The 55619-nt window shown below is 68.9% G+C and carries 52 protein-coding genes (1 of these 52 running past the window's edge); 21 read left to right on the forward strand and 31 right to left on the reverse strand.

The annotated features are described in order from the left end of the window. Positions 1 to 689, forward strand: a 689-nt coding sequence (locus tag C0481_RS19435) for a flagellin (protein ID WP_293406925.1), incomplete at its 5' end; no start/stop codon positions are given. 70 nt (positions 690 to 759) lie between these two features. Here the strand turns inward: C0481_RS19435 and C0481_RS19440 are convergent. Further along, positions 760 to 1767 (reverse strand): nitronate monooxygenase family protein, encoded by a 1008-nt coding sequence (locus tag C0481_RS19440; protein WP_293406927.1) that lies wholly within the window; start codon positions 1765 to 1767, stop codon positions 760 to 762. Between the two features lie 133 nt (positions 1768 to 1900). Here C0481_RS19440 and C0481_RS19445 point away from each other — a divergent pair, with 133 nt between their 5' ends. From C0481_RS19445 to C0481_RS19455, 3 genes are all read left to right on the forward strand, one after another. Further along, positions 1901 to 3331, forward strand: coding sequence for a methylmalonyl-CoA mutase family protein (locus tag C0481_RS19445; RefSeq protein WP_293406929.1), 1431 nt, complete (start codon positions 1901 to 1903; stop codon positions 3329 to 3331). Next, positions 3328 to 5478 (forward strand): methylmalonyl-CoA mutase, encoded by a 2151-nt coding sequence (scpA, locus tag C0481_RS19450; protein WP_293406931.1) that lies wholly within the window; start codon positions 3328 to 3330, stop codon positions 5476 to 5478. Before C0481_RS19445 ends, scpA begins: the two co-directional genes overlap by 4 nt. Positions 5479 to 5542: 64 nt before the next feature. Continuing rightward, positions 5543 to 5866: an antibiotic biosynthesis monooxygenase gene (locus C0481_RS19455; RefSeq protein WP_293406933.1), complete on the forward strand. Its 324-nt coding sequence runs from the start codon at positions 5543 to 5545 to the stop codon at positions 5864 to 5866. Here the strand turns inward: C0481_RS19455 and C0481_RS19460 are convergent. From C0481_RS19460 to C0481_RS19490, 7 genes are all read right to left on the reverse strand, one after another. Continuing rightward, complete coding sequence (locus C0481_RS19460) at positions 5863 to 6231, reverse strand: VOC family protein (protein WP_293406935.1); 369 nt, start codon at positions 6229 to 6231, stop codon at positions 5863 to 5865. The two genes, C0481_RS19455 and C0481_RS19460, sit on opposite strands and share 4 nt — an antisense overlap. Positions 6232 to 6249: 18 nt before the next feature. Further along, on the reverse strand, positions 6250 to 6681 hold the full coding sequence (locus C0481_RS19465; protein WP_293406938.1) for a DUF4112 domain-containing protein: 432 nt from the start codon (positions 6679 to 6681) through the stop codon (positions 6250 to 6252). A 39-nt stretch (positions 6682 to 6720) separates the two neighbouring features. Next, positions 6721 to 7704: an N-acetyl-D-Glu racemase DgcA gene (gene dgcA / locus C0481_RS19470; protein ID WP_293406941.1), complete on the reverse strand. Its 984-nt coding sequence runs from the start codon at positions 7702 to 7704 to the stop codon at positions 6721 to 6723. Then, positions 7701 to 10247, reverse strand: coding sequence for a polar localization protein TipN (locus C0481_RS19475; protein ID WP_293406944.1), 2547 nt, complete (start codon positions 10245 to 10247; stop codon positions 7701 to 7703). The genes dgcA and C0481_RS19475 overlap by 4 nt, the downstream gene beginning before the upstream one ends. A 138-nt stretch (positions 10248 to 10385) precedes the next feature. Next, on the reverse strand, positions 10386 to 10637 hold the full coding sequence (locus C0481_RS19480) for a hypothetical protein (protein ID WP_293406946.1): 252 nt from the start codon (positions 10635 to 10637) through the stop codon (positions 10386 to 10388). A 107-nt stretch (positions 10638 to 10744) separates the two neighbouring features. Next, positions 10745 to 11272: a methylated-DNA--[protein]-cysteine S-methyltransferase gene (locus C0481_RS19485; protein WP_293406948.1), complete on the reverse strand. Its 528-nt coding sequence runs from the start codon at positions 11270 to 11272 to the stop codon at positions 10745 to 10747. After that, positions 11256 to 12752, reverse strand: coding sequence for an AlkA N-terminal domain-containing protein (locus C0481_RS19490; protein WP_293406950.1), 1497 nt, complete (start codon positions 12750 to 12752; stop codon positions 11256 to 11258). The genes C0481_RS19485 and C0481_RS19490 overlap by 17 nt, the downstream gene beginning before the upstream one ends. 251 nt (positions 12753 to 13003) lie before the next feature. Here C0481_RS19490 and cysD point away from each other — a divergent pair, with 251 nt between their 5' ends. From cysD to C0481_RS19505, 3 genes are read left to right on the forward strand one after another with little or no spacing between them, the layout of a single operon-like run. Next, entirely contained in the window at positions 13004 to 13933 is a 930-nt protein-coding gene (gene cysD / locus C0481_RS19495) for a sulfate adenylyltransferase subunit CysD (protein WP_293407062.1), read from the forward strand. After that, positions 13933 to 15837: a sulfate adenylyltransferase subunit CysN gene (gene cysN, locus C0481_RS19500; RefSeq protein WP_293406952.1), complete on the forward strand. Its 1905-nt coding sequence runs from the start codon at positions 13933 to 13935 to the stop codon at positions 15835 to 15837. Before cysD ends, cysN begins: the two co-directional genes overlap by 1 nt. 60 nt (positions 15838 to 15897) lie before the next feature. After that, positions 15898 to 17451, forward strand: a complete 1554-nt coding sequence (locus C0481_RS19505) for a DUF389 domain-containing protein (RefSeq protein WP_293406954.1) — start codon at positions 15898 to 15900, stop codon at positions 17449 to 17451. On the opposite strand, the gene gdhA is transcribed toward C0481_RS19505, so the two are convergent. Beyond that, positions 17448 to 18791, reverse strand: coding sequence for an NADP-specific glutamate dehydrogenase (gdhA, locus tag C0481_RS19510; protein ID WP_293406956.1), 1344 nt, complete (start codon positions 18789 to 18791; stop codon positions 17448 to 17450). The genes C0481_RS19505 and gdhA overlap by 4 nt on opposite strands. 179 nt (positions 18792 to 18970) lie before the next feature. Between gdhA and C0481_RS19515 the strand changes: the two genes are divergently transcribed. Both C0481_RS19515 and C0481_RS19520 read left to right on the forward strand, forming a co-directional pair. After that, positions 18971 to 19393 carry a CBS domain-containing protein gene (locus tag C0481_RS19515; RefSeq protein ID WP_293406958.1) on the forward strand — a complete coding sequence of 141 codons (423 nt, stop codon included), beginning with the start codon at positions 18971 to 18973 and terminating at the stop codon, positions 19391 to 19393. A gap of 299 nt (positions 19394 to 19692) precedes the next feature. Further along, positions 19693 to 20238 carry a helix-turn-helix domain-containing protein gene (locus C0481_RS19520; RefSeq protein WP_293406960.1) on the forward strand — a complete coding sequence of 182 codons (546 nt, stop codon included), beginning with the start codon at positions 19693 to 19695 and terminating at the stop codon, positions 20236 to 20238. 116 nt (positions 20239 to 20354) lie between these two features. Here the strand turns inward: C0481_RS19520 and C0481_RS19525 are convergent, their stop codons facing one another. From C0481_RS19525 to C0481_RS19540, 4 genes are all read right to left on the reverse strand, one after another. After that, complete coding sequence (locus C0481_RS19525) at positions 20355 to 20990, reverse strand: carboxymuconolactone decarboxylase family protein (RefSeq protein WP_293406962.1); 636 nt, start codon at positions 20988 to 20990, stop codon at positions 20355 to 20357. A gap of 5 nt (positions 20991 to 20995) precedes the next feature. Continuing rightward, entirely contained in the window at positions 20996 to 21526 is a 531-nt protein-coding gene (locus C0481_RS19530; RefSeq protein WP_293406964.1) for a VOC family protein, read from the reverse strand. Positions 21527 to 21556: 30 nt separating this feature from the next. Then, positions 21557 to 22576, reverse strand: coding sequence for an NAD(P)-dependent alcohol dehydrogenase (locus tag C0481_RS19535; RefSeq protein ID WP_293406966.1), 1020 nt, complete (start codon positions 22574 to 22576; stop codon positions 21557 to 21559). Between the two features lie 89 nt (positions 22577 to 22665). Then, a complete protein-coding gene (locus C0481_RS19540; RefSeq protein ID WP_293406968.1) occupies positions 22666 to 23826 on the reverse strand; it encodes an MFS transporter in 1161 nt (386 codons plus the stop codon). 111 nt (positions 23827 to 23937) lie between these two features. On the opposite strand from C0481_RS19540, the gene C0481_RS19545 reads away from it, so the two are divergent. Continuing rightward, a complete protein-coding gene (locus C0481_RS19545; protein WP_293406970.1) occupies positions 23938 to 24561 on the forward strand; it encodes an exopolysaccharide biosynthesis protein in 624 nt (207 codons plus the stop codon). Here the strand turns inward: C0481_RS19545 and C0481_RS19550 are convergent, their stop codons facing one another. After that, positions 24562 to 25572 (reverse strand): DUF1176 domain-containing protein, encoded by a 1011-nt coding sequence (locus C0481_RS19550; protein ID WP_293406972.1) that lies wholly within the window; start codon positions 25570 to 25572, stop codon positions 24562 to 24564. Positions 25573 to 25647: 75 nt separating this feature from the next. On the opposite strand from C0481_RS19550, the gene C0481_RS19555 reads away from it, so the two are divergent. From C0481_RS19555 to C0481_RS19565, 3 genes are read left to right on the forward strand one after another with little or no spacing between them, the layout of a single operon-like run. After that, on the forward strand, positions 25648 to 26919 hold the full coding sequence (locus C0481_RS19555; protein ID WP_293406974.1) for an aminotransferase class III-fold pyridoxal phosphate-dependent enzyme: 1272 nt from the start codon (positions 25648 to 25650) through the stop codon (positions 26917 to 26919). Positions 26920 to 26941: 22 nt separating this feature from the next. Beyond that, on the forward strand, positions 26942 to 28366 hold the full coding sequence (locus tag C0481_RS19560) for an amidase (RefSeq protein ID WP_293406977.1): 1425 nt from the start codon (positions 26942 to 26944) through the stop codon (positions 28364 to 28366). Positions 28367 to 28418: 52 nt separating this feature from the next. After that, on the forward strand, positions 28419 to 28751 hold the full coding sequence (locus C0481_RS19565; protein WP_183777139.1) for a hypothetical protein: 333 nt from the start codon (positions 28419 to 28421) through the stop codon (positions 28749 to 28751). Positions 28752 to 28893: 142 nt separating this feature from the next. On the opposite strand, the gene C0481_RS19570 is transcribed toward C0481_RS19565, so the two are convergent. From C0481_RS19570 to rlmJ, 6 genes are all read right to left on the reverse strand, one after another. Beyond that, positions 28894 to 29565, reverse strand: a complete 672-nt coding sequence (locus C0481_RS19570) for a cytochrome b/b6 domain-containing protein (protein WP_293406979.1) — start codon at positions 29563 to 29565, stop codon at positions 28894 to 28896. 2 nt (positions 29566 to 29567) lie between these two features. After that, entirely contained in the window at positions 29568 to 30032 is a 465-nt protein-coding gene (locus C0481_RS19575; RefSeq protein ID WP_293406981.1) for a cytochrome c, read from the reverse strand. Between the two features lie 98 nt (positions 30033 to 30130). Next, positions 30131 to 32062: an AsmA family protein gene (locus C0481_RS19580; protein ID WP_293406984.1), complete on the reverse strand. Its 1932-nt coding sequence runs from the start codon at positions 32060 to 32062 to the stop codon at positions 30131 to 30133. Between the two features lie 141 nt (positions 32063 to 32203). Continuing rightward, a complete protein-coding gene (locus tag C0481_RS19585; RefSeq protein ID WP_293406986.1) occupies positions 32204 to 32767 on the reverse strand; it encodes a sugar transferase in 564 nt (187 codons plus the stop codon). Between the two features lie 66 nt (positions 32768 to 32833). Continuing rightward, the gene (locus C0481_RS19590) at positions 32834 to 33307 is read right to left on the reverse strand and encodes a hypothetical protein (protein ID WP_293406988.1); all 474 of its coding nucleotides are present in this window, start codon (positions 33305 to 33307) and stop codon (positions 32834 to 32836) included. Between the two features lie 79 nt (positions 33308 to 33386). After that, positions 33387 to 34208 (reverse strand): 23S rRNA (adenine(2030)-N(6))-methyltransferase RlmJ, encoded by an 822-nt coding sequence (gene rlmJ, locus C0481_RS19595; RefSeq protein WP_293406990.1) that lies wholly within the window; start codon positions 34206 to 34208, stop codon positions 33387 to 33389. A gap of 96 nt (positions 34209 to 34304) precedes the next feature. Between rlmJ and C0481_RS19600 the strand changes: the two genes are divergently transcribed. The 4 genes from C0481_RS19600 to C0481_RS19615 all read left to right on the forward strand — a co-directional run bounded on the left by C0481_RS19600 (position 34305) and on the right by C0481_RS19615 (position 37731). Then, a complete protein-coding gene (locus C0481_RS19600) occupies positions 34305 to 35324 on the forward strand; it encodes a DNA topoisomerase IB (RefSeq protein WP_293406992.1) in 1020 nt (339 codons plus the stop codon). A gap of 71 nt (positions 35325 to 35395) precedes the next feature. Further along, positions 35396 to 36613, forward strand: coding sequence for an LLM class flavin-dependent oxidoreductase (locus C0481_RS19605; protein ID WP_293406994.1), 1218 nt, complete (start codon positions 35396 to 35398; stop codon positions 36611 to 36613). A 2-nt stretch (positions 36614 to 36615) separates the two neighbouring features. Further along, on the forward strand, positions 36616 to 37428 hold the full coding sequence (locus tag C0481_RS19610; RefSeq protein ID WP_293406996.1) for an arylamine N-acetyltransferase: 813 nt from the start codon (positions 36616 to 36618) through the stop codon (positions 37426 to 37428). Between the two features lie 93 nt (positions 37429 to 37521). Next, positions 37522 to 37731, forward strand: a complete 210-nt coding sequence (locus tag C0481_RS19615; protein ID WP_293406998.1) for a hypothetical protein — start codon at positions 37522 to 37524, stop codon at positions 37729 to 37731. Here C0481_RS19615 and C0481_RS19620 read toward each other — a convergent pair. Next, positions 37728 to 38708, reverse strand: coding sequence for an aldo/keto reductase (locus C0481_RS19620; protein ID WP_293407000.1), 981 nt, complete (start codon positions 38706 to 38708; stop codon positions 37728 to 37730). The two genes, C0481_RS19615 and C0481_RS19620, sit on opposite strands and share 4 nt — an antisense overlap. Before the next feature lie 66 nt (positions 38709 to 38774). Continuing rightward, on the reverse strand, positions 38775 to 39047 hold the full coding sequence (locus C0481_RS19625) for a hypothetical protein (protein WP_293407002.1): 273 nt from the start codon (positions 39045 to 39047) through the stop codon (positions 38775 to 38777). A 332-nt stretch (positions 39048 to 39379) separates the two neighbouring features. Between C0481_RS19625 and C0481_RS19630 the strand changes: the two genes are divergently transcribed. Further along, positions 39380 to 39655, forward strand: coding sequence for a hypothetical protein (locus tag C0481_RS19630; RefSeq protein WP_293407004.1), 276 nt, complete (start codon positions 39380 to 39382; stop codon positions 39653 to 39655). Positions 39656 to 39712: 57 nt separating this feature from the next. Here C0481_RS19630 and C0481_RS19635 read toward each other — a convergent pair whose 3' ends face one another. Both C0481_RS19635 and C0481_RS19640 read right to left on the reverse strand, forming a co-directional pair. Further along, the gene (locus tag C0481_RS19635; protein WP_293407006.1) at positions 39713 to 39922 is read right to left on the reverse strand and encodes a YbdD/YjiX family protein; all 210 of its coding nucleotides are present in this window, start codon (positions 39920 to 39922) and stop codon (positions 39713 to 39715) included. A gap of 5 nt (positions 39923 to 39927) precedes the next feature. Beyond that, on the reverse strand, positions 39928 to 41985 hold the full coding sequence (locus C0481_RS19640) for a carbon starvation CstA family protein (RefSeq protein WP_293407009.1): 2058 nt from the start codon (positions 41983 to 41985) through the stop codon (positions 39928 to 39930). Between the two features lie 92 nt (positions 41986 to 42077). Here C0481_RS19640 and C0481_RS19645 point away from each other — a divergent pair, with 92 nt between their 5' ends. Continuing rightward, positions 42078 to 42548, forward strand: coding sequence for a hypothetical protein (locus C0481_RS19645; protein ID WP_293407011.1), 471 nt, complete (start codon positions 42078 to 42080; stop codon positions 42546 to 42548). On the opposite strand, the gene C0481_RS19650 is transcribed toward C0481_RS19645, so the two are convergent. Then, positions 42545 to 43351 (reverse strand): acyl-CoA thioesterase domain-containing protein, encoded by an 807-nt coding sequence (locus tag C0481_RS19650; protein ID WP_293407014.1) that lies wholly within the window; start codon positions 43349 to 43351, stop codon positions 42545 to 42547. The genes C0481_RS19645 and C0481_RS19650 overlap by 4 nt on opposite strands. Before the next feature lie 47 nt (positions 43352 to 43398). After that, positions 43399 to 43869, reverse strand: coding sequence for a hypothetical protein (locus C0481_RS19655; RefSeq protein WP_293407016.1), 471 nt, complete (start codon positions 43867 to 43869; stop codon positions 43399 to 43401). A gap of 284 nt (positions 43870 to 44153) precedes the next feature. Between C0481_RS19655 and C0481_RS19660 the strand changes: the two genes are divergently transcribed. Then, positions 44154 to 47777, forward strand: a complete 3624-nt coding sequence (locus C0481_RS19660; protein WP_293407019.1) for a hypothetical protein — start codon at positions 44154 to 44156, stop codon at positions 47775 to 47777. Positions 47778 to 47841: 64 nt separating this feature from the next. On the opposite strand, the gene C0481_RS19665 is transcribed toward C0481_RS19660, so the two are convergent. From C0481_RS19665 to C0481_RS19680, 4 genes are all read right to left on the reverse strand, one after another. Then, entirely contained in the window at positions 47842 to 49392 is a 1551-nt protein-coding gene (locus tag C0481_RS19665) for an alkaline phosphatase D family protein (RefSeq protein WP_293407047.1), read from the reverse strand. 19 nt (positions 49393 to 49411) lie between these two features. After that, positions 49412 to 50647, reverse strand: coding sequence for a serine/threonine protein phosphatase (locus tag C0481_RS19670; protein ID WP_293407048.1), 1236 nt, complete (start codon positions 50645 to 50647; stop codon positions 49412 to 49414). A gap of 56 nt (positions 50648 to 50703) precedes the next feature. After that, the gene (locus C0481_RS19675) at positions 50704 to 53337 is read right to left on the reverse strand and encodes a TonB-dependent receptor (RefSeq protein ID WP_293407049.1); all 2634 of its coding nucleotides are present in this window, start codon (positions 53335 to 53337) and stop codon (positions 50704 to 50706) included. A gap of 269 nt (positions 53338 to 53606) precedes the next feature. Then, positions 53607 to 54128 (reverse strand): PEPxxWA-CTERM sorting domain-containing protein, encoded by a 522-nt coding sequence (locus tag C0481_RS19680; RefSeq protein WP_293407050.1) that lies wholly within the window; start codon positions 54126 to 54128, stop codon positions 53607 to 53609. Between the two features lie 331 nt (positions 54129 to 54459). Between C0481_RS19680 and C0481_RS19685 the strand changes: the two genes are divergently transcribed. Beyond that, complete coding sequence (locus C0481_RS19685; RefSeq protein ID WP_293407051.1) at positions 54460 to 55047, forward strand: hypothetical protein; 588 nt, start codon at positions 54460 to 54462, stop codon at positions 55045 to 55047. Positions 55048 to 55125: 78 nt separating this feature from the next. On the opposite strand, the gene C0481_RS19690 is transcribed toward C0481_RS19685, so the two are convergent. Beyond that, on the reverse strand, positions 55126 to 55619 hold the 3' portion of the coding sequence (locus tag C0481_RS19690) for a hypothetical protein (protein WP_293407052.1). The gene runs 193 nt beyond the window's last position; the window shows 494 of its 687 coding nt (coding positions 194–687); its start codon lies off the right edge, out of view; its stop codon occupies positions 55126 to 55128.

A 55619-nucleotide genomic window follows, 5' to 3' on the forward strand; every position in this document is an offset into this window, starting at 1 on the left:
GGGCCATCGCCCAGAACCAGCGCGCTGAATCGGCCTCCCTCAACTCCGTCGTCTCGTCGCTGCAACGCGGCCAGTCGGTGGCTGACGTCGCCATGTCGGCCGGCACCGCCATCTCGGACATTCTCGTCCAGATGAAGGAAAAGGTTCTGGCGGCTACCGAAGCGGGCCTGTCGACCGCCTCGAAGGAAGCGCTTAGCGACGAGTACGTCGCGCTGCGCGACCAGATCAACACGATCGCCAACAACGCCACCTTCGACGGCGTCAACCTGATCTCGACGCTCTCGGTCAACAGCTCGAGCATCAAGGCGATCGCCAACGCCGACGCCACTGCGACCATCGACATCGACCACGTCGTGCTGTCGCAGTCGAACGCCAAGATCGCCGCGACGCTGACCTCGCTGACCGGCACCGTGAACTCGGCGGACGTGAAGGAAGTCGAAGACGCCATCCAGAACGTCTCCTCGGCCCTCTCGAAGCTCGGCACCGGCGCCAAGGCGCTCGACACCCACATGACCAACGTCATGAAGCTCCAGGACACCCTGGACGCCGGGGTCGGCAACCTGGTCGACGCCGACCTGGCGAAGGAAAGCGCGAAACTGCAGGCGCTGCAGACCAAGCAACAGCTTGGCGTGCAAGCTCTCAGCATCGCCAACCAGTCGTCGAGCAGCCTGCTCGGACTGTTCCGATAAGTCTGACGAACGCTTCGCGTTCAACGACGGCGGCGGGAAGGGAAACCTTCCCGCCGCTTTCGTTTGGGCGTTACTCGGCGGCCATCGCCAAGGCGCTGCCGCGGGTCAGCGACGTCTTCGCCGCAAGCGCGGCCTTGGCCGCTTCATACTCGGCCGCCAGGCGGTCGATCATCTCGCCGGCGCTGGGGATTTCCTTCACCGCGCCGATGCCCTGACCGCAGCCCCAGATGTCCTTCCAGGCCTTGGCCTTCTGATTGCCGCCCGAGCCGAAGCTCATCTTCGACGGATCCGATTCCGGCAGGTTGTCCGGGTCCAGGCCCGCCGCCTCGATGGACGGACGCAGATAGTTTCCGTGCACGCCGGTGAACAGGTTCGAGTAGACGATGTCGTCGCCGCTGCTGGCCACGATCATGTCCTTGTAACCCTGCTGGGCGTTGGCTTCCTTGGTCGCGATGAAGGCCGAGCCGATATAGGCCAGGTCCGCGCCCATGGCCTGGGCGCCCAGGATCGCCGCGCCGTTGGCGATCGACCCGGACAGGGCGATCGGGCCGTCGAACCACTCACGCAGCTCCTGGACCAGGGCGAAGGGCGATAGGTGCCCCGCGTGGCCGCCGGCGCCGGCCGCCACCGGGATCAAACCGTCGGCCCCCTTTTCGACCGCCTTGCGGGCGAAGCGGTCGTTGATGACGTCATGCAGCACGACGCCGCCGTACGAGTGGATCGCCTGGTTCACGTCTTCGCGCGCACCGAGCGAGGTGATGGTCACCGGGACCTTGTACTTAACCGCCATCTCGACATCGTGCTCGAGGCGGTCATTGGTCTTGTGGACGATCTGGTTCATGGCGAACGGCGCGGACGGAGTGTCCGGGTTCTTACGGTCCCAGTCGGCCAGTTCCTCGGTGATCTGGGCTAGCCATTCGTCGAGCTGGCTCGCCGGACGCGCATTGAGCGCCGGGAACGAGCCGACAATCCCCGCCTTGCACTGCGCGATCACGAGTTCCGGGCCGGAGATGATGAACAGCGGCGAACCGATCACCGGGATACGCAGGCGCTCTGAGAGAATGGGGGGCAAGGCCATGGGTCGTCCTTATGAGATGCGTCGATCTAATTTTTACAGCGTACACACAAACTTTCGGACCGCGCAAGCGCCGCCGCCGCATGACCCCGCGTGAACTTGACGCGTCGCTTCGACAGGTCGCAATGACAGGCTGATGACCGACACTTCGATCGCTTCCGGCGCCTTCCCGCCCGCCACCGCCGCCGACTGGCGCGCCCTGGTGGAAAAGACCCTGAAGGACGCCCCCTTCGAGAGCCTTCAGCGCACCACGCTCGAGGGCCTTCCTATCGCCCCGCTGTACGAGGCCGCACCGGAAGGGGCGAAGTTTGCGCCGCGCCCGCACGACGCCGAGCGGCCCTGGGACTTGCGATCGGCCATCGCTCAGCCCGATCCGGCGCGGGCCCGCGCCGACCTGCTGACCGACCTCGAAGGCGGCGCGGCCTCCGGACTGATCTGCATCGACCCGACTGGCGAGAACGGCGTGGCCGTCGGCTCGGCCGCCGACCTCGCCCGGGTGCTCGACGGGGTGCTGCTGGAACTGGCCCCGGTGGCGCTGGACGCCGGCTTCCTCGGCCCCAAGGCGGCCGACTGGCTCGCTGCGGCGGCCAAGGGGTCGCCGACCGCGCTGCTGCTCTTCCACATGGACCCCCTCGGCGCGTTCACACGCGCCGGCGAAAGCCCCGGACCGATCGAAAGCCACTTGGTCTCCGCCGCCACGGTCGGCGCGCGGCTGGCTGAGGCCTATCCCAAAGCCGGCCTGTTCCTGGCCTCGGGACGAGTGATCCACGAGGCCGGCGGCGGCGAGGCCGGCGAACTGGCCTTCATGCTGGCCTCCGCGCTCGCCTACGCCAAGGCCCTGGTGCGAGCCGGCTTGAGCATGGATCAGGCGTTTGCCGGCATCCATCTCGGCCTGTCCGCGGACGCCGACTACTTCGCCTCTATCGCCAAGTTCCGCGCCGCCCGAGTGCTCTGGGCCCAGCTGGCCAAGGCCTGCGGTGTGGCGGCCCCGGCCCAGATCGAGGCCCGATCCTCGCAGCGCATGCTGGCCGTACAGGATCCCTGGACCAACATGCTGCGCCTGACCTCCGCCGGATTCGGCGCCGCGGTCGGCGGCGCGGACTCAGTGCTGCTCGGAACCTTCACCGACGCGATCGGCCTGCCGACGGCCTTCGCCCGCCGCCAGAGCCGCAACGCCCAACTGGTGCTGATGGAGGAGGCCCATCTCGGCCGCGTCGCCGACCCGGCCGCCGGCTCGGGCTACATCGAGGCGCTCACCGACGAAATGGCCCGCGCCGCCTGGGCGCAATTCCAGGCGATCGAGGCGCAGGGCGGGATCATCGCGGCCCTGACCGCGGGCCACGTCGCCGCCCAGATCGCCGCCGTACGCGCGGCTCGGGAGGCCGCCGGGCCGCCGAAGATCGTCGGCGTGACCGCCTTCCCACCGACCCATGAGGCGCCGGTCGAGGTCGAGCGGCCGAACCCAGTTGCGGTCGACGCCCCCTCGCCCCGACTGCCAGGGCCCGACGGCCGCTGCGCCCCGCTCGCCCCAATTCGTATCGCCGCGCCGCACGAGGCCGCCCGATGAGCCAGTTCCCCGATTTCGCAGCCCTCCCCTTCGACGCCGACGGCCTGGCCGCGCCAGCCGTCGCCGGCCCCGCCTGGGAGACCCCGGAAGGCATCGCCGTGCGCCCGTCCTACGGTCCGGCCGACGTCGCCGGCCTGGCCGGCGGCTATCCCGGTCTCGCGCCGTTCCTGCGCGGCCCCTACCCGACCATGTACCTCACCAACCCGTGGACCATCCGCCAGTACGCGGGCTTCTCCACGGCCGAGGATTCCAACGCCTTCTATCGCCGCAACCTCGCGGCCGGTCAGATGGGGCTGTCGGTCGCCTTCGACCTCGCCACCCACCGTGGCTATGACAGCGACCACCCGCGGGTGAAGGGCGATGTCGGCATGGCCGGCGTGGCCATCGACTCCATCCTCGACATGCGTACGCTGTTCGACGGCATCCCGCTCGACAAGATGAGCGTGTCGATGACCATGAACGGCGCAGTGCTGCCGATCCTGGCGCTCTACATCGTGGCGGCCGAGGAGCAGGGCGTGCCCCACGCCAAGCTGTCGGGCACGATCCAGAACGACATCCTCAAGGAGTTCCTGGTCCGGAACACCTACATCTATCCGCCAGCGCCCTCGATGCGGATAATTTCCGACATCTTTTCATACACTTCGAGCGAAATGCCGAAGTTCAACTCGATCTCGATCAGCGGCTATCACATCCAGGAAGCCGGCGCGACGCTGGACCTCGAGCTGGCCTACACCCTGGCCGACGGCATCGAGTACGTCCGCGCCGGCGTCGCCGCCGGCATGACCGTCGACCAGTTCGCACCGCGCCTGTCGTTCTTCTGGAACGCCGGCATGAACGCCTTCATGGAGATCGCCAAGCAGCGTGCCGGCCGCCTGCTCTGGGCCAAGCTCATGAAGGACGAGTTCGATCCCAAGGACTCGCGCTCGCTCAGCCTGCGCGCCCACACCCAGACCAGCGGCTGGAGCCTGGCCGCGCACGACGTCTACAACAACGTCCCGCGCACCCTGGTCGAGGCGATCGCCGCCACCGGCGGCCAGACCCAAAGCCTGCACACCAACTCGCTGGACGAGGCCCTGGCCCTGCCGACCGACTTCTCGGCCCGCATCGCCCGCAACACCCAGCTCTTCCTGCAGCTCGAGAGCGGCCAGACGCGCGTCGTCGATCCGTGGGGCGGCTCCTACTATGTCGAGCGCCTGACCGCCGACCTCGCCGCTCGCGCGCTTGAGCACATCGCCGAGGTCGAGGCCCTGGGCGGCATGGCCAAGGCCATCGAGGACGGCCTGCCCAAGCGCCGCATCGAGGAAGCCAGCGCCCGCACGCAGGCCCGCATCGACGCCGGCCGCCAGAGCGTCGTCGGCGTCAACCGCTACAAGCCCGACGTCGCCGACGAAATTCCGATGCTCAAGGTCGACAACTCGGTGGTGCGCGAGCGCCAGCTGGAAAAGCTCCAGCGCCTGCGCGCTGAACGCGACCCGGCCGCCGTCGAAGCCGCCCTCACCGCCCTGACCAACGGCGCGGCAGGCAACGGCAATCTGCTCGAACTTTCGGTCAACGCCGCCCGCGCCAAGGCCACGGTCGGCGAAATCAGCCTGGCGCTGGAGAAGGTGTTCGGCCGTCACGCCGCCGAGGCCTCCGCGGTCACCGGCGTCTACCTGCGAGAGTCCGGCGCCACGCCCCAGGCCCAGCGCGCCAAGGCCATGACCGACGCCTTCCGCCAGGCCGACGGCCGCAAGCCGCGGGTGATGATCGCCAAGATGGGCCAGGACGGCCACGACCGCGGCCAGAAGGTCATCGCCTCCGGCTTCGCCGACCTCGGCTTTGACGTCGACATCGGCAACCTGTTCCAGACCCCCGCCGAGGCCGCCGCCCAGGCCGTCGCCGAAAACGTTCATGTGGTCGGCGCGAGTTCCCTGGCCGCTGGCCACCTGACCCTGGTGCCGGAACTGAAGGACGAACTCGCCAAGCTCGGCCGTGCCGACATCCTGGTCGTCGTCGGCGGAGTGATCCCGCCCGAAGACTTCCAGGCCCTTCGTGACGCGGGCGTGGCGGCGATCTTCACGCCCGGCACCGTGGTGCCCGAGGCGGCGATCGAGGTCCTCGACCGGCTGAACGAGCAGATGGGCTACGCCCAGCTCGAAAAGGCCTGAACCGGCGGCGCTGGAACACCGGGCCGGTCCAAGGCAGACTGGCGCGCTCAAGCAGGAGTTCGCCATGTTCATCGCCATGAACCGCTTCCAAGTCCTGCGCGGACAAGAGAGCGCCTTCGAGAGCGTGTGGTTGTCGCGCGAGACGCATCTGGAGTCCGTGCCCGGCTTCCTCGGCTTCAGCTTGCTGCGCGGGCCCGAGCGCGACGACCATACGCTCTACGCCTCGCACTCGCGTTGGGCGTCCAAGGGCGCGTTCGAGGCTTGGACCAAGTCCGAGGCGTTCCGCCTGGCGCACCGCGGCGCCGGCGACAGCAAGCCGATCTACACGGGCCACCCGCAGTTCGAGGGCTTCGAAGTCCTGCAGAGCGTCGCGCCGGCGTCGGCCTAGCCCGACCCGATCATCACCAGGTTGCCTTCGCTGTCGCGCAGCAGAGCGTAGCGTTCCTTGGGCGACCAGGGCGCGTCGATCGGCTCCTGATCGAAGACCACGCCGCGGCCGCTCAGATCTGCGAACGCCGCCTCGACGTCGGCGACGACGAGGATCAGGCTCGGCTGCTCACCGGGCGCCTCATTGGCCCGCTTCTCGAACAGGATCCTGGTCGGCGACCCCGGCACCTCGAACTCGATCCAGCGCCAGCCGCTGCCGTAATGCTGGTCCGCGGCCAGCACCAAACCCATCACATCGCGATAGAAGGCGACCGCCCGATCCTGGTCGCTTACCGGCAGTCCTGCGAACTTCACGTGCTTGAACATCGCCGTGCCTCCGCCGTCCTAGATCGTCTTGGGCGTGATCCTCACCGGCTTCGCGCGCTTCCCGGGCTTGCCGTACCAAGTCGCCGGCAGCGCCGAAGGGCCATGCCGCGCCTCGATATCCTTCTGCAACGCGCCTGCGGCCATCAAATGGCCGGGGAACAGGGTGTCGACCGCCCAGCCGATCACCGGCGGCACCGAGGCGGCCGAGTCCAGCAGCAGATAAGCCGCCATCCGCGCCAAGGTCGGCAACGACGCCCCCGCCACCACGCCCTGATAGAGCAGCAGTCCACCCGCGCCGAGGCTGTAGGCGGTCCCGGCCACCGGCACCCAGGCCAGCACGCCGTCCAGGCCGATCCCGACCGGGCCAATCCCGACCAACCGGTCCGAGAGGCGCTTGATGCGCTCGGCGGCCCGCCAGGCCCCGTGCGCGCGTTCCTTATTGTCAGCCATCACGTTCCCACGTCATCGCCAGAATATAGGAACTACAGCCTAGCCCCAAAGCTCCGGCGTGGGCGGAAAAATCAGCGAACCGTCAAACACCAGCCCAGGCTCCCGGTCGCGGGCCAGCAGCAGCGGCCCGTCGAGGTCGGCCACCTCGGCGCCCTGAGCGATGATCATCGCCGGGGCCATGGCCAACGAGGTCGCCACCATGCAGCCGGCCATCAACTCCAGGCCGAGGCGCCGGGCCTCCGCCACGACGGCCAGCGCCTCCGTAAGGCCTCCGGCCTTGTCCAGCTTGACGTTAACCGCCCCGTAGCGCCGCGCGCACGCCGCCAGCTCGCGACGCGTATGCAGGCTTTCATCGGCGCAGAGCATGACCGGACTGGTCCAGCCTTCCAGCGCCTCGTCGGCCTCGGCATGCAGCGGCTGCTCGATCATCTTCACGTCGAGCCGCGCGAACTCAGGAGCCAGCCGGACGAGGTCATCGAAGCTCAGCCCTTCGTTGCCGTCGACGATCAGCCGGGTCTTCGGCGCGGCGGCGCGCACGGCCGCCACGCGATCCAGATCGTCCGGGCCGCCGATCTTCAGCTTCAGGAACGGCCGCCGCGCCATGGGCCGCGCGGCGTCGGCCATGGCCTCGGGCGTATCGAGGCTGATGGTGTAGCAGGTCTTCACCGGGTCCATGCGCGCCCGGCCCGCCGCCCGCCAGGCCGGCACGCCGCTCAGCTTGGCCTCCAGGTCCCAGAGCGCGCAGTCGAGCGCGTTGCGCGCGGCGCCTGGCGGAAGCACATCCTGCAGCGCCTGGCGGGTCAGCCCGGCCTCCACCGCCGCCCGCACGGCTTCGATACGAGCCAGTTCGCCTTCGACCGTCTCGCCGTAGCGCCCATAGGGCACCGCCTCGCCACGTCCGGTCACCCCGCCTTCGCAGATCTCGGCGACGATGACGTGGGCCTCGGTCTTGGCTCCCCGCGCGATCACGAAGGCGCCGGCCAGCGGCCAGCGCTCGTCCCGAGCCGAGAGGCGCCGCGTCAAGCCAGGTCGCCGGCCGCCGCGTCGAAGAGCAGGTAGGTGCGGCCAGCCTCCGAGCTCAACAGCGTCTCGACGACGAAGCCTTCGGCGTCGCGCTCGGCGGCGTCCTCCAGCAGCTCATTGTAGCGAGCCAGATAGGTCATGACCTGGCGCTTCAGCGGCTCGTCGGTGAACAGCTTGCGGGTCAGCCGACGCGTGGCGGCCGGAGCCAGCTTGCGCACCACCGCCCGCGCGCCGTCCACGTCGCGGACCTGCAGCGCCACGGCCAGCTCATGGATGCGGCTGCGCGGCAGCAGCGCGGTCGGATCGATGCCCATCGCGCCGATCTCGCCGGCCAGGATATCCTCCAGCGGTCGCGAAGCGGCCTCAGCTTCGGCCTCGGCGGCGCCCTCGTCGTGTTCTTCCAGCGAGGATAGCAGGTCCTTCCAGGTCCAGCCGTCGGCGGCGGCAGGCTCCTCGTGACGCCCGCCGGCCTGTTCGAAGACGTGCGAGAACTCGGCGTCGGTCGCGGTCGGAGTCAGACGCAGACGCGGCCGGCCGCGGTCGCCGACCTCCTCCGCCGACAGCGGCTCGTTGAGTTCGAGTTCACCGGTCTCGTCGGCTGGCTCAGGCTCGGGTTCAACCGCCCGTTCCGGCTCTATGACCGGCGCGGGCGACTTGGCGGCCAGGCTGGCGCGCAGGGACACGCGCTCGGGCCGCTCGCGCACCGGCGCAGGCGCCACCGCGCCGGCCGAGGTTGCAACCGAGCCCATCAGCCGTACGGCTTCGCTCAGCATGTCGTAGTTGCGCCGCACGCGGTCTTGGAAGGCCTCGTCGATCGCCTGGGTCTCGTCGGCGGTGCGCCGCGCGTGATCCATCAGTTCGTCGATGCTCTCGGCCACCGCCATCCGCACCTCTTCGGCCCGGTCGCGAGCCGCGGCGGGCAGCTTGGTCGCCCGCTCCTCGATGTCGCCCAGCATGGCGGTCAGTTCGTCCAGCGTGGCGCGGGCCGCGCGCGCGCCTTCGTCCAGCTTGCGGACGGTGGCGGCGCCGGCTTGCTCGACCATTTGCGAGGATTGCTCGATCAGGGCGCGCGCCTCGTCGAGCCGGGCCTCGAACACCTTGTTGGCCTGCTGGCCGGCGGTGAAGGCCGCTTCCGACAGCTGGTCGACCTGGTCGCGGGCGGTTTCGGCGTGGCGCGCGGCGACCTGGCGCGTGTCCTCGGCCGCCTGGGTCATCGCGGTGATCGCCGCGCGGGTCTGTTCCTCCAGGCGCGCGCGCTCGGTCGCCGCGGCCTGGGCCACGGCTTCCACCGAATGCAGCGTCGACTGCCCGAACTCGTCGCGTTCGGCCTTGGCGGTTTCCGCGAGTTCACGAAACTGCGCGGTCGCCTGGGCCATCAGCTGACGCAGAGCCTCCCCGCCCTTCACGGCGCGGTCGCCCATCTCGGCCGCCGACAGCCGCGCCTGGCCGATGAACTCCGCTAGCTGCGCGGTGTGGGTCTCGGCCTGGGCCGCGAAGCCCTCGTGGTCGGCGCGCAGCGCGTGGGCGGCCGTGACCAGGCCGGCGCGCTGCTCGGTCAGTCCCTTTTCGACCGCGCCGATTTGCTCAGTGACCCCAAGACCGGCGGTCTCCAGGCGGGCGATGTGACGGGTCAGGTCTTCGGCCGCGGCGCGCGCGGCGTCGCTGGTCTCGCCAGCGGCGGCGGCCAGGTCGGCGGCGCGCGCGGCCAGCGAGGCCTCCGCCTCACGAAGTTGCGCCTCTGCCAGATCAGAGGCCTCGCCGACCATCTTGGCCTGGCGGGTGATGGCGTCGGCGACGGCGGTCGCTTGGGAGTCCAGCGTCTGGGCCAGCCCGCCCAGTTCGCTGCGTTCACGGCCGAGGGTTTGCGAAAGCCCCTGGGCGGTGCGCGCGGCGTTAGCGGCGGCGGCGGCCAGTTCCTCGCTCTCGCCGGCCAGCGCCTGACGCAGGACGATGATGGTGTCGCGCGCCTCCTGCGCGGCGGCGCCGGCGCGGGCGATCTCCTCGCGCATGGCGTGGACCAGATCGACGGTCTGGGCGCCGGCGGCCATGGCCGGGGTCACCATCTCGTCGGCCAGCGCCTTGGTGCGCCGCGCCTCGGCGCCCAGCAACTGCCCCTGGCGAACCATGTAGGCCAGCGCCCAGACCAGGGCGGCCGGGCCGATGGCCAACGCCGCGAACACCGCCACGGCGAACGGCTCGAAATCAAACGGGGCGACGGACCGGCGATAGCCCCAGGCGAAGGCGATAGGCGCGCAGGCCCACAGCACCGACACCACAAGGGCGGCCATGTAGATCGTCCAACCCGACGACGGCGCGACGGATGTGGTTCGGGTCACCGGAATGCGGGGGGTCAGGCCCGAGGCCGTGCCCGCGGGCGTGGCGCTCTTGGCCTCCACGGCCAGGTCCCCGGACGGCGGTGGTGCGAAAGCGAAGGCCTGATCGGCCTGCGCGGCCTCGGCCGCATCGACGAACGCAGGCGTCGGCGCGCCTTCTTCGTCAAGCGATTGCAGGTCGACCGGTTGTTGCCGCTTCTTGATCTTCATGGCCCGTTGTAAGCGGCCTTCCACCCCTGCCGGCGGGCGCGCAAACACACGCGCGCCACATCATTACGCCCAGGATCGAAGGATTACCGGCGAACGCCCGCGAGGCAAAGCACTGATCGGCGGCGCGGGGCGCCGCCCTTACGTCCGCAGCAGCTTGGCGCGGGTCTCCGGACAGATTTCACGAACCTGGGTCGGCCCCTTGCCGGTCTTGGCGATCACACGCGGGGCTGGGTCCGAAACGGCTTTTCGGCTGGTCGTGCGCGCAACCGTCCGCTCCGCCGGAACAGGTTTCTCAACCTGCTGGGCGTCCAGCGTCACGCCGAAATGCGAATATGCAGCAGCGGATGACGACACCACCACTGCAGCCACAATCTCGGTAAAGGTCTGCATCGGAACTCTCCCGTCCGTCCGACACGATTCCAGCGAGCGACGTTATACGATGGTCGCTGTCATCGGGCGATGTGTCGCAACATGAAATTTCAGTCATGAAGCGTCGATCACTTGTCGACGAAAGCCGCTCCCTCGTGGCTGAGCAGCCAGTGCTTGCGATCAAGCCCGCCGCCGTAGCCGGTCAAGGTCCCGTCGGCGCCGATCACCCGATGGCAAGGCACGACGATCGAAACGGGGTTCGAGCCGTTCGCCAGGCCGACCGCGCGGATCGCCTTCGGCCGCCCGATCCGCTCGGCCAACCCCTTGTAGGTCAGGGTCTCGCCAGCTGGGATCGTGCACAGGGCGCTCCAGACCGAGCGCTGGAACTCCGTCCCGCCGGTGCGCCAGGTGATGAAGTCCAGCGCTGACAGTTCACCGGCGAAGTAGGCATCGAGCGCCGCGCGCGTCGCCGCTGGGGCCGAGCCCGCGACCAGGTCGGTCGGCGGATTCTGGCGCCGCAGCAGGGTGGTCAGCCGCGTCTCGTGCGTGGTCCAGTCGAAGGCGCGCAGACAGCCGTCGGCGTCGGTGACCAACAGCCCCTCGCCGAGCGGCGTCGACATGCGGTCAAGGGTCAGGGCTTCAGGCGGCCTTGGCATGCTTGCTCTCCGAGGGGTTCTTCGGGTCGGCCGCCCAGAGGTGCGAGGCCGCGTAGGCACGCCATGGCCGCCAACGCTCCGCACGCGCCAACAGCTCGGCCGCGGTCGGCCGCACGCCATCTGGGTCCTCCAGAGCCCGCATCAGGCCGATGTCGGCGCTGGGAAAGGCGTCAGGCTCGCGCAGCGCCCGCATGGCGATGTACTGCGCCGTCCACTCCCCGATCCCAGGCAGGGCCCGCAGCGCGGCGACAGCTTCGTCCAGGCCGCGGCGCATCCCAAACAGTTCCGGATCGGCCGCGGCGGCGGCCGCCAACCCGACCAGGGCTCGGCCGCGGGCCCTGGGCATGGCGAGGGTTTCGACATCGACCAGCGCCAGCGCCGCCGGCTCCGGGAAGAAGTGGGTCAGACCCAGCGCATTGGCCGCCTCGTCCTCCAGCGGCGCGCCATGCTCGGCGGTGATCTTGCCTGCCAGCACCCGGGCGGCCTGCACGGTGATCTGCTGGCCGAGCACAGCGCGGACGGCCAGTTCGAACCCGTCCCAGGCGCCAGGCGCACGCAAACCCGGCCGCGCAGCCACCAAGGGCGCGAGGTCCGGGTCCTCCGAAAGGTGAGCCTCGATGACGGCGGGATCAGCCGCGAGGTCGAACACCCGCCGGATGCGGGCGATCACCGCTGGCCAGACCTCGACCTTGGGAAAACGCAGCGTGACCTTCAGGTAGTCTCCGTCGCCGGGCTCGATCATCACCACGCCGCGCGCCTGGCCGACGCTCAAGGTCCGCGCATAGCGGCCGTCGCGGACGACCTCGACGCCGGGAATGGCCCGCGCCGTCAGGAAGGCCTGCATCGCCTCCCAGTCGTAGGGCGCGCGATAGGGCAGTCGGATCGTAGCTGCACCGCCCTCGCCGGCCGCGACCTCGGCGCCGCCCAGACGGCGGAGCTTGGCCGGCGGACGATCGAACAGCTGCTGGAACGTCTCGTTGAAACGCCGCACGCTGCCGAAGCCGGCGGCCAAGGCCACCTCGGCCATCGGCATCCGCGTCTCGTGCAGCAGCTGCTTGGCCAGCAGCACGCGCCGGGTCTGAGCGACCGCGACGGGCGAGGCGCCGACATGCTGATGGAACAACCGCCGCAGTTGCCGCTCGCCGACCCCGAGCCGCTCGGCCAGGCTGTCGACGTCGCCGTTGTCCAGCGCCCCGGATTCGATCAGGCCAAGCGCGCGGGAGACGGTGTTGGAGGTCCCGCGCCAGGAGCCGAGGTCCGGCGAAGTCTCCGGCCTGCATCGCAGGCAGGGCCGGAACCCGGCCTCCTGCGCCGCCGCCGCCGAGCGATAGAACCGCATGTTCTCGCGCTTCGGCGTCCGCGCAGGGCAGATCGGCCGGCAGTAGATCCCGGTGCTGGTCACGCCGCTGAAGATGCGTCCGTCGAAGCGGGCGTCGCGCATCTGAAAGGCGCGGTAACAGGCGTCGTCATCCATATCCATGTGGCGATGATCGGCCTATGAGCGGCGCATGTCTCGCGGTTTTCGGACATGACCGGTCTAGGTTTGGCGGTATTCGGCCGGCGCCAATTTCCTCGTCGGCCTGTCAGTAAATCTCTATCGTCATCGGTCCTCGGGTCCCGTAAGCCGTCGCTCAGGGCCAATCCGCGCGGCGTCTAAGCAGCGACGGGCGGACTTTTTGGTTGTTAGAATTCAGGGTGAGGCCCGAGGTTCACGTGCAAGGTACAGCCCTGATGCAGGCCAAAGCGCCGGCGATCGCTCCCGAAACTCTGACCCATCTTCAGCGCCTGGAAGCCGAGAGCATCCACATCATGCGCGAGGTGGCGGCCGAGGCCGAACGCCCGGTGATGCTCTATTCGATCGGCAAGGACTCCGCCGTGATGCTGCATCTGGCGGCCAAGGCGTTCTACCCTTCCAAGCCGCCCTTCCCGCTGCTGCACGTCGACACGACCTGGAAGTTCCGGGCGATGTACGAGATGCGCGAGCGCATGGCCAAGGAGCTCGGCTTCGAACTCCTGGTCCACAAGAACCCTGAAGCCGTCGAGCGGAACATCAATCCCTTCGACCACGGCTCGGCGCTGCACACCGACATCTGGAAGACCGAGGGCCTGAAGCAGGCGCTCGACAAGTACGGCTTCGACGCGGCCTTCGGCGGCGCGCGCCGCGACGAAGAGAAGAGCCGCGCCAAGGAGCGCATCTTCTCGTTCCGCTCGGCCCAGCACCGCTGGGACCCGAAGAACCAGCGCCCTGAACTCTGGCGGCTGTACAACACCCGCAAGAACCCCGGCGAGAGCATCCGGGTGTTCCCGATCTCCAACTGGACCGAGTTGGACATCTGGCAATACATCCACCTTGAGAACATCCCGATCGTGCCGCTGTACTTCTCGCAAGTGCGGCCGGTGGTGGAGCGCGACGGCGCGCTGATCATGGTCGACGACGACCGGATGCCGCTGCGACCGGGCGAGGTTCCGATGCAGAAGTCGGTGCGGTTCCGCACCCTCGGCTGCTACCCGTTGACCGGCGCGGTCGAGAGCACCGCCGCCACGCTGCCTGAAATCATTCAGGAAATGCTGCTGACCACGACCTCGGAGCGCCAGGGCCGGATGATCGACCACGACCAGGCCGCCTCGATGGAGAAGAAGAAGCAAGAGGGCTACTTCTGATGGCCCACCAGTCCGCACTCATCGCCGAGGACATCGAGACGTACCTGTCCGCGCACGAGCGCAAGAGCCTGCTGCGGTTCCTGACCTGCGGCTCGGTGGATGACGGCAAGTCGACCCTGATCGGCCGCCTGCTCTATGACTCGAAGATGATCTTCGAGGACCAGCTGGCCGCGCTCGAAGCAGACTCCAAGAAGGTCGGCACCCAGGGCGGCGACATCGACTTCGCCCTGCTGGTCGACGGCCTTGCAGCCGAGCGCGAGCAAGGCATCACCATTGACGTGGCCTACCGCTTCTTCTCGACCGACAAGCGCAAATTCATCGTCGCCGACACTCCCGGCCACGAGCAGTACACGCGCAACATGGTCACCGGCGCCTCGACCGCCGACGCCGCGGTCATCCTGATCGACGCGCGCAAGGGCGTGCTGACCCAGACCCGCCGGCACTCGTACCTGGTCTCGCTGCTGGGCATCCGGCACGTGGTCCTGGCCGTCAACAAGATGGATTTGGTGGGCTGGGATCGGCAGGTTTACGACGCGATCCTGCAGGAATATGCCGACTTCGCCGCCCAGATCGGCATCAAGGACTACACCGCAATCCCCATGTCCGCCTTGAAGGGCGACAACATCACCAGCCGCAGCGAGGCTGCGCCCTGGTACGAGGGACCGGCCCTGATGCAGCTGCTGGAGACCCTGCCGGTCGAGGACGATCTGCGCGAGCAGCCGTTCCGCATGCCGGTGCAGTGGGTCAACCGCCCGAACCTGGATTTCCGTGGTTTTTCAGGGCTGATCTCGACCGGGACCGTGCGTCCGGGCGACAAGATCAAGGCCCTGCCGTCGGGCCGCGAAAGCACTATCGACCGTATCGTCACGTTCCGCGGCGACCTTGACGAAGCGGTGGCCGGGCAGTCGGTCACCCTGACCCTCAAGGATGAGATCGACATCTCGCGCGGGGACGTCATCTCCGAGGCCGGATCGCCGCCGCCGACAGCCGACCAGTTCGAGGCGACCATCGTCTGGATGGACGACGAGGCGATGCTGCCGGGCCGGCCCTACCTGCTCAAGGTCGGGACCCGCGTGGTGTCGGCCCAGGTCACCGAGCCGAAGTACAAGGTCAATGTGAACACCCTCGAGCACCTGGCCGCCAAGCGGCTGGAGCTCAACGAGATCGGGGTCTGCAACCTCTCGCTCGACGCGCCGATCGCGTTCGACGCCTATGCCGAGAACCACGACCTCGGCGGCTTCATCCTGATCGACCGGATCAGCAACCGGACCGTCGGGGCCGGCATGCTGCACTTCGCCCTGCGCCGCAGCCAGAACATCCACTGGCAGGCGCTGGACGTCGACAAGGCCTCGCGCGCCGCCCTCAAGGGCCAGCGCGGCCGGGTGGTCTGGCTGACCGGGCTCTCGGGCTCGGGCAAGTCGACCATCGCCAACCTGGTCGAAAAGCGGCTGCACGCCGACGGGCGCCACACCTATCTGCTCGACGGCGACAACGTGCGCCACGGCCTCAACAAGGACCTCGGCTTCACCGACGAGGACCGGGTCGAGAACATCCGCCGGGTGGCCGAGGTCGCCAAGCTGATGGTCGACGCCGGCCTGATCGTGCTGGTCTCGTTCATCTCGCCGTTCCGGGCCGAGCGCCGGCTGGCGCGCGACCTGCAGGCCGAGGGCGATTTCGTCGAGGTCTATGTGAACACCCCGCTGGCGGTGGCCGAGGGGCGCGACGTCAAGGGCCTCTACAAGAAGGCCCGCGCCGGGGAGCTCAAAAACTTCACCGGCATCGACAGCCCCTACGAGGCGCCCGAGAACGCCGAGATCGTCATCGACACCACCGCGATGTCGGCGGCCGACGCGGCTGAGAAGATCGTCGCCTGGCTGGAAGGCGAGCTCGACTACTCGATCTGACGGTCTCTGGCCCGCACCGCGCCGCGCGTTATGGTGGCGGTGCGAGTCAGGAGGATCGGCATGGCGGCGTCCAAGTCCGTGATCGGCCAGACGGTCGAGGCCATCCGCGAGGCCGTGGCTCCGCCTGCCCGCCTGCTCAGCGACAGCGAGCGCAGCGTCGCAGCGGCCGAGATCTACGAAGCTGGCCAACTGACGCCGACCTACGCCTTCATGCTTTTCAGCGCCTGCGGGATCGCGGCGCTCGGCCTGCTGCAGTCCTCGGTGGCGGTGATCATCGGGGCGATGCTGATCTCGCCGCTGATGGGGCCGATCATGGCGATGGGCATGGCGCTGGCCCGGCTGGACACCCGCGCCTTCCGCTCGGCCGCCGCCACCTTGGCGATCGGCGCGGCGCTGTCGGTGGCCGCCTCCGTCCTGATCGTCTGGATCTCGCCGCTGAAGGACGCGACGCCGGAGATCCTGTCGCGCACGCGCCCCACCCTGCTGGACCTGATCGTCGCCCTGTTGTCGGGCTTCGTCGGAGCCTACCTGACCGTCAACCGCAAGGGCGGCGCGATCGCCGGGGTCGCCATCGCCACCGCCCTGATGCCGCCGCTGGCGGTGGTGGGCTACGGCCTGGCCACGGCCAACTGGCAGATCGCCAGCGGGGCCATGCTGCTGTTCCTGACCAACGTGGTCTCGATCCTCGGGGCGGTCTATGGCGTCGCCCGCCGCTACGGCTACCGGCCGCAGGCGCGCGAGGGGCGGGCGTGGGAGACCTGGGCGCTGCTGGGCGTCATGGCCGCGCTGTGCGTGCCGCTGGCGGTGTCGCTGCGCAGCATTGTCGCCGAGGCCCGCGAGACCGCCCGCGTCCGCAGCGTCGTGACCGAAGCCTTCGCCGGGACGTCGCCGCACATCACCGAGCTGGTGGTCGAGACCGGCCGGGGCGGCGCCAGCGACGTGCAGGCCGTCGTCGTCACCCGCAAGTACGTTCCCGGGGCTCAGGACGCGGTCGCCCGCCATCTGAAGGCCGGCGCCCACGTCGAGATCGAGCAGATCGTCACCGCGACGGGCGTGCCGCCGACGGCCGGCAGCGTCCTGGCCAACCGCGTCACGCCAACCAGCGCCCCGGCCGGACCGGAGCAGAAGCTGCGCGCCATGCTGAGCGGCGTCGGGCGCGTGGAGCAGGTGCGGCGCGACGGCGAGGCGCTGGAGGCCAGCGTGGTGCTGAACGGATCGCCGGGCCTGGCCGAGTATCGGGCCGCCGAGCAGGCCGCCCAGCGCTTCCTGCCGCAGACGCCGGTGCGGATTGTCCCGCCCCTCGCCCCGCTGCCGGCCGTGCCCTTCGCCTATGGCACGAGCGCACTGGACGCCGATGGGCGGCGAACGGCCGAGACCCTCGCCTGGGCGCTGAACCGCTGGGGTCTGAAGTCGGCCAAGGTCGAAGGCCTGGCGACGCCCGGCCCGCGCGGCCCCCGCGCCGCGGACCTGCGCGTGGCCCAGGCGCGCGGCGAGGCGGTGGCGAGCGTGCTGCGCGAACGCGGGATCGAGGTCAGCGTCGGCGCCAGCGTGCCGGACGTCGTCGAGGGCGACCCGGCGCGATACCTGGCGGCGCGGGTGACCGCTGCGCCCTAGATCACACCCTGCGCCGTCATGGCGTCGGCGACCTTTACGAAGCCGGCGATGTTGGCGCCGTCGACATAGCTGACCGAACCGTCGGCCCGCTCGCCGTAGCGCAGGCAGGAGGCGTGGATGCCGCGCATGATCTCCAGCAGCCGGCGGTCGACTTCCTCGCGCGGCCAGGAGAGCCGCATCGCGTTCTGGCTCATCTCCAGGCCGGACGTCGCCACCCCGCCGGCGTTGGCCGCCTTGCCGGGGCCGAACAGGACGCCGGCCTCTTCAAAGGCCTTCACCGCCTCAATCGTCGAGGGCATGTTCGCGCCTTCGGCGACGCAGAAGACGCCGTTGGCGATCAGGGCCTCGGCATCCTCGCGGCCGAGTTCGTTCTGGGTGGCGCAGGGCAGCGCCACGTCGCAAGGCACGGCCCAGGGGCGGATCCCCGCCTCGAACCGCAGGCCGAGCTTGGCCGCGTACTCAGAGACCCGGCCGAAGTAGTGGTTCTTCACCTCCATCAGCTCAGCGAGCTTTTCGGGCGTGAAGCCCTCCTCGTCGATCACCGTGCCGCTGGAGTCGGAAACGGTGATCACCCGCGCGCCCATCTGCATCGCCTTTTCGACCGCGTACTGCGCGACATTGCCGGAGCCGGAGACGCAGACGCGCTGGCCCTCCATCGAGCGTCCCGCGTGGTTCAGCATCTCCTCGGCGAAGTAGACCGTGCCGTAGCCGGTCGCCTCCGGCCGGATCAGCGAGCCGCCGAAGCTCAGGCCCTTGCCGGTGAACACCGCGTCGGCGCGGTTGGTCAGCTTCTTCATCATGCCGGCCATGTAGCCGACCTCACGGCCCCCGACGCCGATGTCGCCGGCCGGTACATCAGTGTCGGCCCCGATGTGGCGGAAGAGCTCGGAGATGAAGGCCTGGCAGAAGCGCATCGTCTCGCCCGGGCTGCGGCCCTTGGGATTGAAGTTCGAGCCGCCCTTGCCGCCGCCCATCGGCAGGGTGGTCAGAGCGTTCTTGAAGGTCTGCTCGAAGGCCAGGAACTTCAGCACCGACAGGTTCACCGTCGGATGGAAGCGGATGCCGCCCTTGAAGGGCCCGATCGCCGAGCTGTGCTGGATGCGATAGCCACGGTTGACGTGGACCTCGCCCTTGTCGTCCACCCACGGCACCCGGAAGATGATGATGCGCTCGGGTTCGACCAGCCGATGGATCAGGCCCTGTTCGGCATAGGCCGGATTGCGTTCGATGAAGGGCCAGAGGCTGGTCATGACCTCGGTCACCGCCTGCAGGAACTCGGGCTGTCCCTCGTTGTCGGCCGCGACGGTGGTGAGGCAGTCCTCCAGGCTCTTGAACTTCATCGGATCCTCGCGACCTATGCTTTAAAGAATGCTGCGGTCTAGGGCCTCGATCAGGTCCGCACAATCAGGAGTATGGCCGCCGCCACTCCTAGTGAGTAACGCCTTCGCGAGCTTACCCAAGGGGAACGGACGGCGCCGCCCGGGGTTCAAGCACCTCCATCCACGGAAGGAGAGCTGTCTTGAAAGTCAGCGAAGTCATGACCGCCCAGGTCGTCACCGCCAAACCGAAGACTTCGATCAAAGAGATCGCGCGCATGATGTCGGAGATCGACAGCGGTGTGATCCCCGTCGCCGAAGACGGCAAGGTGCTGGGCGTGGTGACCGACCGCGACATCGTCGTGCGCGTGGTCGCAGGCGGCGGCGCGCTGGACGCGCCGGTGTCCGACATCATGACCGACGACGTGCAGTCCTGCCACGCCGACGACAACCTGGCAGACGCGACCGCCAAGATGGGCGCGCACCAGGTCCGCCGACTGCTGGTCTATGGCGACGGACGGCTGGCCGGGATCCTGTCGCTGGGCGACGTGGCCCTGGACTACGGGGCCAAGGCGGTCGGCCGGACCCTCGAGGAGATTTCGGCCGAACCGGCCAACCAGCAGTAGGCCGCAGGAGAGGTCGGGTACGCGCCCCCTCACCCTCCCCTCTCCCCTTGAAGGGGAGAGGGACGTTGGGCTTGCGTCCAGCGGCCGCTCGCCGCTGAAGCCCTCGGGCACGGCGACCTCGACGATGGGGTCGTCCCACTCGGTGCGCAGGAGGCGTGATGTGGTCAGCGCAGCAGGGCGCTGCGACGCATCAGGTCGGCGCCTGAGGGTGGAATTTCGTCAATCGGCTTATCATTCTTATTTTCGCGCTCAACTCAGCCGTGTGGGCCTGGCGCGATCGGAGTGGTAGGAGGGCGAAGATGCCCGAACGTCCGACGAGCGATCCCGAACAAGCGCTGGCCGCGCGCGGCCTGTTGATGATCAATCTGGTCTCGGCGATGCACTGGTTCGACGAGGCGCTGGAGGCGGGACTGACCGCCCGCGGCTGGTCCTCGATCACACGCGTTCAGACGCTGGTGCTGGCCAGTCTCGCCACCGGCGTGAACCGCGCGACCAAACTGGCCCGCAATCTCGGCGTCACGCGCCAGGCCATGAGCCAGACCTTGGCGGAGATGGAACAACGCGGCCTGGTGACGGTCTCGCCCGACCCTGATGACAAGCGCGCCCGCCTGGTCGACTTCAGCCCGCAGTCGGCCGACATCCGCGACGACGCCATCATGATCCTGAAGGTGGTGGAAGCGACCCTGGCCAGCCGCATCGGTCAGCGCCGCCTGGACGACCTGAAGGAGGCCATGGCGGCCGATTGGGGAGCCTCGCCGATTGAGATCATTGCGGTGGCGGCAGGCGCGCCGCTTCCGCCCAGCAAACCCCGTGGCAGGCCGCGCAAGGTCGACGCCGCCAGCTGAGATCAACCGCGGCCTGGGCGAGAAGCCGTTCCAGAACCACGCGGTCGAACGGCAAACACCGCGCTTTTCGTCAATATAGTTTACAATAGAAACGACTCGGCTCCGCGGCCCCTCGGCTAGCGCCGGCCGATGTCGAGGAAGTCCGCGCCGCTGAAGTCCTCTGGCGCGGCGACCTCGACGATGGGGTCGTCGCGGTCGTCCCATTCGGTGCGCAGCGCCCGGCTCATCACCGCATGCATGTCGTACATGCAGGTGATGTAGGTCAGCTCGAGGATCTCGTGGTCGCTGAGGAACGCCTTGAGCGCTGTGAACACCGGTTCGGGCGTGCGGCCGGCCTGCAGCGACAGGCAGTCTGCATAGGCGAGCACCGCCCGCTCCTGAGCCGTGTAGCAATCGGCGACCTGCCAATGCGGGATGGCGGCGATGCGGTCCTCCGACACCTTGAGGCCGCGCAGCGACTTGCAATGCTGCGAGAAGACGAACTGACTGCCCTTGGTGAAGCCGACCCGGGTCTGAGCCAGTTCGCGCAGCACCGGGTCGAGCTTGCGATCGGGACTGCGATAGAGGGCAAAGCCGCGGTTGCAGTGCTCCAACACGTCCGGGACGTTGGCGAAGACGGTCCACCAGTCGCCGGGGGTGCCGGTGGTGGTTCCCGGCTGGGCGACCGGATCGCGGTCACCGAACAAGAGGTCGTAGCTGCGCAGGACCTTGGGGTCGGCCTCGGCGCGGGGGACCTGGCGCAGGCGTGGCATGGCCCCTACGCCTCCGCCAGAGCAGCGCTGGCCGGCGCGTGCCTGACGTCGTCCGGCCCGAACGACCGGGTGGTGGCGGCGAGCTCCAGCATGATGCCGTTGGGATCGGTGAAGTAGACCGAGCGGAAGAAGACACCCTCGTGGTTCTCGGCGCTCACGCCCATCGGGCAGTCGTCGTGATTGACCACCATGTTCGGCAGCACCTTCACCCCGGCGTCGACCAGCCGCTGGCGGTACTCGTCGAGCTTCTCCTCGGGCACGTTGAACGCCACGTGGTTCATCGAGCCGATGGCAGACCTCGGCTCCTCGGGGAACTGTTTGACCGAGGCGACGCCCGGCGCGGCGGGCGGAGCGTCGGCCCACCAGAAGAAGGCGACGGAGTCCCCGCCCCCGCAGTCGAAGAAGAAGTGCTGGCCGCCGTCCGGCAAAGCCACGGTCTTGTAGAGCGGCATGCCGAGGACCTCGGTGTAGAACTTCACCGTCTCGGCCATGTCCCGGCAGACCAGGGCGAGGTGATTGATGCCCGTCATACGCATCGAACTGCCTCCTTCCAACGAAGCTGCAGGCTAGAACTGCAGGACGATCTTTCCGAAATGCTCCCCGCCCTGCATGGCGGCGAACGCCTTGGCGACGTCCGTCCACGGGAAAACCTTATCGACCACCGGTTCGATCCGGTGCAGCTCGATGGCCCGGCACATGGCCTCGAACATGTCGCGCGAGCCGACCGACAGCCCTTGAAGCCGGGCGCTGTTGCCGATCAGGACGCCGGGGTGGACGCCCTCGGCCCCGCCGGCGACGACGCCGATGATGGCGATATGGCCGCCGATGCGGACCGCCTTCAGGCTCTGCTGGATGGTGCCGGCGCCGCCGACCTCCATGACGAAGTCCGCCCCGACGCCACCGGTCGCCTGGCGCACGGCGCCGGCCCAGTCCTCGGTGGTGCGGTAGTTGACCAGATGGTCGGCGCCGAGCGCCTTGGCGCGGGCCAGCTTCTCATCCGAGGACGAGGTGATGACCGTGCGATAGCCGGCCGCGTGGGCGAACTGCAGGCCGAAGATGGAGACGCCGCCCGTGCCCTGCAGCACCACCGTGTCGCCGGGCTCGAGCCGCGCATCTTCGAAGAGGCCGCGCCAGGCGGTCAGCGCCGCGCACGGCAGGGTCGCGACCTGCTGGTCGGTGAGGAAGTCGGGGACCTTGGAGACGCCTTCCTGACTGAAGACGCCCAGTTCACGCCCCGCGCCGGGCACCGGGAAGCCGAGCGCCGAAGAGAGCTTCTCCAGGGTCGGGCGGCCCGAGGTCCAGTTCTGGAAGAACAGGGTCGCGACTCGGTCGCCGACCGCCACGCGGGTGACGCCAGGCCCGATCGCCTCGACCACGCCGCAGCCGTCGGAAAACGGGGTGATGGTTCCGCCGGCCGTGGACGATCCGCGGCTGTACATGCCGTTGACCATCAGCATGTCGCGGTAGTTCAGCGACACCGCCTTCATGCGGACCAGCACTTCGCCATGACCCGGCGTCGGATCGGGCGCCTCGACCACCTTCAGGGCGTCGAAACCCCACGGCGCGGCGACTTCCAGAGCCCGCATGCATCCTCCCTTGGATTGTTTGGGGGGATTAGCCGCCCCTTCCTCGCGGGCCGCAAGACTGTCGTCGCGGAAGGAGCCCGCCTCTCGCTTCAGGGGTCGAGCCGCCGGACCCCATAGAGCCGCAGGGCGCCGACCAGGCCGAACGCCGACATCGCCGCCATGGCCAGGTAGCCCTTGGCCCCGACCAGGTCGAACAGCCAGCCCGAGCCGATGGTCGCCGCCCCCATCAGCAGGCCGCCGGAGAGCGCCGAGTTGATCGTCTGGGCGGCCGAGGCGTTGGCCGGGGTCGACAGCTTCTCGACCAGCTGCAGCGAGGCGAGGAAGGTCGCCGCATAGGTGAAGGTGTGCAGCGCCTGCATCGGCAGCAGCAGCCAGAGCGGCGGCGAAAAGGCCAGCACGGTCCAGCGGATCAACGCGGCGGTCCCGCCGATGACCAACAGGTTGCGCGGACCGATGCGGCGCCGCCACGGCTCCATGAACCACATGAAGCCGACCTCGACCGCCACGGCCAGGCCCCAGAGCAGGCCGGTGGCGCTCTCGGGCATGCCCTGCTGTTTCCACGAGAGGGTCGAGAACGAGTAGTAGAAGGCGTGGGCCGACTGGATGAGGCCGACCGACACCACCGCCAGCATGAAGTTGCGGTCGCGCAGCAGGTCGCCGAGGCCGGCGAGGCGTTCGGAAAGCCGGCTGCTCGCCCCGCCCTCGCGCACCGGATCGGGCGGCAGCAGGCCGCGCGCCGCGCCGGCCGCCAGCATGGCCGCCGCGGTGATCCAGACCAGCACCAGCTCGGGCGAGTAGCGGGCCAGCAGCGCGCCGACCACGACGTTGGCGATGATGAAGGCGACCGAGCCGATGCCGCGCGGCCAGCCGTAGTTGAAGCCGTCCCGGCCCGCCCGGCGGAAGACGATGACGTCGGTCAGCGGGATCATCGTCGAAAGGATGGTGTTGGCCAGGAACCAGACCCCGAACCACCAGGCGAAGCCGAACGGCGCGGCCAGCAGGCTGTAGGCGCACGCCACGGCCAGGCCCATCAGGATCAGCGGCGTGCGGCGCAAGGCGAAGCTGTCGGCCCACATGGCGATGGCCGGCGCCGTCACCCCCCGCGCCAGCATCGGCGCCGACAGGATCAGGCCGATCTCCGCGCCCGACAGCCCGCGCGAGGCGAACCAGACCGGGATGTACGGCGAGCTCGCGCCCGTCCCCACGAACAGGGCCGCGTAGAACAGACCAAGGCGGAGCGGCTGCGACATCTGCCTGCCCCGCTTAATCGAGTCGCCGCCAACAATCCCGTGACTTCGGGAGATTTAGCTGCGGCTTTTCCTTCCGCAACGGCGCCCAGCCGTGCTAGCGCGAAGCTTGAAATGTCCGAACACCGTAAAGCCGCGAGCGTATCCGAGCTCCTCGACCTGATCGCGGAACGCCCGGGCCGCGAGGTGTCGGTCGGCGACCTGCTGGACACCTTCGGCGATCGCGCCTTCGGGGCGCTGATGTTCGTGTTCGCAGCGCCGCTGGTGCTGCCGATGCCGCCCGGCGTCTCGGCGCTGCTGGGCGCGCCGCTGATCTTCATCACCTTCCAGTGGACGATGGGCCGCAAGACGCTGTGGCTGCCCAAGGTGATGCTGTCGCGGACCATGAGCATGGCCGACTTCCGCGCCCTGACCGTGAAGCTGAAGCCGCACCTGGCGCGGCTGGAGCGGCGGCTGCGGCCGCGGCTGACCTTCATGTACAACCCGCTGGGCGACCGGCTGGTCGGGGCGCTCTGCTTCGTGTTGTCGCTGATCGTGTTCCTGCCGATCCCGTTCGGGAACATGCTGCCGAGCTTCGCGATCGCCGCCTTCGCCATCGGCGGGGCCGAGCGCGACGGGCTGGCGGCGCTGATCGGCTGGGTGGCGGCGATCCTCTCGGTGGTGGTGCTTATCATCCTTTCGAAGGCGATCGTCGCGGCGATCCTGGCCTTCTTCGCCACCCTGCTCGGGATGTTCTGACTACTTGGCGCGTGTGCGCCAGCTGGTCACCCAGTCGCCTGGCCCGACGCCGCGGCATTCGCCCATCAGGTCCTGAGCGGTCGGCGCAAAACCCTTGCCGTCCCAGACCCAGGTGTTGACCGCCCCGCAGTCGCCGAGACCGCGGCCCTTCTCGAAGTTCGACAGGGTCCGGGTGGCCGGATCGTAGTCGACGTTCATCAGTTCGGTGGTCGTCTCGACCGTGTCGGCGTAGCGGATCGGCAGTCGCCGGGCGACGCCCTTCGCGTCCACCACCGCGAAGCTGTAGATCATGTTGTAGGCGCCGCGCGTGCAGAGCGGCGCCCAGAGGGTGAGGTCCGGCGACAGCCGCGCGGAGATCGGCGCGATCTCGAGCGTGGCGATGTCGTCGTCGCAGTCGCCCATCAGCGCCATGACCGAGGCTGGCGGCTTCTTCGGCAGACCCGCCTGAGACGCGGCGGGCGCCGCCCGCACCAGCGGGAGTTCCGGCGCCGGCGGCACGCTGGCGGCGGTGGCCGGTCCCTTGGCGACCAGGGCGGTGACGCCGCCGGCCCGCTTCTGCTTGTCGTCCATCCAGCGCAGGGCCGCCGAGCTGCCGGCCAGGGAGATCGCGCCGATCGGCTTGCCGCTGGCCGCGACCTGCAGCGCCTGGCCGTTGGCGGCCGCGGAGAGCACGGCGGCGGTCTGAGCCGGGGTCAGCTCGGCGGCGGCGCGGCCGTCGCCGTCCTCGCTGGCCGCCCTGACGCTGGCGAGCGCGCGGCCGTCGACCGACAACGACCAGATTCCGGGCGGTCCCTCCATCACCAGCCTGGCCTGAGGCGCGTCGGCGGCGGCGGCTCCGCGCTCGACCTTCAGATAGCCGGACATCTCGAAGGCTTCGCCCGCGAAGCCGAAGGCGGCGCACTGGCGGGTGTTGTCGCAGGCGACCCACCAGTCCTTGAAGCTTTCGTTGGCCAGGGCCGGCGTGGCAGCCGCCATCGCCAGGCCCGCCATGGCCAGAACCTTGCCAGTCATCGCCCGCTCCCCGGTTGCCGAACTGCGTTCGCAGCGTAAGGTCTCGTTACGGCCTTCGTCGACGGAGAACTCCCCATGACGCGTAGCCACGACAAAGCCCTGCGAGAGCGGGCCGCCGCGGTGATCCCCGGCGGGATGTACGGCCACCAGGCCGTCGGCCTGCTGCCTGACGACTACCCGCAGTTCTTCTCCCGGGCCGAGGGCGCGCACATCTGGGACGCAGACGGCAAGCGCTATCTCGACCTGATGTGCGCCTACGGTCCGAACCTCTTCGGCTATGGCCAGCCCGAGATCGACGCGGCCTATGTGCGCCAGCTGGGGCTCGGCGACACCCTGACCGGGCCGACCGAGCTGATGGTGCGGCTGGCCGAGGAAATGACCCTGCTGGTCAGCCACGCCGACTGGGCGATGTTCTGCAAGAACGGCACTGACGCCACCACCATGGCGCTGATGACTGCGCGGGCCCAGACCCGGCGCAAGACCATCGTGCGGGCCAAGGGCGCCTATCACGGGGCCGCGCCCTGGTGCACGCCGCGTCCGGCCGGCACCACCGACACCGACCGCGCGCACCAGATCTTCTGCGACTACAACGACGTGGCCAGCCTGGAGGCGGCGGTGGCGCAGGCCGGCGACGACCTGGCGGCGATCTTCGCCGCGCCGTTCAAGCACGACGCCTTCATCGACCAGGCCGCGCCGGACGCGGCCTATGCCCGGCGCTGCCGGGAACTGGCCGACCAGACCGGGGCGCTGCTGATCGTCGACGACGTACGGGCCGGGCTGCGGATGGCGCGCGATTGCTCGTGGTCGGTGGTGGGCGTCGAGCCGGACCTCTCGACCTGGGGCAAGTGCATCGCCAACGGCCATCCGATCTCTGCGCTGCTCGGCTCGGAGAAGGCGCGCAAGGGCGCGGCCTCGATCTATGTCACCGGCTCGTTCTGGTATCAGGCCGCGCCGATGGCCGCGGCGCTGGAGACGCTGCGGCTGGTGCGCACCACCGACTATCTGGAGCGGCTGATCGGCATGGGTGCACGGCTGTCGGCGGGGCTGACCGAGCGGGCGGCGGCGGCAGGGTTCGGCCTGCGCTGCACCGGGCCGGGCCAGATGCCGCTCTATCTGTTCGACGACGACCCCGACCTGCGGAAGGGCTTCTTCTTCGTCTCGCAGATGCTGAGCCGCGGGGTCTATCTGCACCCCTGGCACAACATGTTCCTGTGCGCGGCGATGACCGAGGCCGACATCGACGGGGTGCTCAATGCCGCCGAGGACTCGCTGGCGGCGCTGAAGCGTGAGGCCGGCGGCCTGGCCCCGGTCGAAAAGCTGGCCTTCCTGGCCGGCGGACAAAGATAAGAAAGTTCAAAGGGTAGGAACGATGGACGATTTCTCCGAGCACGACGGACTGGCGCTGGCGGCCCTGGTGGCCAAGGGCGAGGTCACGCCGCTGGAGCTGGTGGACGCGGCCATCGAGCGGATCGAGCGGCACAATCCCTCGCTGAACGCCGTGGTTTACAAGGCCTATGACGAGGCCCGGAAGACCGCCCAGGGTCCCCTGCCCAACGGGCCGTTCAAGGGCGTGCCGTTTCTGATCAAGGACCTCGGCGTGCCGGTGGCCGGCTGGCCGCGCACCTATGGCAGCCGCTTCGCCGCCGGCTGGGTCGACAAGGACGACTGCGGCCTGACCCGGCGCTATCGGGAGAGCGGCGTGGTGCTGGTCGGCAAGACCAATACGCCGGAGTACGGCATCACCGGGGTGACCGAGGGCGGCTATCTGGGCGCCTGCCGCAATCCCTGGAACCCCGACCACGTCTCGGGCGGCTCCTCCGGCGGTGCGGCATCTGCGGTGGCGAGCGGAATGGTGCCGTTGGCCCACGCCAGCGACGGGCTAGGTTCGATCCGCATTCCGGCCGCCTGCTGCGGGCTGGTGGGCCTGAAGGTCACCCGCGACCGCACCCCGAACCTGCCGGACGGCGACAACTACGCCATGGGCTTTTCGGTCGACCATGTGGTGACCCGGACCGTGCGCGACAGCGCCGCCATGCTGGACGCCACCGGCCGCCCTGAGCCGGGCGCGCCGTTCGAGGCGCCGCACAAGGAGCGGCCCTACATGGAGGAAATCGAGCGCAGCCCCGGCAAACTGCGCATCGCCTGGTCGTCGGAGACGCCGTCGGGCCGGCCGATCGACCCGCAGGTACAGGCGGCGCTGGAACGCACCGCCGCGCTGCTGAGGGGCCTGGGCCACGAGGTGGTCGAGAAGGGTCTCGGCATCGACTACCGCGCCCTCTACACCGCCCGCGCGCCGGTCTCGGGCGCCAACTTCGCAGCCAACATCGCGCGGCTAGCGGCCATGCTGGGCCGCGAGCCGCAGGAGCACGAGCTGGAGCCGCTGACCTGGGCGGCGCTGAAGAGCGGCCGCAAGGTGACCGGCGAGCAGGCGTTCCGCGGCTGGCAGGATCTGCGCGACCTGAACCGCAAGACGCTGATGTTCTTCGAGGACGTCGACGTCTACCTCTGCCCGGTGCTGGGCACGCCGGTGCCGAAGGTCGGGCTGATCGACCCCGTGGCGGTCGACCCGCAGGAGCTGAACAAGCGCCAGAGCAAGGCCTTCCCCTACACCCCGCCGTTCAACTTCTCGGGCCAGCCGTCGCTGTCGCTGCCGCTTGAGGTGGACGAGGACGGCCTGCCGATCGGGATGATGTTCACCGCCCGCTTCGCCGACGAAGCGACCCTGTTCCGCCTTGCCGCGCAATTGGAGAAGGAAGCGCCCTGGAAGGGACGCCGGCCCGCGCTCTGGGGGTAGAAAGCGTCATCCCTCCCGCGTTAGCTTGGGGCCAGGATTCTAGGAGTATTCCATGAGCGACCGGATCGAACGGCCCTGGGCCCTGATGCGCCATCACGCGGGCTGGGCCGACGTCTTCCATATCGAGAACGAGACGGCCGACTCGATCACCGGCTTCTATCCCGACCGCGAGACGGTCGGCCCGCCGGTGAACTACAGCGTGCGCGCGGTGCTGGCGCGCTTCCCGACCATGGAAGCGGCCCGCGCGGCGCGTGAAGGCGCGGTGCTGGAATGGCGCAAGCATGACGCCGGCGTGCGTGAAGCCGAAGACAAGCTGCGCGCGGCCGAGAAGGCGCGTGAAGACGCCTGGCTGAACTGCCTGCGCGGCGCGGCCGACGGCAAGTAAGATCGGACGAGATGCTCCCCCTCTGGGGGAGCTGTCAGCCGCATGGCTGACTGAGGGGGACCTTGAAGCTCGTAGAGAGCAGTCCCCCTCCGTCTCGGCGCTGCGCGCCGAGCCACCTCCCCCAGCGGGGGAGGATCTTGAGTTAGAACCTAAGGCCCTTGGCGATCGCCCAGGCGGCAAGCACCGCCAGCGCCAAGCCGACCAGCAGCCGCCAGAGGGCGGCGGGACGCAGCGCCTCGCCCTGGAACGGGCGCTTGCCGGTGATCATCGCGCCGACCAGGTTCTGGCGCTTCCACACCCAATAGAAGCCGATCGCGGCGATGTGCAGGGCGACCAGCGCCTGCAGCACGCGGAACACGGTCTCGTGCAGCTCGGCGGCGACGCGGCTGGCGTCGAAGCTGACCAGATGCGACAGCGGCCCGGATTCCAGCCCGTCGAGGTCGCTGGCGAACAGGCCCAGCCCCACCTGGACCAGCATCACCGCCAGCATGGCCAGGACGCTCCAGGCGCCGAGCGGGTTGTGGCCGGGGCCGTCGCTGGACCGGCGAGCGCCGAGCGTGCGCATGTAGGCCAGCGTCGCGCCGGGCCCCTTCAGGAAGTGCGTGAACCGCGCGGTCGAGCCGCCGGCGACGCCCCACCAGAGGCGAAAGACCAACAGGCCGATGATCGCATAGCCGGACCAGCGGTGGACCTGCATGTTCTCACCGGCCGAAAACCACGAGACCAGCAGCAGGACTACCAGCGACCAGTGCACGATCCGGGTCGGCAGGTCCCAGAGCGGGCGCGGCGGTCCCGCCGCGACGTCCGAAGCCATGACTATTTCTCGATGCGATAGACGTCGTGGCAAGCCTTGCAGGTCCCGCCGGTGGCGCGGAACTGGGCTTTGATCGCCTCCACGTCGCCAGCCGCGGCGACCGTCTGCAGCTTGCCGGCCTGGGTCTGGAAGTTGGCGGCGGCGGCCCCGAACTTGGCGGAGTCCGTCCAGATGTTCGGCTTGGCCTCGGTCTTGAAGCCCGCCTCCGGCCCCGAGCCCTTGGGGAACCACTTGGGAACCTGGGCGGACTGGGCGTTCACCACCGCGGCGTTAGCGGCGATGAGCTTGACGTCGGGCGAGCCCTTCTTGAGCTCGTCGCTGATCGCCTTGAAGGACGCGCCGATCTTCTTGTAGCCGGCCTGACGCGTGGCGATCGCGGTTTCGGCCGCGGAGGCGGCGATCGCGCCGGTGGCGCCGAGCGCCAAGACGAGCGCGATGGCGAGGGGTTTGGCGGGGCGGATGGGCATCGTCGAACCTCTGCTTGGTTGATCGGTCCAGAGTGGGCGCCCGGCCAGCGGGCGTCAATCGACGATGACCAGCGCTGATTGCGGGAATGTTGCAGGCGTCAGGTGCGCGGCTTGGCGACGGGAGCCCCCTGGCGTCCGGCCTGAGCGATGAGCGCGCCGCACGACGCGTCCTCGGCGAGGCCGAGATCGACGAACGGCAGCACCGCGGCCAACGGCGCGACGAGCGCGCCGAGCGCGGCGGCGACGCCGCCCTGCGCAAGGGCGCCCGAGGCTTCGACGCCAAGCTTCAGTTTGATGATCGGCCCCTCGATGGTCACTGGCGCGGTCACCCTGATCAGCCGAGGCTCCTTGGCGTGGCCGGTCATGCGCAGGTCCATCGTCTCGTCCCTGAGGTCGATCCTTCCCTCCCCGGTGCTCAAGACCGGCGTGGTGTCGAGGATGATGCGGTTGGCGGTCAGCACCCCGCCCTTGGCCTGGAAGTGGGCGACGGCGCAGCGCAGATCGGTCTTGCTCTGATCCTTGGCGAGCAGCAGGCCGAGCCCCTTGGTGACGTTGATCCCCATCAGTTCAGCGAAGGCCGCGCGGATTTCGCCGCCGGGAACGACGAACAGCACTTGACCGTCGGCGTGGGCGGCGGCCTCGCGCACCGAGGTCCCAGCGCCGGTGAGCTTCACGCGGCCGAGCAGAGAGCCGGTGATCGGCGCGGTCCCGCCGCTGCGGATAGGGATCAGCTCCTCCAGCCGCGCCCGCGACAGGCGCAGGTCAATGCTGGTGACGGGCGTGTCGCGCCGCGCATCGAGCTGGGCCCCGCCGGCGAGCGCGCCCTGATTGAGGTCCAGCCGCAACGGGTTCGCATCGAGCACGCCGTCCTTCAGCTTGATGTGCACAGAGCCGGCGCGTACCGGGAAGCGCGGCGAGGAGATGCTGGCGGCCGCGTACTTCACGTCGGCGTCCATGGCGCGGATGCGCGAGATATCGAGCTTGGCGTCCGGCAGCAGCCGACGCTGGGCGGCCATCTGCCGGCCGACCTCCTGCTGGGCCGTGGACGCCGTTTCGCCCCCGCCGCGCGCTGGAGCTCCGCCGAACACCGCGGCGAGATCGTCGAAATCGAGGCGCTTGGACCGCAGGTCGGCAGTCAGGAATGGACGTTCGCCCGCTGTGTTGACCGAGAGGGCGCCAGCCATGTCGCTGTCGCCCACGCGCCCGCCGACCCCGTTCACACGCCAAAGCCGCTGCTCGCGGGAGAGTTGGCCCGACAGCCGATAGGGCGGCGAGTTCGGGAAAGCGACCCCGGTGAGATCGTAGAGATCGGCAAGGTCCGGCCCGCTGGCCGTCACCTGCGCCTGGAACCGGCCGAGGTCGAACGGCCGGCTGATCTGGCCCTTAGCCAAGATCCGGGTCGCGCCGGCCCGCACATCGGCGTCGAACGGATAGGGCCGACCGGCACGGACGTTGACCAATGGCCCGCCGGTCAGCGCCAGGCTGAACGGGGCGCCGTTGATCGCCCCGTTGCCCGACATCACGAAGCCTGGGTTCGCCGCGCCGCGCCGCTCGGCGGCGTCGACGGCGGCCTCCAGGCTCAGCCGGCGGCGCGCGTCCTTGAACGACACCCGCCCGTCATCGATGCGGAAGTCCTGGATCGGCGGCAGGCGAAGCGGCTTGGGCGGGGCGTCGGGGCGCAGCGACCAGTTCGCCCGTCCCTTGGCGTCGCGCAGCAGCACGAGTTTGGGTCGGGTCACTTCGAGGCGGCGAAACACCAGCTGCCCGCGCAGCAGCGGCAGCGCTTCGATCTGCAGATCGAGCCGCTCGATTTCGGCCATCTGTCCCTTACCGGCCCAGGCCGGTTGGCCGATCTGCAGGCGTCCGACGCTGGCGCTGGGGTTGAGGCTGAGCGGCCGCACGTCGAGATCGCCAAGAATGGCGACCTCGCGGTCAAGGCGCGCGGAGGCGAAACGCGAGATCGGACCGCGAAGCTGGTTCCAGTCGAGCACGGCGAGCACGACGATCCCGCCGCCAATCACCACCGCCACGGAGCCGGCCGCAATGGCCAGCCCTCTACGGTGGGCGCTGATCCAATGTCGTACCCCGCGTCGGGGCTTGTCGCTCGCATCCTTCGGCAATGGCTCGCTCCGGATGATCCAGAACGCGCCAGAGGCGGAGCGGTGGCGCCGCTAGTGGCGCACGCCGCGGCCTGAGAACGCCGCGACCAGCGTGATGACGATGATCCTGATGTCGAAGACCAAGCCGCCGCGCGCTAGGTAGTCGGCATCCAGCCGCGCCTTTTCGGCATTGGGAAGATCGTCGCGGCCGTTGATCTGGGCCCAGCCGGTAACGCCGGGACGCAGGGCCTCGACGCCAGCCGCGGTGCGCAGGGCCACTAGGTCGTCCTGGTTGAACAGGGCCGGGCGCGGCCCGACCAGGCTCATGTCGCCGACCAGCACGCTCCAGAGTTGGGGCAGTTCATCCAGGCTCGAGCGGCGCAGGAAGCGGCCGAGCGGCGTGATCCAGGCGTCGGGGTCGGTGAGCAGGTGGGTCGCGACGTTCGGAGCCCCGGTCTTCATGGTCCGGAACTTCGGCATCTTGAAAAGGCGGTTATAGCGGCCGACCCGGCTGGACCAGTGCAGGGCCGGTCCTGGGCTGTCGACGCGCACGGCGAGCGCGATCACCGCCATGACGGGGGCGAGCACGATCAGTCCGGCCAGGGCCGCCAGGATGTCGAAGGCCCGCTTGGCCACGCGCGCTGTCCCCTCGCCGTCTGCAACGGGTCAGGGATAGCCCGCTGCGGGCGCCCGCGCCAAGGGTCAGGCTTCAGGCGGCGGATCACCAGCCGGACGATCCTTGGCGCGCGGCTTGACGGCAGGGTCGGACGCGGCCTCGACAACCGGATCGGGAAGCGGCTCGACGATGGATTCGGGCTCGGCCTCGACGTGCGGCGGGACGAACGCGTCCACCGTCGCGGCCGCGATGTCCGCACCGACTTGCAGCGCCTGCTCGACCATGGCCCCGGCGACGACCGAGGCCTCGGCCACCGCCGCGAGCGGTTCCGGCGGCACGGAGTCGGCGGCAGGCGCCGGCAAGGTCGCAGCGGAAGACGGCGCAAGCAGCGCTTCGAGATTGGCGCGGTCGGTCCAGCGGGTCATCCACCAGTAGGCGACGCCGGCCGAGGCCGCGCCCGCGAACATGAACCAGAGCGGCGAGGCCGCGCCGACAGGGATGTAGAGCGCTTTCTGCGGGTCGAGGGACGCTGGCCCCTCTGCGAACACGGTGAGAGCCATGGGTACGCCTCCAAACAGCCGGGGTTTGTGCGATGCAGCAAACCCTAACCCGACTTTTCGCAGGCGCAAAATGAAGCTTTCAGGCGCTCCAGACCTGGGCCTTGCCGCTCTGCCCCAGCCGCGCCACCGTCCACGCGCAGATCTCAGTAAGCGGCGCCTCGAAGCCTTCTGGCGCATTGGCCAGCACCAGGGCGCAGCCGTTCATCTTCATCGGATCGGTCAGCGGCCGCATGCGCGCCTCGGCGACCAACAGCGGGCCTTCATAGGCGTCCTCGGCCTCGCGCAGGAAGGAATCGAAGGTCTCCAGATCCTTGAGCGGCATCCAGACCATGATCACCGCCGCGGGGTTCTTGGCGGTCAGCGCGCCCAGCGCGGCGGCGCAGCGCTCATAGTCGTCGCTCTTCTCGAAGGGCGGGTCGATCAGCACCAGGGCCGGCCCCTGTTTCGGCAACCGGGCGGCGACCTCGACATAGCCGTCGGCGCAAACCGTCTTGGCCGCCGGCCAGCTCGCCAGGGTGTCGGAGAGCGCCGAGTGCTCGGGCGCGCGCAACTCGCAGCCGAGATAGCTGTCGCCCTTGCGCAGCGCGCCGGCGACGAGCAGCGGCGAGCCCGGATAGAGGTTGGCGGTCTCGCCGCCGTTGAGCTTCACCACCGCCTGGCGCAGCGGCTGCATCGACGGCGGCAGGTCGGCCGCCTGCATCAGCTGGGCGACGCCCGCCTTTGCCTCGCCTGAGCGCTGAGCCTCCTCGCCGGTCAGGTCGTAGAGGCCGCGGCCAGCATGGGTGTCGAACACCGCCAGCGGTCCCGGCGCCGCCTGCAGCCGGGCGAGCAGGTCCAGCAGGGCGGCGTGCTTGACCAGGTCGGCGAAGTTCCCGGCGTGGAAGGCGTGACGGTAGTTCAAGGCGGCGTCCTTGCGGGGGGAACCGGGCCGAGGCGGCCCCTGTTGTGAGCGTCGGTGCTTCCTGCCACGTCCCGCCCGCATTGCCAAAGGCGCGCCATGCCCCGCGACACAGTTCCGCCGCCGGCGGGCGGCCTCGCCTATGTGAACGATCACGAGCCGGGCCTGTCGCGGACGGCGGGCGCGAGCGGGTTCAGCTATCGCGACGCGGATGGAAAACCGGTGCGAGACGAGTCGATGCTGGAGCGGATCGCCGCCCTGGTGCTGCCGCCGGCCTGGACCGACGTCTGGATCTGCGCTTCGCCGCGCGGACACATCCAGGCGACCGGCCGCGACGCCCGCGGCCGCAAGCAGTACCGCTATCACGACGCCTGGAGCGAGGCGCAGGCCGGCGAGAAGTTCGAGCGGCTGATCGCCTTCGGCCGGCTGCTGCCCAAGCTGCGCGGCGAGGTCGAGCGTGACCTGCGCCGCCGGGGTCTACCGCGCGAGAAGGTGCTGGCCGCGGTGGTGGCGCTGATGGAGCTGACCCTGATCCGGGTCGGCAACAGCGAGTACGCCAAAACCAACAAGAGCTTCGGCCTGACCACCCTGCGCGACCGTCACGCCGAGATCACCGGCGGCGGGGCGGTGTTCGAGTTCCGCGGCAAGAGCGGCAAGGTGCATCGCACCGGCTTTCGCGACCGGCGGCTGGCGCGGATCGTCAAGGCCTGCCAGGACGTGCCCGGCCAGCGTCTGTTCCAGTATGTCGACGAGGCCGGCGAGCGGCGAGCCGTGGAGTCCAGCGACGTCAACGCCTACATCCGCGAAGCGATGGGCGAAGGTTTCTCGGCCAAGGACATCCGCACCTGGGCCGGCACGCTCTACGCCGCGCGCGGACTGGTCGAGCAGCCGCCGGCCAAGGACGCGGCCGAGGCCAAGCGGCGCGTCGTGGTGACGGTGAAAGCGGCGGCCGCGCTGCTGGGCAACACCGCCGCGGTCTGCCGCAGCTCCTACATCCATCCGCTGGTGCTGGAGGCCTACGAGCGGGGCGCGCTACCGCTGAAGCCGGGCCGCTCGCCGCGGGCCTTCGAGCTCTCGGTGCTCCGCTTTCTGGAAGCCGCACAAGAGGCCGCGCGCTGACGCGCCGTCACCCTGGCGCTGCTTGCGAATTGGGAGTTAGCCTCCGGTCAAACGGCCAAGGGAGGGCCACCATGCTCGGAAACAAGCTGCGCTTTGGGGCCTTCATCGCACCGTTCCATCCGCTCGACGAGAACCCGACGCTGGCGATCCAGCGCGACCTGGAGCTGGTGCAGTGGATGGACCAGCTGGGCTACGAGGAGGCCTGGATCGGCGAGCACCACTCGGCCGCCTACGAACTGATCGCCAGTCCGGAAGTGTTCATCGCCGCCGCCGCCGAGCGGACCAAGCACATCCGGCTGGGCACAGGGGTGTCCTCCCTGCCCTATCACCATCCGATGATGCTGGCCGACCGCATCAACCAGCTCGACCATATGACCCGCGGGCGGGTGATGTTCGGGGTCGGGCCGGGCGCGCTGGTCTCCGACGCCTTCATGATGGGCATTCCGGTCGCCAAGCAGCGCGACCGCATGGACGAGGCGCTGGACGTGCTGGTTCCGCTGCTGCGCGGCGAAGCGGTGACCCACGAGAGCGACTGGTTCAGCCTGGTCAACGCCCGCCTGCAGATGACGCCCTATTCGCGGCCCTCGGTCGAGATCGCGGTCGCCAGCCAGGTGTCGCCGACCGGCGCCCGGGCTGCGGGCAAGCACGGCGCGGGACTGTTATCGCTGGGCGCGACCACCAGCGCCGGCTTCAACTCGCTGGCCGCCAACTGGGGCATCGCCGAGGACATCGCCAAGGAGAACGGCCAGACCATGGACCGCAGCCGCTGGCGGCTGGTCGGCCAGATGCACATCGCCGAAACCAAGGACAAGGCGATCGAGCAGATCCGCTTCGGGCTGGAGAAGTGGATCTATTACTTCAAGGAGATCGCCAACCTGCCGATGGTGCCCGACGACTTCAAAGGCGACCCGGTCGAGGCCTATCTGGCGCTGGGCCAGGCGGTGGTGGGGACGCCTGACGAGGCGATCGAGCGGCTGCAGCAGTTGGTCGACGAGAGCGGCGGCTTCGGTTGCTTCCTGCTGATGGCGCACAACTGGGCGCGCTGGGAGGACACCAAGCGCTCCTACGAGATGATCGCGCGCTATGTCGTGCCGCACTTCCAGCAGCTGAACGTCAACCGCCAGGCCTCGATAGACTGGGTCCGAAGCAACAAGACCGAGTTCACCTCGCAGACCCGCGCTGCGGTGGGCGCCCGAATCGTCTCGCATATGATGGAAAAGGGCGCCGACAAGATCCGGCCGGATATCGTGGCGATGATCCAGGGCGCCGCACCGCCGGCCAAGAAGTAGAGTTGAACCTCCAGGCCTATCTCGACCGCATCGGCTTCACCGGCGTCCCGCGGGTGGATGTCGCGACGCTGCAGGCGATGCAGCGTCTGCACCTGCGCGCGATCCCCTATGAGAACTTCGACGTCGCCATGGGCCGGGCGATGACGCTCGATCCGCAGGCGGCATTCGACAAGCTGGTCAGCCAGCGGCGCGGCGGCTGGTGCTATGAGATGAACGGCCTTCTGGCCGCGATGCTGCGCGAGGTCGGCTTTACGGTCACCGAGATGGCCGGGGCGGTGCTGCGCGGCGAGCGCGGTCCGGCCTCGCACGCCAACCACCTGGTGCTGCGCGTCGACCTCGACCGGCCCTACATCGCTGATGTCGGCTTCGGCGATGCGTTGCTCGAGGCCGCGCCGCTGGAGTTCGGGCCGCACCACTGCGCCGGCTTCGACTTTTCATTCGAGGCGCTGGGCGATGGCTGGCTGCGCTTCCACAACCATCCGATGGGCGGCGCCGCCTACTACGACTTCCGCAACGAAGCGGCCGACCGCGAGGAACTGGCCGGCATGTGCCGCTGGTTGAGCACGTCGCCGGACTCGGTGTTCACCCAGACCGTCTTCGCTTTCCGACACGAGCAGGGCGGCGTCGCCGTGCTGCGGGGCCGGACGATCAACTTCATTCGGCCTGGCGAGAAAAGCCTGCGATTCATTGAATCTGCAGATGAATTCGCGACGATCCTGCGGGATCGCTTTGAGCTCGACATTCCCGGGGCCCGCGACCTGTGGCCTGCCGTCTGCGCCCGTCACGAGGAGCTGTTCGGCGCCGTGACCGCCTAATGGTTCCCTACCGCGACAGTCATAAAACCGTGCCTGGACATCCCTCGGTAGCGCGGTCAAATCCGCTCACGGGGGGAATCCAGGAGAGACGCGATGACCGACCTTTCCCTGCCGCCTTCCGTCACCGTCAGCCCTACCATCGTCGGCGTGTCCGTGCTGACTGACGATGGGGTGACGGTCCAGGTCAGCCTGCCGCGGCCGCGCGGGCTGCACGAGCTGCCGATCGAGGAGGTCGCCGACCGCGCCCGGCGGATGGCGCAGGACGCCCTGCGGGCGGCGGCGACCAGCCTCGGCTCAGCCTAGTCTTCGGTATCGACTGAGGCCTGCATGGCCGGCGCATAGCGCGGGCCGGTCACCGTCTGCGGGTTCACCAGTTCCTCGACCTTGGCCATCACGTCGGCCGACAGCCGGACCGCAGCGGCAGCGGCGTTCTCGAGCATGTGGTCGGGGTTGGTGGTGCCGGGGATCGGCACCAGGGTCTCGTCTTTCTGAAGCAGCCAGGCCAGGCAGAGCTGGGCCGGGGTGCAGCCAGCTTCCCGCGCCAGGGCGGCGAAGCCCTCGAACATCTTCAGGTTGGCGGCGAAAGCCTCCCCCTGGAATCTGGGCATCGCCTTGCGGAAGTCGCCGTCCTCGAGCGCCGCCGGATCGGGCACGCCGCCGGCCAGGAAGCCGCGGCCGACCGGGCTGAACGCCACGAAGGTCACGCCCAGCTCGCGGCAGGCGTCGAGCACGGCGATCTCAGGATTGCGGGTCCAGGGCGAGTATTCGGTCTGCAGGGCGGTGATCGGGTGGACCGCATGAGCCCGGCGCAGGGTCGGGGCCGAAACTTCCGACAGGCCGATCGTGCGAATCTTGCCTTCCTTGACCAGGTCGGCCAGGGCGCCGACGCTGTCCTCGATCGGCACGCGCTTGTCCCAGCGGTGCAGGTAGTAGAGGTCGATGACGTCGGTCTGCAGACGGCGCAGACTGCCTTCGCAGGTGGCCTTCAGGACGTCCGGATGACCGTTGAGCTCGCGCTGGTCGCCGTTGGTCAGGCCGCACTTTGAGGCCAGGACATAGTCGCCGCGCCGATCCTTCAGCACCTCGCCGACCAGGGTCTCGTTATGGCCGACGCCGTAGACGGCGGCGGTGTCGAGGAAGGTGTAGCCAGCGTCGAGGGCGCCCTTCAGCACCCGCTCGGCCTGTTCCCGCGGCGGCGGCGAACCGTAGGCATGCGAGAGGCTCATGCAGCCCAGCCCGATGGCCGAGACGTCGAAGTCGCCCAGTTTGCGCTGGTCCATGCCGTTCTCCCGTTCCCTACTCGTTGGGTGGGAGAAGGCGTCAGACGAACGGCGCGGTCAACCGCCTTACGGCGTGACGTTCATCTTGATGACAATGCGGCCGGGATTGGCCAGCGCGAAGGCCTCGGGGACCTCGACCTGGGCGGCCAGCTTGACTGCTTCAGCGGCCGGCGCGCCGTCGGCGTCCAGGGCCTTGCAGTCGGTGAGGTTCGCGCCGCTGACCTGGCAATCGACCAGCACCGCCTGCTCGGCGGGCGGCGCGACCGAGGCCGCAGCGGGCGCCGGAGCGGCGTACGAGGTCGAGATCACGGCGGCGGCGGCGAGAGCAGGCAGGAACATGGGACCTCGACGTTAATAAAGGTTACTCAATGGTGAAGCCCCGCCGATGGCAAGTGTTTCATTTCGGGGCCGTCGGGGTTGTCCACCGCAATCGTCGTGCCCAATCGGGCGTCCACACCGCGTCTGCCGGAATCCCGGGCGCCGGCGCCCATCGCGGTTGCATTGCACAACTGCGCTATTGCACCGCAGCAAAACCGCTTGAAACCTTGCCCGCCAAAGGGCAGGAAAAAGGTCAGGCGAAGCGGTCGCACCTAAAATTTGAACCGCCGCCAGCAGATAAAGGAAACGTCGGGAGGTGGTTGGCTTCAACCCCTTTCCGGGAACTAGTGATTATGATCCGTACTCTTGCTCTGACCGCCGTGGCCGCTTTCGCCGTCACCGCCCCCGCTCAAGCCGCTTCGATCAGCGTTCCGCTGGCCGGCAAGAGCCAAGCCCAAGTCGAAGCCGATGTGACCAAGGCTGCGCGCAACGTCTGCTTCCGCGCCACCCGCAACGAAACCCTGGCGCTCGACGCCTATTCGCGCTGCGTGAAGGCGACCGTGAAGGTCAGCCTCGACACCTACGCCACCGCCCAGGCCCCGACCAACTCGGCCCTGGCCGCGCGCTAAGCGCACTCTCCCAGTTCTGTGTAGCAAAGGCCGGCGGAGACGCCGGCCTTTCGCATTTCAGCAGCAGCGAAACCCGCCGCGCCCGCCCGCGCCGTAGCGGGCGTCCTGGCGATCGCGGAAAAACGCCGTCCGGGTCATCGGGGCCTGATCGGGATGGGTGCGGGCCATGTGCTCGACATAGGTCTCGTAGTTCGGCACCCCGACCATGAGGCGCGCGCCGTCGCAGACGCACTGGGCGAACCGGGCGAAGGGGTTGGGCGAGGCCATCTGCCCTACTCCGCGGGAATGGCGTCGGGATTGATTTCCCGCGCCGTCCAACCGTCGGCCCGATAGGCCCGCAGGCAGGCCGTGATCCCGAACCAGATCATGCTCAGCACCACGGCGATGAAGACCGCGCAGAGCACGGCGTCGATGCGGTCGTTCGAGACGATCTTGCTCATGTCGGCCATGCTCTTGGCGGGGGCCAGCACCTGACCCTGCGCCAGCGCGTCGCCGTACTTGCGCGCGTGCGACAGGAAGCCGACCGCCGGATCGGGCGAGAGCAGCTTCTGGAAGCCGGCCGTCAGGGTGCAGATGCACAGCCACACCGCCGGGATGATCGTCACGAAGGCGTAGCGGTGGCGCTTCATCTTGAAGATCACCACCGTGGCCATGATCAGGGCGATCGCCGCCAGCATCTGGTTGGAGATGCCGAACAGCGGCCAGAGCGTATTCACCCCGCCGAGCGGATCGGTCACCCCCTGATGCAGGAAGAAGCCCCAGGCGGCGACGCAGAGGCCGGTGGCGGTCAGGTTCGCGGTCCAGGACGTCGTATCCTTGAACTTCGGAATGAAGGTCCCGAGCAGGTCTTGCAACATGAAGCGCCCGGCGCGGGTGCCGGCGTCGACGGCAGTGAGGATGAACAGCGCCTCGAACAGGATGGCGAAGTGGTACCAGAATGCCATCATCGCCTTGCCGCCCAACACGTGGGAGAAGATGTGCGCCATCCCGACGGCCAGGGTCGGCGCGCCGCCGGCGCGCGAGATGATAGTCGTTTCGCCGACGTCCTTGGCGGTCTGCTCGATCACTTCGGGCGAGATCGGGTGGCCCATGGCGCCGACCGCGGCCGAAGCGCTTTCGGCCGTGGTTCCGACCACGGCGGCCGGGCTGTTCATCGTGAAGTAAACGCCGGGGTCGAGGATCGAGGCGGCGATGATCGCCATGATCGCCACGAAGCTCTCCATCAGCATGCCGCCGTAGCCGATGAAGCGGGCGTTGACCTCGTTGTCGATCAGCTTGGGCGTGGTGCCCGACGAGATCAGGGCGTGGAAGCCCGAGACCGCGCCGCAGGCGATGGTGATGAACAGGAACGGGAACAGCGTGCCCGACCAGACCGGCCCGCCGCCGGCGGCGAACTGAGTGACGGCCGGCATTTGCAGCTCGGGCCGCATGATGACGATGCCGATGGCCAGCGCCAGGATCGCGCCGATCTTCAGGAACGTTGACAGGTAGTCGCGCGGAGCCAGCAATAGCCAGACCGGCAGCACGGCGGCGACCGCGCCGTAGCCGATCAGGATCCACGACAGTTGCAGGCCGGTCAGGGTGAACATGCCGGCCAGCTGCGGCGAGGCTGCGACCCACTGGCCGCCGACGATGGCCAGGATCAGCATCACGAAGCCGAAGATCGACACCTCGGCGATCCGGCCGGGGCGGATGAAGCGCATGTAGGCGCCCATGGCGATCGCGATCGGCACGGTGGCGGCGACGGTGAACGTGCCCCAGGGGCTGGCGGTCAGCGCCTTGACCACGATCAGCGCCAGCACCGCCAGGATGATGACCATGATCATGAACGCGCCGAAGAGGGCGATGACCCCGGGGATCGGGCCGAGCTCCTCGCGGATCAGTTCGCCCAGCGACTTGCCGTCGCGGCGCATGGAGATGACCAGGACCAGGAAGTCCTGCACCGCGCCGGCGAGCACGACCCCGGTCAGGATCCAGAGGACGCCAGGCAGATAGCCCATCTGGGCGGCCAGCACCGGCCCGACCAGCGGGCCTGCGCCGGCGATGGCGGCGAAGTGGTGGCCGAACAACACGTACTTGTTGGTCGGAACGTAGTCCAAGCCGTCGTTGCGGGTGATCGCCGGCGTCGGCCGGGCGGGATCGAGCCGCATGACGCGCTGGGCGATGTAGAGGCTGTAGTAGCGGTAGGCGACCAGGTAGACGCAGATCGCCGCGGTCAGAATCCAGAGGGCGTTGACGTGTTCGCCGCGGGACGTGGCCAGGACGCCCAGCGAGCCGGCGCCTATGGCGGCCAGCAAGGCCCAGGCCCCGTGTTTGCGCACCAGTTCCATTCGGCCGTCTCCTCCCCTGCCGCGCCAAGCACTCGGCGCCCGCCTAGCTACAACCGATTGAGCCTGCGCGTGAACCTCTCTAGGACGCGGACATGACAATGCCGCAGATCGCCGGGCCGCTGGCGGCCGCGCTGGACGTCGTCGCCGAAGGGTGCGCGGACCTCGCCGACCCGTGGTGGGTGTTCGGCAGCGCCGGCATGGCCCTGGTCGGCGTGCCGGGCCTGACCCCGCCCGACGTCGACCTGATCGTCAGCGAGCGCGACGCGCGCGCACTGCTGGCGCGCTGGGACGCCGCGCCGCTGGAGGCGGCCCCCTCGCCGCTGTTTCGGTCACGCATTTTCGCCAAGGCGCAGGTCGCCGCCCTGCCCATCGAGATCATGGCCGGCTTCGAGGCGTTCTCCGGCGGCGCCTGGGCCCCGGTGGTTCCAGCCACCCGTCAGGCCCTCGACTGGAACGGCCGGCGCCTGTTCACGCCGAGCGCGGCGGAACAGGCCGCCATCTGCCGCCGCTTCGGCCGGCCGAAGGACCTGGCCCGCGTCGCCCTGCTCGAAGCTCTCGCCTAGTCGCGGACCCGTACGATCAGCGACTGGCTGGCCGTCGCCATCAGCTCGCCGTCCTGAGCGAACAGGTACATCGCCCCGTGGCCGAAGCCGCCGTGCACGCCGGTGATGCGGATGTCGCACAGCACCCACTCGGTAGCCACGATGCGGCGGTAGCGGATGGTGTTGTCGAGGCTGTTGCCGCCGGCGTTAAGGCCGAGCGCATTGCCGACCGCGCCCGGAATGAAGTCGGCCATGATCGCCAGCATGCCGGCGTCGATCGCCACGCCGTCCCGCGGCCGGATCCACAACAGCAGGCGGCCGTCCTCGGCGCCGTCGCCGGCGTCGGTGCCGCCATAGCGGCCCTTGGCGACGCGGACCTCGATGCGGCTGTGCAGGTCATCGCCGCCGCCGCGCCAATGATCGGCCGGCGCGCAGTTCTCAGGCGCGTCCACTTCCGGCATGGCCAGCCACTGGCGGGAGATGTCGCTCGGCCGCGAGCCGAGGGCGGCGTTGACGGTCAGGATTTCCTTGTCGCCGACGTGGCTGATCACCCGAGCCTGGCTGTTGTACTTGCCGGCCGCCGGCACCCAGACGTCCAGGTCCACGACGCTCGGCGGGCGGGCGTAGGACAGGTACTGCGCCGTGGCCCAGATCACCGGCCGCTCGCAGGTGCGCTCCAGGGCGGTGATCGCCGAGGCCATACCGACGCCGCCGAACATGAAGAGATTGTCCCGCGACCCGACGCAGACCGCCGGGGTCAGCGGCAGATACCAACGGTGCGGGTTGTGGGTGGCTCGAAGATCGAAGAACTGGGGCGCGCTCATGGCGCTCTCCATGAGAGCACCTGAGCTTCAGCGCAAGCCCGTTCGGATCAGCGCGAGGCCGCGGCGGCCTCGGCCTCGTTGTGCAGGCGCCGATCGGCCTCTTTCATGAGCGCTTCGGTCGACTGGTTGGCCGCTTCACGGGCGCGGATCTCGTCGACCAGCCGCTGGTCCGCGTTCTGGCCGTGCAGCGCATAGAGGAAGGCGCCGAAGCCGCCGACCGCCGCGACGGTCAGCACCAGGGCGGCGATGGCCGCGATGCCGGTCCAGGCCTTGGACTCTTGTCCCGGAGGGGCCGGCTTCAGATAGGCCGCGCCGATGAACACCACGCCGGCCAGGAAGGTGGCGCAGCCGCCGGTGTGGATCATCGCCCGCTGGCCGACCAGGTCGACATTGGCGATCACGCTGGGCGCCAGGCCGATCAGGCGGTTGCCTTCGGTCAGCTGCGAGACCTCGATCGTACCGGCGAAGACGACCTGGGCCAGGCCCAGGATGGCGAGAATCCACCCGGCGATGATCATGAAACGCTCCCACGCAGCTGCCAGCCCGCGAATCCCGCGAGCGTTCGAAGTCTACGCTGTGACCAACAGATTGCGGCGAGGAAAGGACGCCGCAGGCCGAACCGCCCCCAGTCACGGTCACCCCGTACGCGACGCCCTGCTTCTCCGACCTCACCGCCGCAGGTGGGCCGATCGCGGACTAGAGCAAGGTCGCTCAATCTGGGGACACCGGGACCGCCGCCAGATTGTGAGACTTGCTCGACACCGCCTAAGCTTGAGCGACGATTCGAACCCGTCAGACGACGATGAGCATCTCGCAGCTATCCCTCGCACAGATCGGCGCGCTTCCTGTCTCGACCGTCGAGGCCTTGACGGCGGACGAGCTCAAGAGCCTCAGCGCCGCGCAAGTCGGCGCCATTTCGAACGAGGGGCTATCGGCGCTGAATGGCGAGCAGGTCGCTTCGTTGTCGGCCGCCCAGATCAAGGGCGTCACCGCTGCGCAGCTCAAGGGCCTGGCGGCGGCCGACATGGCCGAGTTCACGCCGGCCCAGATCCTGGCGTTCTCCAGCGCCCAGCTGAACGCCCTGTCGAGCGCCAACTTCGCCGCGCTGTCACAAGAGCAGGTCGACGGCCTCAGCCGCACACAGGTTCAATCGCTATCGCCGACGATCCTCTCGGCCCTGGGCGTTTCTGACATCAACGAGTTCAACGCCGCCCAGATCGGGGCGCTGACCAGCAACCAGTTGCGGGCGCTGTCGGAGCTGCAGGTGGCGGGGCTAAACGCCTCGCGGCTGGACGGACTAAGCGCCCAGCAGCTCAACGCGTTCTCCGCCAAGCAGCTGGCGGCGCTGACCGCCGAGCAATTCGCCAGCCTCGACGGCGTCCAGGCGCTCGGCATTTCACCCGCCCAGATCAAGCTGCTCTCCGCCGCCGATTTCGCCAAGGTCACGACCGAGCAGGTGCATAGCTTCAGCGCCGCCCAGATCGGCGCGATCAACGCCGGCGGCCTGTCGACCCTGACCCCGGACGAGATCGCGGGCCTGTCGGCGGCGCAGATCAAGGGTCTGGCGCCGGCGCAGATCAAGTCGATGTCGGTCGAACAGCTCACCGCCTTCACCCGCGAACAATTCGCGGCCTTCTCAGCGCCCCAGATCGGCGCCTTCCCCCCAGCCGCGGTCAACGCCCTGCCCCCCGAGCGCCTCGCCGGGCTCTCGATCGCCCAGATCAAGGGTCTGACCGGACCGCAGATCGTGGGCCTGGACGCGGCCCATGTGAGCGCGCTGACGCCCAGCCAGGTCGGCGCCCTAAGCTGGACGCAGACCGGCGCCATAAGCGCGACGCAGCTCGCCGCCTTCACCCCGGCCCAGATCGGCGGGCTGAGCGCCATGCAGGTGAGCGGGCTGACGACCAGCCATCTGGCGGCGCTGTCGGCGGACCAGGTCGGCGCACTGGCCCCCGCTCAGCTGGCCGGTCTGACCACCCGGCAGATCGCCCAGCTTCCAAGCGCCACCTTCGACAGTTTCAGCTCCACCCAGGTTCTGGCGTTCAGCCCCGCCCAGCTCGGGGCGCTCAGCACCGCCAACATCACCTCCCTGACGCCGGAGGAAACCGCCGGCCTGAGCACGCTCCAGATCCGCGGTCTGACGAAGACCCAGCTGGCGGCCTTGGACGCGTCGGCCGTCGCGGCCTGGAGCAGCGACCAGCGGCTGAGCCTGACCGGCGGGCAGCTCAGCGCCCTATCGTCCGCCAAGCTCGCACTCTTCAGCGGTCCCGAGCTCGCGGCCCTGTCCAAACCCCAGCTGCAGGGGCTCACCGCCGCCCAGGTGGGTTCACTGTCGGCCAGCGCGTTCGACGCCCTGACCAGCGCCCAGGTGCTGGCGCTGAGCCCCGGCCAGATCGGCGCACTGAGCCTGCCGAACACCGCCGCCCTCATGCCGCAGGAGATCGCCGGATTCACGATCCAGCAGGTCGCCGCCCTCACCCCGGCTCAGATCGCGGCGCTGGGCGAGCAGCACACCGCCGCCCTTTCGGCGAGCCAGGCCAGGACGCTGTCGGCGGCCCAGATCGCCGCGCTCAGTCCGGCGAAGCTTGGAGCGCTTGCGGCCGGCAGCCTGGCCGCGCTCTCGGCGCCCCAGGTTCGCTCGATCGGGCCTGCGAGCCTGTCGGCGCTCGATCCGCAGGTTCTCGCCAAGTTCACTGGCGCCCAGGTCGGGGCGATGAGCGCCGGCCAGCTCGGCGCGCTGTCGGCGCTGCAGTTGCAGTCGCTTTCCGAATCCCAGCTCGACGGCCTCACCGCCGCGCAACTCGGCGCGCTCTCGACGGACGGCTTGGCCGCGCTCACCGCGCCGCAGGTCGCCTCGTTGAGCACCGGCCAGATCAAGGGCTTGACGGCCGGCCAGCTCACGGGCTTGGCCCCCGCCGACTTCGCCGAACTGCAGCCGGCTCACCTGCTGGCGCTCAGCGGGGCGCAGCTTGGATCGCTCAGCGTCGAGAACTTCACGGCGATCGCTCCTGATGTGCTCGGCGCGCTGAACGCCCCGCAACTGCGCGGCCTGAGCGCAGTGCAGGTCGCCAGTCTGACGCCGTCGCGGTTCGCCGCGCTCAACTCCGCGCAGCGGCTGGCGTTCACACCCGCTCAACTCGGGAGCTTGAGTCTCGAAGCGACCGCCGAGCTTGCCACCACCGAGGTCCGCAGTCTGACAGCGGCCCAGATCGGCGGCCTGCGCAACGACCAGCTGGCCACGCTCGGCGCTCATCTGCCCGACTTCACCCCAGGCCAGATCGCAGGACTGACCGCGTCCCAGCTGAACAGCCTGACCGCCGAGCAGATCTCCGGCCTATCAATCAGCCAGGTCGGCGGCCTGACCGCCCCGCAGATCGGCGGCATGTCGGCCGCCGCCTACTCGGCCCTTGGCCAGGAGCAGGTCGCCGTGCTCAAGGGCGCCCAACTCTCCGGGTTCAATGCGGCCAGGATGGGCGCGCTGACGGCCGAGGATTTCGACGAGTTCAGCGCCGACCAGATCCTGTCGTTCACCCCCGGCCAGTTGGCCGGACTCAGCCTGCGCAACATCACCTCGCTGACCGAGGACGAACTTGCACGCCTGGGTCGGCCGCAAGTGGCGGGCCTGACGCCCGCCCAGCTCGCGGCGTTCTCGCCGGCCCAGTTCGACGCCTTCGGCGTGGCCCAGGTGCAGGTGATGACCGCGGCCCAGATCGGCGCGCTGGGGCCGGACCTGCTTTCAGCGATCGCGCCCGATAGCCTGCGCAAACTGGGCGCGCTGCAGATCGGCGGCCTGACGGCCAGCCAGCTAGGGTCGCTCTCGGGGGAGGACCTGCGCAAGTTCGCCGCCGCTCAGATCGCTCGCTTCTCGACCGCACAGCTCAATGCGTTGAGCCCTGCCCAGGTCGGATCGTTCGATCCCGAACAGCTTTCGGGCGTGACCCCAGCCCAGCTTTCGGGCCTCTCGCCCACGAACCTGCGGGCGCTGACCGCCGGTCAGCTGGCGTCGTTATCGGTCCAGCAGGTGGCGGGGCTGTCCGGTGAGCAGATCGGCGTGCTGACCATCGATCAGTTCCAGGCGCTGACCCCGACCCAGGTCGGCGGGCTGAGCGCATCGCAAATCGGCGGCCTGCCGCTCGCCAAGCTCGCGCAACTGGCCCCGCAGGACCTCGCGGAGTTCGGAACGGTTCAATTCCGGGCGCTGGCGCCGTCCCAGATCGCCGCCCTCGCCCCGGCGCTCATCGGCGCCCTGACACCGTCGCAGGGGGCGATGTTCGAGCCCAATCAGGCCGCCGCGCTCACGCCGGCCCAGCTCGCCGCGCTGCCGCCGGCGGCGATCTCCGCCATGCGTCCCTGGGTCCGCGAAGCCTTTACCGCCAACCAGCTCGCTGCGTTGCGCCAGGACCAGCTCGAGGCGCTGGCAGGCTGAGCGGCGACGTCCGCTCAGCGCGCTCGCGGACGCGATTGGCTCACGGCCGCGATTTCGCCGCGCATCAGGCCTCGTGCACCTTGGCTTGGTCGGGGGTGACAGCGTATCGCGCCATCGTGCTGATCTTGCCGCCGGGCGTCTGAACCCTGTCCATCATCTTGACCGAGGTCTCCCAGCGCTTGGCCGAGATGTCGAACAGATGGTAGCCGCGGAAGTTGTTGACCATCTTCATGTGCGGATTGATCGACAGCTCCCGCTCAGCTTCGGACAGCGTGCCGCCGTCGCCGTTCGAGGTGATCGAGGTGGCCAGGAACTCGACCGCAGCGGCCTTGCCGTCCGGCGCTTCCTCGTGCTCGGGGACGGCCCCGACGATGTTGCGGTGGAAGTCGCCCGAGGCGATCACGACATTGGTCAGCTCGCGCTTGCGGATGGCGTCGACCAGCCGCGCCCGCGCCGGGCGGTAGCCGTCCCAGGTGTCGAACGAGGTGAAGGGGGTCGTCTCGCCCGGGTTCAGCCGCTGATAGGGCGTCACCAGCACCTGCTGGGCCAGCAGGTTCCAAACCGCCGCGTTGCCCAGCCCCTCGTCCAGCCAGGCCTCCTGGCTGGCGCCGAGCATGGTCGGGGCGACGTGCGCCTCGACCGGGCACGGCTTGAGCTTGCCGTCATTGCACGGCTGGTCCGAGCGGTACGAGCGGGTGTCCAGAACGTGCATGCGCAGCAGGCCGCCATAGTCGAGGCGGCGATAGGCGGTGATCCCGCCGGGGCCCGGCAGTTGCGCGCGGCGCACCGGCATATGCTCGTACCAGGCCTGCAGCGCGGCCAGCTTGCGCAGGCGGAAGAACTCCGGCGGCGTGCCGTCCTGGTCCAGCTCGCCGGCCCAGTTGTTGTCGACCTCGTGGTCGTCGAACGAGACGGCGAAGGCGCAGGCCGCGTGGGCCGCCTGCATGTGCGGGTCCGACTTGTACTGCGCGTGGCGGCGGCGGTAGTCGTCCAGGCTGTAGATCTCGTCGCCGGCGTGCTGGCGCACGACGCCCGCGCCCAGCGGCCGGCCGGCGCGCTCGTAGATGTAGTCGCCATAGTGAAAGATCAGGTCGAGGTCAGGCTCGCGCGCCATGTGCCCCCAGGCATCGAAGAAGCCCGCCTCCCAGTGCTGGCAGCCGCCGACCCCGATGCGGATGTTGGTCGCCACCTCGCCGGCCGCCGGCGCGGTGCGCGCCATGCCGACGGGGCTCGCCTCGCCGCCGGTCAGGGTGAACCGGTACCAGTAATGCCGGTGCGGCCGCAGGCCGGACAGCTCGACGTGCACCGAATGCGCCAGCTCGGGCCGCGCCAGCGCCTCGCCCTTGCGGACGACCTTGGCGAAGCGCGCATCTTCGGCGACTTCCCAGCCTACCTTCACCACGCTCTGCGGCATGCCGCCGTGCTCTTCCAGCGGGCGGGGCGCCAACCGCGTCCAGATCACGAAGCCGTCCGGCCACGGGTCGCCCGCGGCCACACCGAGCGAAAACGGATAGGCGCCGGTCGGCGCGGCCATCACCCGCTGGGGTGCGAAGCCCGAGACCAGGGCCAAGGCGCCGGCGGCCCTGATGATTTCACGGCGATCCCGAATAAGCATGTGGCGTCAGCCCTTTCGATCAAGGCTTGGGCGCGCCGAAGCGCTGATGAAAATCGGTGAGGGTCAGCGCGAACTCATCGCGCTTGAGGTAGTCGGCGTCGGAGAGCTGTCCCTGGCCGTCATGGGCCTTGTACCAAGCGCCGTACTCCGGGACTTCCGAGGCGAACATGCCGTAGTGGGTGGAATAGGTGCGGACCTCGATCGTCGGCCGCTCGCCATCGAGCCTAAACTTCAGCAGCCGCAGCCAGCCGTCGCCCACGTCGACGCCGGTCGCTCCCGCCTCGTTGGCGGTCTGACCGCGGCCCTGATAGTCCGCCATCATCTGGTGGACCTCGTGGCCGAAGGCGTTGGCGGCGACGCTGTAGCCCTGGCCCCCGACGTGCCCGCTCAGCACCAGGAACACCTGGTCCTGGCGGCTGATGAACTCGTCCCAGATCATCTGCGGGTCGTTGTCTTGCGGATCGAGCCGGCTGTTGTTGGGGTTCGAGCGCCGGTTCCGTTTGCCGTCGCGGTCCAGATAGTCGTGGGTCGAGACGATGGTCGGCAGGCCGGGGTAGCGGGCGATGACCTTCGCCGCCCAGGCCAGCGAGGCGTCCGGCGCGTGGTACTGCAGGCCGATGTGCAGGAACCGGCACTTGCCGGCCGTGAACACCTGGGCGCTGTCGGCGCCGCCGTCATGGCCGCCGACGTACCAGGGTTTGCCCTTGAAGAACGCCGAGTCCGGCGAGAACGCTGACTGGAAGCCGGTCAGCCCGCCGACGTGCCGAACGCCGTCCTTCTTGGCCTCCGGCTGCGGCGGGTGGGACGGATCGGTCCACAGCGCGTCGAAGTCGTGGTTGCCCGGCAGCACCGAGAACGGCAGCTTGCCGTCGATCAGCTGATAGCCGCGGACCGCGGTCGGGATCTCGAACGCCCGGGTGTGGGCCTTCGGCGACAGCGCCACTTCCGAACCGCCGAAGTTGGGCATCCACTTGAAGCCGCGCGCCGCGTGCCCGGCGTCCATCCACTCTGAATAATGCTGCCACACATCACCCATGTGGGTGGCGAAGACGATATCGCCGCCGGCGCTGCGAGCGTGTTCGCCCACCCACCACATCTGCGCGAAATACTGCTCGGCCGCGTCGAACGGAAAGCCCGACCACTTCTGATGCCGGTAGTCGACATAGTTCTGGGTGTCCGGGATCATGGCCACCGTGAACTCGCCGCAGTCGCCCTGGCGATAGCTCTCGGCGTGCGCGCCAACCGCCGTCGCCATGACGGCGGCCGCACAAGCCAGCCCCGACAGGCGCGCGCCCATCCCCCCGGCGCCCATCAGTACTTGTAGGTCAGGTCGAGCTGGAACGCGCGGTTCCGGGTCAGCTCGTAGCGGCGCATCTCGTAGGGCACGCCGTAGTAGCCCTGCTGCACCGGATCCTCGAGGATGTTGGTGACCTGGAACTTGGCGATCAGGTTATCGGTCAGCGTGTAACGGACCGCCGCGTCGAGCTGGCCGCGCTCCTCCAGCCAGTAGGTCGTCCACGGATAGGCCCCCAGCGAGATCGGGCTGCGGCTCTTCCAGTTGTAGGCGAGCCGGATCTCCCCGTTGCGCGGCAGGCGATAGAAGGTGCTGACATTGACCAACCAGTCGGCCTGGTACTGCAGCGCGTCCAGGTGCACCCAGTTGGCGCCCGACGCGTACTCCATCTCCGCCCACATCCGCGTGGCGTTGGCCGAGAAGCCGACCTTGTCGGCGAGGAACCCCGGCAGGCCAGGCACCGCGTCCGTGACGAGCTGGACTTCGACGCCCTTCATGGTCGACTGCGAGGCGTTCATCGGCTGCGAGACGTCGTAGGTCTGACCGTTGATCGTCTGCTGGGTCGTCTGTGTGAAGATGTCGTCCTTGATCTTCTTGTAGAACCCGCTGACCGAGACCAGCCCGCTGCCGCCGAAATAGAACTCGGCCGCCAGGTCGAAATTGTCCGACACCCGCGGCTTCAGGTCCGGATTGCCCCGGGAAATCGTCAGGTTCTGGGTGTTGACGTTCTCGGCCCGCGCGATGTCGCCGAACGCCGGGCGCCCGAGCGTGCGGCTATAGCCGGCCTTGATCCGCAGGTTGTCGGAAAGGCGCTGGGTGGCGATGAAGGAAGGCAGCAGGTGGTCGTAGCCGCCGTCGCGCTCGGCGAACGTGCCGTCATAACGCCCGGCCGTGGCCACCGGAGAGGCCGCGGTGAAGTCGACCTTGTCGTAGCGCAGGCCCGCGACCGCGCTGAACGTGTCGGTCGCGTAGGACAGGGCCGCATAGCCGGCCAGCACCGTCTCGTCGTAGCGATAGTCGGCCGACCAGGCGGCGTTGTTGGTGCTGGTCTGGTTGACCGCCAGGTTCGGCTTCACCGTGCTGGCGAACTGCTCGTAGTTCACCCAGACCACGGGGTAGTTATACATCCACGAACTGATGTCCGGCACGAAGCCGACCGCGCCCATCGGGCTGCTGTTCGACACATAGGTGATGGTCTGGGAGTCGCGTTCGGTCTCGACCCGCCGCAGGTCGGCGCCGGCCGCGAACCCGAAACCGCGGGCATCGCCACCGTAGTTCCACTTGTAATCGAGCTTGGCCTCTTTCGAGGTCATCTCGGCGTCGACATAGAGGTCGGAGGCGGTCGACAGCTTGTAGTTGGCGATGTTGATCAGCGCCTCGTTGTTCTCGATCGTGATCTGATCCGACAGGCCGGACATGTCGAAAGTGATGTACGAGCTCGTCGGGGTGAAGGCGTAGTAGGCCCCCAGGTCGGTGTCGTGGAACCGGTTGATGTTCCAGCCGGCGCGGAACTCCAGCGAACCCTTGTCGCCGAGGTCGGCGATCGCCTTGAAGATCGCGCCGCCGGTCTCGTTCTCGAAACGGTCGTAGTCGAAGCCCGAGGTGGTGTTGCCGATCTTCAGCCGCGCGACCTCCGGGCTGAGGCGCTGCAGGTTCGAATAGTTCTGGACCTGGAACTGGTTGAAGGTCTGATCTTCCTGCTGGCGGTAGCCATAGCCGAGGATCGACAGCTGTAGGCCCGGCATGGGTTCGTATTCGAACTGGGCCGAGCCGCCGTAGGTCTTGGTGAAGTGGGTGTAGTCCATCGGGCGCATCAGCGAGGGCAGCGGATGCTGCCCGTCCCAGTTGGACAGGTCGGCGTTCCCCGGCGTGCCCGCCGGCGTATAGAAGACCCGGCCGTTGGCGTTGCGCTTGGTGTAGTCGAAGGTCTTCTGGCGATAGACGCCCGACAGCACGACGCCGAATTGCTGGTCCGGCCCGAACGAGCGCGCCAGCAGGCCCTTCACCCCGCCGCCCCACGGCGTGTCGTTGTAGTCGCCGAGGCTGTTGGTCCCGGGCACGTACTTGCCCTTGCCCGACTGATAGGTCCCGAACACGTCGAGATAGATCGTATCCGGGTCGTTGAGAGCGCTGCGCGGAATGATGTTGGTGACGCCGCCGATCGCGCCGACGTCCAGGTCCGGCGTGAAGGTCTTGAAGATCTCGGTGGTCCGCGAGATCTGGGTCGGGATCAGGTTGAGGTCGACGCGCCGCAGACCGTCGCCGTCGTTGGCCGACGAGAACATCGCCATGCCGTCAAACGAGGTGAAGTTAAGGTCGGGCGAGATGCCGCGCACCGACACATAGGCCGCTTCCTGCTCGCCATAGAGCGTCTGCATCGAAGAGACGCCCGGCACCCGGATCAGCGCCTCGGCCAGCGTCTCGTCGGCCAGGTCGCCGGTGTCGTCCTGGGTCAGGGTGTCGACCACCGCCACGCTCTCGCGCCGGTTCCTCACCGCCTCCTGGCTGCGCAGGGTGCTGCCGGTGACGACCAGCTCGTCGACGGCGCCGCCGCCATCGGCTGAGGCGTCCTCGGCGAAGGTTTGCGCATGCGCCGCCGAGGCGAGGGCCAAGGCGGACACGGTCACGAGGAACCGGGAAACGAACGACATGCTACAGCTTTCAACTTGCGCTTTTACAGCGCGCCCCCACCCGCTGACCCGGCGCTCGGCCCGGCCAATGGGAGCGGCTAACTAGTGATGCTTGATGTCGTCGCGGTGAGGCTTTTGTAGCGATCGGATGACGGTGGTGACGGGCCACGACTTGGTCGACTTACCCGCGCCGCGCGCGACGGCTGACGTCGGGCTCGCCCGGCGTAAGGAAAGCCCCCAAGCGTGAGCCTGGGGGCCTTTTGAACTTGAGTGGCCGCAAGGAGTCCGCGTCAGAGCGCGAGCATCGCCTGGCGACGGCGGCGAAGCATGGCGCCGGCGGCTCCAAAACCGGTGATCATTATCGCCCAGGTCGAAGGTTCAGGAACGACTCCCACGGGACCGAGCGGCGCGGTGGAGGTGCGGAAATCGTCAATGATCACGTAGTCCGGCGTGGTGGTGGTCAAGCGCGCGCTGCGAATACCGTTCGCTTTGAGGCCATAGAAATTGCCAGCGTTGCTAACGCCTGTCGGGGAGATCTGCTGGCTCTCGAGCAGCGCTCCCAGCGCGTCATAGGCGCTTAAGGTCCAGGTCAAGTCCGAAGCCCCGAAGAAAAAGCCGAAGCCGGTGAGCGCCTGATCGAAGGCCATATCGATCCGGGTGTGGCTGACGCTCTTCAGCGACTTGCCGATGGCGTTGAACTGACCGCCGTACTGCGTCTCAACGCCCAACGCGCCGGTCGGGGTCGTGAAGGTCACACCGCCGGCCGAGATTTGGTTGAAGTAACCGGAGGTCACGGCTTCGAAATCGATCACCGCACCGCCCGAAAGGCCGGTCGCCGCCTCCACCGGAGCGCGGAGTCTGGGTGAAGATGGTCGCCGCGTTCGCAGGCTGGAAGGACGAGAGGGCGCACAGTACAGCGCCCCCGAACAACATGGACTTGAGCTTCACTTGGAAAGCGCTCCCTAGGTTCTGGTTTTCGGGAGTGGAGTAATTTCTCCTCGCCGGCCCCGCTTCCCCCATTCGACGGAGGATCGGCGCCTCTCAACGAGCAGCGCGGTCCCGAGCGCTTCATTCGTATGGCGGAAGCGCGCCCAGGGCGTTCGCGCTACCGCCGGTCCAGATCCAATTTACAGAAGGCTTCCCATGCGTCTCCCCTTCACGGCCGCCTTCGGCGCGCTGGCCGCTACCCTGAGTCTGTCCAATCCGGCTGCGGCTCTCGATCCCGAGTTCGAGGCGCTGCGCGCCGCCGCCCGCAAGCACGAGGCCGAACGGGCGAGCACGCCGCAGCCGCCCCCCGCCGCCCCGACCAAGCCCGCCGGCCCTTCGCTCGCCAAGTTCATTCCGGCCGCGCCCCAGGGCTGGAAGCTGCGGAACAACCCCTTCGATGACGCAGAAGGCCTGGTCGATCTCGGCCGGCAAGCCTCCGGTCGCTATGTCCAGGCTGGTGTTCCCAGCGGTCCGGCGCTCGAGATCACGCTTTTGGCCAAGGGCGACCTGATCGGCGGCGGGGTGCCAAAGCTCGGGCTAGACGCGGCCAGCGGCAAGGAAATCTCGGAAGTGTCCATCGCAGGCCACAAGGCCTATCTGTCCTGGCAGGCGGCGACCCGGTCCGGGCAGCTGACCTTCAGCGTCGGCCGCTACCAGATCATCGTGGCGGGCCGGCAAGCCACGCCCGACCTGCTCAGCCAGTTCGCAAACAGGATCGATCTGGCGCGGCTGAAAGCCGCCTGATCAAGGGGAGATCCCGGCCTGTGGCGCGGGCCGGGATCCTACAATCGGCGCGACGCAACCCGCCGCCCGCCACCGGCGTCAGCCGGGTGCCTTGTCCAGCCGCGCCCCGCCAAGATGCAACACCGGCGGGCTGGCGCCGGGCGCCACCGCCGGCGGGGTCGCCAGGAAGAACCTCGCTACCGTCCCGCCGCGATAGCGCAGCTCAAGCGTGCCGCGGCGCACCGAATACACGCCCTCGCCGCGCTCCACCGCCCGCCCGCTGCGATCTTCTCCTGGAGGCGCGAGCGCCGCCCAGGCGGAGAACCTGAGGAGCCCCTCCTCCTTAAACGAGCCGTCAGGGCGCAGGGTGAGCGAGACCACCGGGGGGCCTCCGTTTGGATCGAAGAGGCCCCAGGTCCCGTTGAGCGGCCCATCCAGCAGGTGCATGCGCCGATAGCTGATCTTTGGCGCAGCCTTGCGCAGCACCCCCTCCTCATCGAGCGCAAACTGCGTCGAAGTCCCGGACGTAGCATTGCGGAAGATCACCTCCCCGCCCCTGCTCTCGAACGTCCCGCACTCCGCGTAGCGGCACT

This window comes from Phenylobacterium sp. (genome assembly GCF_013822795.1).
In the GTDB taxonomy this organism is placed as follows: domain Bacteria; phylum Pseudomonadota; class Alphaproteobacteria; order Caulobacterales; family Caulobacteraceae; genus Phenylobacterium.

What these genes read in the sequence shown, in the direction of transcription:
- C0481_RS19530 (WP_293406964.1), bottom strand. Translation starts at nt 21,526, where the DNA reads ATGCGTATGACGGGCATCAATCACCTCGCCCTGGTCTGCCGGGACATG.
- C0481_RS19620 (WP_293407000.1), bottom strand. Translation starts at nt 38,708, where the DNA reads ATGGACCAGCGCAAACTGGGCGACTTCGACGTCTCGGCCATCGGGCTG.
- C0481_RS19625 (WP_293407002.1), bottom strand. Translation starts at nt 39,047, where the DNA reads ATGTTCCTGCCTGCTCTCGCCGCCGCCGCCGTGATCTCGACCTCGTAC.
- C0481_RS19565 (WP_183777139.1), top strand. Translation starts at nt 28,419, where the DNA reads ATGAGCGACCGGATCGAACGGCCCTGGGCCCTGATGCGCCATCACGCG.
- C0481_RS19630 (WP_293407004.1), top strand. Translation starts at nt 39,380, where the DNA reads ATGATCCGTACTCTTGCTCTGACCGCCGTGGCCGCTTTCGCCGTCACC.
- C0481_RS19525 (WP_293406962.1), bottom strand. Translation starts at nt 20,990, where the DNA reads ATGCCACGCCTGCGCCAGGTCCCCCGCGCCGAGGCCGACCCCAAGGTC.
- C0481_RS19555 (WP_293406974.1), top strand. Translation starts at nt 25,648, where the DNA reads ATGACGCGTAGCCACGACAAAGCCCTGCGAGAGCGGGCCGCCGCGGTG.
- C0481_RS19475 (WP_293406944.1), bottom strand. Translation starts at nt 10,247, where the DNA reads ATGAAGATCAAGAAGCGGCAACAACCGGTCGACCTGCAATCGCTTGAC.
- C0481_RS19520 (WP_293406960.1), top strand. Translation starts at nt 19,693, where the DNA reads ATGCCCGAACGTCCGACGAGCGATCCCGAACAAGCGCTGGCCGCGCGC.
- C0481_RS19505 (WP_293406954.1), top strand. Translation starts at nt 15,898, where the DNA reads ATGGCGGCGTCCAAGTCCGTGATCGGCCAGACGGTCGAGGCCATCCGC.
- C0481_RS19675 (WP_293407049.1), bottom strand. Translation starts at nt 53,337, where the DNA reads ATGTCGTTCGTTTCCCGGTTCCTCGTGACCGTGTCCGCCTTGGCCCTC.
- C0481_RS19615 (WP_293406998.1), top strand. Translation starts at nt 37,522, where the DNA reads ATGACCGACCTTTCCCTGCCGCCTTCCGTCACCGTCAGCCCTACCATC.
- C0481_RS19650 (WP_293407014.1), bottom strand. Translation starts at nt 43,351, where the DNA reads ATGAGCGCGCCCCAGTTCTTCGATCTTCGAGCCACCCACAACCCGCAC.
- C0481_RS19640 (WP_293407009.1), bottom strand. Translation starts at nt 41,985, where the DNA reads ATGGAACTGGTGCGCAAACACGGGGCCTGGGCCTTGCTGGCCGCCATA.
- C0481_RS19550 (WP_293406972.1), bottom strand. Translation starts at nt 25,572, where the DNA reads ATGACTGGCAAGGTTCTGGCCATGGCGGGCCTGGCGATGGCGGCTGCC.
- C0481_RS19665 (WP_293407047.1), bottom strand. Translation starts at nt 49,392, where the DNA reads ATGCTTATTCGGGATCGCCGTGAAATCATCAGGGCCGCCGGCGCCTTG.
- C0481_RS19445 (WP_293406929.1), top strand. Translation starts at nt 1,901, where the DNA reads ATGACCGACACTTCGATCGCTTCCGGCGCCTTCCCGCCCGCCACCGCC.
- C0481_RS19670 (WP_293407048.1), bottom strand. Translation starts at nt 50,647, where the DNA reads ATGGCGACGGCGGTTGGCGCGCACGCCGAGAGCTATCGCCAGGGCGAC.
- C0481_RS19660 (WP_293407019.1), top strand. Translation starts at nt 44,154, where the DNA reads ATGAGCATCTCGCAGCTATCCCTCGCACAGATCGGCGCGCTTCCTGTC.
- C0481_RS19600 (WP_293406992.1), top strand. Translation starts at nt 34,305, where the DNA reads ATGCCCCGCGACACAGTTCCGCCGCCGGCGGGCGGCCTCGCCTATGTG.
- C0481_RS19590 (WP_293406988.1), bottom strand. Translation starts at nt 33,307, where the DNA reads ATGGCTCTCACCGTGTTCGCAGAGGGGCCAGCGTCCCTCGACCCGCAG.
- C0481_RS19605 (WP_293406994.1), top strand. Translation starts at nt 35,396, where the DNA reads ATGCTCGGAAACAAGCTGCGCTTTGGGGCCTTCATCGCACCGTTCCAT.
- C0481_RS19545 (WP_293406970.1), top strand. Translation starts at nt 23,938, where the DNA reads ATGTCCGAACACCGTAAAGCCGCGAGCGTATCCGAGCTCCTCGACCTG.
- C0481_RS19440 (WP_293406927.1), bottom strand. Translation starts at nt 1,767, where the DNA reads ATGGCCTTGCCCCCCATTCTCTCAGAGCGCCTGCGTATCCCGGTGATC.
- C0481_RS19485 (WP_293406948.1), bottom strand. Translation starts at nt 11,272, where the DNA reads ATGCCAAGGCCGCCTGAAGCCCTGACCCTTGACCGCATGTCGACGCCG.
- C0481_RS19575 (WP_293406981.1), bottom strand. Translation starts at nt 30,032, where the DNA reads ATGCCCATCCGCCCCGCCAAACCCCTCGCCATCGCGCTCGTCTTGGCG.
- C0481_RS19560 (WP_293406977.1), top strand. Translation starts at nt 26,942, where the DNA reads ATGGACGATTTCTCCGAGCACGACGGACTGGCGCTGGCGGCCCTGGTG.
- C0481_RS19655 (WP_293407016.1), bottom strand. Translation starts at nt 43,869, where the DNA reads ATGATCATCGCCGGGTGGATTCTCGCCATCCTGGGCCTGGCCCAGGTC.
- C0481_RS19570 (WP_293406979.1), bottom strand. Translation starts at nt 29,565, where the DNA reads ATGGCTTCGGACGTCGCGGCGGGACCGCCGCGCCCGCTCTGGGACCTG.
- C0481_RS19490 (WP_293406950.1), bottom strand. Translation starts at nt 12,752, where the DNA reads ATGGATATGGATGACGACGCCTGTTACCGCGCCTTTCAGATGCGCGAC.
- cysN (WP_293406952.1), top strand. Translation starts at nt 13,933, where the DNA reads ATGGCCCACCAGTCCGCACTCATCGCCGAGGACATCGAGACGTACCTG.
- C0481_RS19535 (WP_293406966.1), bottom strand. Translation starts at nt 22,576, where the DNA reads ATGCGGGCTCTGGAAGTCGCCGCGCCGTGGGGTTTCGACGCCCTGAAG.
- C0481_RS19465 (WP_293406938.1), bottom strand. Translation starts at nt 6,681, where the DNA reads ATGGCTGACAATAAGGAACGCGCGCACGGGGCCTGGCGGGCCGCCGAG.
- C0481_RS19635 (WP_293407006.1), bottom strand. Translation starts at nt 39,922, where the DNA reads ATGGCCTCGCCCAACCCCTTCGCCCGGTTCGCCCAGTGCGTCTGCGAC.
- scpA (WP_293406931.1), top strand. Translation starts at nt 3,328, where the DNA reads ATGAGCCAGTTCCCCGATTTCGCAGCCCTCCCCTTCGACGCCGACGGC.
- C0481_RS19540 (WP_293406968.1), bottom strand. Translation starts at nt 23,826, where the DNA reads ATGTCGCAGCCGCTCCGCCTTGGTCTGTTCTACGCGGCCCTGTTCGTG.
- cysD (WP_293407062.1), top strand. Translation starts at nt 13,004, where the DNA reads ATGCAGGCCAAAGCGCCGGCGATCGCTCCCGAAACTCTGACCCATCTT.
- C0481_RS19685 (WP_293407051.1), top strand. Translation starts at nt 54,460, where the DNA reads ATGCGTCTCCCCTTCACGGCCGCCTTCGGCGCGCTGGCCGCTACCCTG.
- C0481_RS19460 (WP_293406935.1), bottom strand. Translation starts at nt 6,231, where the DNA reads ATGTTCAAGCACGTGAAGTTCGCAGGACTGCCGGTAAGCGACCAGGAT.
- C0481_RS19480 (WP_293406946.1), bottom strand. Translation starts at nt 10,637, where the DNA reads ATGCAGACCTTTACCGAGATTGTGGCTGCAGTGGTGGTGTCGTCATCC.
- gdhA (WP_293406956.1), bottom strand. Translation starts at nt 18,791, where the DNA reads ATGAAGTTCAAGAGCCTGGAGGACTGCCTCACCACCGTCGCGGCCGAC.
- C0481_RS19645 (WP_293407011.1), top strand. Translation starts at nt 42,078, where the DNA reads ATGACAATGCCGCAGATCGCCGGGCCGCTGGCGGCCGCGCTGGACGTC.
- C0481_RS19455 (WP_293406933.1), top strand. Translation starts at nt 5,543, where the DNA reads ATGTTCATCGCCATGAACCGCTTCCAAGTCCTGCGCGGACAAGAGAGC.